We start from the raw sequence: 49892 nt of genomic DNA on the forward strand, positions 1-49892 counted from the left end.
TATTCTCGGATCTGACTCATATTTTTTAGGTAAACTTCCATTATAATGTAAGAGCGATCGACCAACTATTTCTTTTTGGGAGATGTCTAATTGATGCTGAAAGAACTCGTCTCAGAGCGGATTATAATGTCGATCCAAATATAACAGAAACCGATGCCGAACAACTGATATCGCGGACAGAATACTTTCTCAATTTTGCCCTAGCCAATATTGATTCGCTTCCTCCACAATCTCCTTAAAGGATAGAAAGTTTGTTTGCTGTGGGGAGGCAGATCGCAATACTGTTGATATTAATGCGGAAAATTATGTCGAAAGTTATGCTAAAATTAAACGTTTGTCCATTAAAGGCGACAATCTGGTGTTTTTGCAGAAGTTCCGGAGTTTGTGCGATCGCAAATATCAAAGTCAAATTGAAAAATACTTAAACTACCTGATTGCTAATCAAGATTTGTTGCAGCCAACAATATCCACAATTTGCGGGATGGTGGAAATCTAACAGGTGGAATTGAACCGGGAACAGGAAGAGAGGGAACAAATGGAAATCGACTCGAAGAACGAACGAAAACAAAGAGAAAAAGCGCGGCAAACTTGAGAATATGATCTTTTTTGTCGGAACTGCGATCGGCGGCGGACAAATCTTTTCAGCCAGCGATCCCCTAATCAAAGCTAAACCCATTAAATGGCAACCCGACTTTTTTCCTTCCGCTTCATCCCTTAACGGCAACGATTATCTGGAGTTTGCTTTTCGCTTAAATATTCGGCCTGCTGATACTGGGTATCCTGCCGCTGGCGAGAAAAATCTCCCCCAGAATCCTGCCGCTGGCAAGAAAAATATTGCCCAGGTAAAGCGGTGCGTGACAGTCAATAGTAAAGGGCTGCGGTGCAATGATTTTTCACCCTCACGCACCCTACGACTGATACAAAACATTGTATTGGTAGGGAAACGGCATTGCCGTGTTCTTTAGCAAAACCGAACCGGAATACAATTCATTAAACAAAAAAACCGGGTTTGCGATCGAACCCGGCTACCATGAACACAAGCAATATTAACAGCGATCAAAGTTCAGTTTTTTAATAACTTCATGCCCATTTTTACTTTGTCCAAAATCGTCTTTTGCGAAACACAAGTAATCAGACAAAGCTTGCCGCAATTCAAAGTATCGCGGCGGACTTCCTGAGCTTTTTCGCCGTACCAAATAGCGCGGGCGCTTTGGTCTTTCACATTCCCAATCACCGGAAACTCATCGCACAATTTCACATCGCCGCGCGTATCAATCCAGTAATTGCGCAGTCCAACGCGACAAGGACGAGTTGAATCTGGAGCTTTTTCTTCCGCGAAGTGAGGAATCATCAATCGCAACACTTCATCGCTGTTCATAATCGGAGCACCGTTGTTCTTCATTTCAATTAGGCGCTCGATTACTTGTGCAAATTCCTCCATGTCTTCTTTTTCAATCCACAATTCCTCGTATGTTTCTGGCGTCCAGCGGTTGACAGGTTGGAAGTTCACCGTCGTCGCCCCAATTCCCTGAGCCCAGGTGACTATTTCCGGGAGGTGGCGGAAATTGAGTCGGTTCATTGTCGGTTTGACGTTGATCGGAAACAGGACGTTCTGTTTTTCTTGTTCTTCGCGCAGATAACCGATTCCTTTAGAAAGCCGATCGAACAATCCCGGTTGACCCCGCAAATAATCGTGCAGTTCTGCATTCGGCCCGTCAACTGAAATATTCACATTAAAAGGACGAGCAGCGACAGTTTTGGCTGCGTTTTCCCTGGTCATGCAATAACCGTTGGTGGTGACACCGGCGTGGATGCCGTTTTTATTCGCAAAGGCCAGCAAGTCTAAAAAACCTTTTTTAATATAAGGTTCGCCGCCGCTAAAGTTGATGGAAAATTCGCCCACAAATTCTTTGACGCTCAAGAGGGCATTTTGCCATTGTTCGATCGTCATTTCGTCTTTATATTCTTTGAGCCGCCAATACTCGCACTGACGGCATTTAACATTGCAGCGCTCGTTGACAATCCCGTAAAAAGTGACTGGGCTTGTCACGTCGTATCCTGTATTGATCCGCAGCGATTCGGCTACTGCACTCTTGGTGTGCTTGACGCCCAGTCTGGATAATGTTAAAGCATCCATGTCTTTTTTTCCTTACGTGTTGTTAGTTAAGTAAATTTCTTGAACCCTCTTACGTACGTATAATTACGTACTTATCATGACGTATTCCTTTTGAGTACGTATGCACCATCCTAAGTGTTCCGTTTGGGTATGCCTAGATGTTTTTCAAATATTTATAATATTAAGACGTGTAATTTATTAGTATTCCTGATTGATTAAGCCATAGTTTTTGTTAAAACATGAATCAATCTTAATAATTGCCAAAATATATTGGCTTAAGATTGACTTAAATTAATAATTATTGTAATTTTTGTTTAAATTTAGTTAAATAACTTAATACTCAATGTCAGTAAAACTACTTAACTAAGCGGTCTAAATAATTTATTGTTATAGTGAAATGAGCAGCCGTACAGCAATTAATTTCACACAACCTTTACAATATGGGAATTTAAGTATTTACACGGCAAAAAATGGCGATAAACATGAGACGATATTTGCACGTACTGAAATTGTTCTGGGGTGCGGCGATCGCAGCGGAACTAGAATACCGAATCAACTTTGTCCTCGCGACCATCAGCAGCCTCGGAAATCTTGCTGGCAGCTTGTTTGGGCTATTTTTGTTCTATCGTACCGGCTACAGGTTTTCGGGCTATTCATGGGAAGAGGCTTTAGTTGTACTCGGCATTTTTACGCTTTTGCAGGGGTTTTCGTCAACCTTTCTCGAACCCAACCTCAGCCGTATTGTCGATCGAGTGCAGCAAGGTACTCTCGATTTCGTACTCCTCAAACCCATCAGTTCCCAATTCTGGCTGTCTGCAAACACAGTTTCCCCTTGGGGAATCCCAGATTTAATCTTCGGCGCCGTATTGCTGCTGTATGCTGCTAACAAGTTGGGAGTAGAAATCGGCAACTATTTTTTAACAGCAATACCGCTGTTATTCGGAACTATTACTCTTTACAGTATATGGTTTATGTTAGGTGCAACCAGCATTTGGTTTGTCAAAATTTACAACGTTACCGAAGTCCTCCAAGGATTGTTAGAAGCGGGTAGATTTCCAATGGCAGCTTATCCTGCAGCTTATCGATTTTTCTTCACTTTCGTAGTTCCCGTTGCCTTCTTGACTACTGTGCCTGCAGAAGCCATGCTGGGGAGAGGTGAAATTGTTTGGCTCGCAGGGGCCGGAATATTGGCGATCGGGCTGTTATTTTTCTCCCGCTACTTCTGGCAATTTGCACTCCGCTTTTACACCAGCGCTTCCAGCTAATTAAGTAGGTAGGTAAGCTGCTGCGCATCTAGATTGTCTATTATGTTTGAGAGGGAGAGGATTTGACACGTGGGGAATAGGGAATTGAAATATACATTTTAAAGGCAAAAGAGATTATCTAACAATTTTTTTTCTATTTACTTAGATAGTTAAATAAATGTAAAATTTTAACCTATCCTTGAAATGTAAACTGGAAATAAACCACGCAAACGAGGGCAAATAAATGAAAAGGAAACAACTGGGAAACAGTAATTTTACTATCAGCGCGATCGGTCTTGGAGGTATGCCAATGTCCTTAAGCAGCCGGCCGCCAGAATCGCAATCAATTGCGGTAATTCACCGAGCCCTCGATTTGGGTGTCACCCTAATTGACACCGCAGATTCCTACTGCCAAGATGAATCCGACAAACACCATAACGAACACTTGATTGCCAAAGCTTTGCAAGAGTACAGCGGAGATGTTAGGGCCGTTACTGTCGCCACTAAAGGCGGCTTAATGCGGCCTCAAGGTGCTTGGACGCGCAACGGCAACCCCCATCATTTACGCAAGACAATTCGCGAAAGTTTTGAAGCGTTGGGGGGCAAGGAACCGATCGACCTTTGGCAATATCACTCGCCAGATCCTGCTTATACCATCGAAGCAGCCCTAGCACCTGCAAAAGAAGCCGTAGAAGCAGGAATGATTCGATTTATTGGAGTTTCCAACTTTTCTGTAGAGCAGATCAAACGCGCCCGCGATACAGTAGAAATTGTCTCGGTTCAGAATCAGTACAATCCTTGGCACAGACAGCCAGAATCAGACGGCGTGCTGGAGTATTGCGAAACCGAAAAACTGACATTTTTTCCCTGGAGCCCTTTGGGAGGAAGCCGCCGCGTCACCAGCTTGCAAGATATGCCCGCGATCGCCAAATTAGCAGAAGAAAAAAACGTTTCAGTTTACTGTATAGTATTAGCTTGGTTGATAGCCCAATCGCCCTGCATCGTTCCGATTCCCGGTGCGACAAAAGTATCCAGTGTTGAGGACTCTGTGCGGGCGCTCGAAGTTAAATTGACTGACGAGGAATTGCAACAAATTGCCGTAAGTTAAGTATATAAGGGCAAAAAAAACAATAGAACAGGCAAGATGCCTGTTCCACGAGAACTTTATTGTGGGGTGGGTTGGAAAACCCGCCCTTGAAAGTGGGATTTAATGAGTAAAGTTGACATTTTTTGAGGAATTGGGTTTTATGGAAGCTAATCAAGTGAATGCCGATCGAGACGTAGCAATTGAACATCAAAATGTACCTGTCGCCCATGAAGGACTGCACAACTTTTTATACAGTTCCGACTCAGAACACAGCGCAGCAGCGACTATTTCTGAATTAGAAAATGACGGCACGCAAGTAATGTCGATCGATACATGGCGCGATTTGGCAACTAACGCGAAAGTCGCCGGCGTTTACGCTGTAATGGACATTTCCCGCCACACTCAGTATGTAGGTTATTCCAGAAATATCCTGCTTTCAATCAACGGTCACATCGCCCAAAATGGCGCAGAAAATTGTGCTTTCCTGCGCGTGCAAACTTTTAAATTCCCGAAGCGGGAAGAAATGGAAAGTTTGCGGGATACTTGGATAGCAGAAATTGGCAGCATTCCGCCTGGGAACGGTGCTGAAAGCGAAATGTGGGCGGCTACGGTAGGTCAAGCTGCGCGATCGGCAATGTCTGCAGAAGAACAAAAAGCTTATGAGGAAAAGAAGCTGAAATTGCGCAAAGCAATGGCAGATTCTAGTCTTACCAAAGAGTTAGAAACAGCCGGAAAAAGTGAGGGCGAACGCGCTAAGGATTTGGAAGCTGCTGTTAACAATGATGACTGGAGTGCCGTGATTCAATCGCAAACCCAGGAAACAAAATCCGGTTCCTAAATCTGAAAAATGTTTGTAGTGCTGATATCTTGTACTATTTTTAGAACGGGCATCTTGCCCACCCCACAATACATCAAGTTTATTGTGGGGTGGGCTTCTAGCCCGCCCAAAAGAATCAATCTTAATCATCAACAAGTGATCGGGATTAATGACTAATTTTTCGTTCTTTAATTAAAGTCAAACTTACCCATTCACCCCGCTCATTGTAACTGCGAATCATCCGAAAGCGCAAGTCAGGTTCTACCAACCAACCAGCCTCGAAAAATATAGGTTTTCTTAATTCAATCTTGAGAGGTAAAGTGCAAGAACCGCCGTCAGAAAGGAGCACAACTTTTACGGGGGAAGCACCTTCGTTAAAGTGCAGAACTGAACCGTCAATGCTGGCGCTAGAAGTGATAACAGTAGCATTACTGCCAAAAGTGATTTTGTTGACTAGGCGATCGCCACTTTCCAAATGCAATTGTAAATTGGTAGAATAGGAATCAGGATGACGATAATCTGGATAAATTGTCACCGCCTCGCCCTGCCATTCTCCCAGCAAATCGTCAACAGTTAAAGGCGGACGTTCGGGGACATTTTTATCAAGCTGTTTTTCCCGAATTAAGGTAAGGTTTGATAAATTGCCGTCGGTATTGTAGAGCTGAACGAAGCGCAACCGGCGATAATTGTAGATAAAACCAAACTCGGCACCGCACTCACAATAAGGCGCTAGTTGAATAGTTCCCTGACAAAAAGCTCCATTCTCAAAAAACAGGATATCTCGTCCTAAACTTTGATATTCTCGCACAAGTTCGCTCACTTCCGGTTCGCCGACACCGCTAGGATTTGGGGAAAAGCGACGGAGTTTCAATCGCACTGTTTTGTTGTTATTTAAACCTTCGAGAGAAATAATGCTAGGAGTATCTTGAAGTACCTCTCCTCGCGGCGATAGCTTAGTGAATGAACCGTGCCATTCTCCCAAGTTTTGCAGAAAGTTTTCCCATTGTGATACCATATTTTACCTTTCGATATATGTGTAAAAATAGAATTATAACTCTGCTTACGGATTTTGGATTAAGCGATGTTTATGTGGGAGTGATGAAAGGTGCGATCGCCCAAATTAACCCGCAGTTAAAAGTTATTGACATTACGCACCAAATACCATCTCAAAATATTGCGGCTGCGAGGTTTTGTTTGATGACTGCTTTTGCTTATTTTCCGCCGGAAACCGTACACGTTGCGGTCGTCGATCCGGGTGTGGGAAGCAAGAGACGCGGGGTTGCGATTAAATGTGCTAATTGCTTTTTTGTCGGGCCGGATAACGGGTTGTTTAGCGGGGTGTTGAGTCGGGAAAGTGCGATCGCCTCTGTCGAACTCACGAATTCTCAATACTGGCGCACACCTCAACCCAGCAGCACTTTTCACGGTCGCGATATTTTTGCAGCAGCGGGCGCTCACTTGGCGAACGGGGTGGCTTTGGAAGAGTTGGGGGAGGCGATCGACCCTGCAAGTTTAGTCGAGTTAGAGATACCAAATTGTGCCGTTACAGCCACAGGTATAGAAGGCAGCATCCAATATGTCGATCGCTTTGGCAACCTAATTACTAATATCCCCAATAATTGCATTATAGGTAACAATTGGTCATTGACAATTAGCAATAGTTCTGATGCAATTCGCATCCCCAGCGGTAAAACCTACAGCGACACCGAACCGGGCGATTTAATTGCCATAACTGGTTCTGACGGTTGGGTAGAAATTGCCGTTAATGGCGGCAGCGCTCAATCAGTATTGCAGCTAGAATTCGGAGATAAAGTACAAATAATTTACAGATAGAGAGCGTAATCGGCATTCATCTCATTCTAAATGTATCTGCAAAATCAACAAGAGTTTGGCGGTATTCGCTACTGTTAAAAAAAGCATCTCCATTATTGTGCTTAGCATTAGGAACAAGTAAAATTTTCTTAGGTTCAGGAGAAGCAGCATACAACTGTTTACTCATCGCAGCGGGAATTAAAGGGTCAGCAGTTCCGTGGGCGAACAAAACCGGAATTCGCAACAATTTAACCTTAGCAAAAGAATCAAAATTTTGCCTCAGCAGCAGCCGCACCGGAAAAAGCCGCATCAAACTGTAGTGTTCTATCATATTAAGCATTGAAGTGAACGAACTTTGAACAATTAATCCCGCAGCTTCCGGATGTGCGATCGCTAATTCCACAGCAACAGCACCTCCCATTGAATGACCGTACAAAAAGATTTCGCTGGGCGACAATTGCCGCTGTTTCACTAAATAATTATAAGCTGTTTCCGCATCTTCATATATCCGAGCTTCGCTGGGAAAGCTGCCTTGACTGCGGCCGTAACCCCGGTAATCAATTAGCAAAACCGAAAAACCCAATTGCCGAAAGCGGTAAGATTGATTGATATTCGCACCGATGTTCAAACCCCTGCCGTGCAGGTACAATAAAGTTCCTAATGATTGTCGGTTTGCCGCGGGCAGCCACCAACCGTGAAGTTTTTCAATTTTGTGCGATCGACTCTTAACTGGCAACCAAACTTCTTGGTAAGCGATGTTAAAAGCATCGGGTGTTTTGGCGATTGCAGGTGTTGGCTGAAATATCAAACGAGTTTGCAGAATAAACAAGAGTATACAGGAAGCAATGTAGGCGATCGCCCAAAGTTTTCCTAAACTGAATAGCCCTCTCAAAAAACTTTTTTTTGTCTTGTTTCGCTTGCTCATTTTTGGCATGGCTAATTCTTAACTGCAAGTATTAAAAACCCGGTTTCTTCAAGAAACCAGGTTTTTAGTTTTTATCCCGCTACCACGAAATTCACCAACTTTCCAGGCACTACAATTACCTTTTTAATCTCCTTACCTTCAAGGTGACGCTTGGCTAATTCCGACTCGCGAGCAAACTTTTCCAAAGCAGCTTTATCAGCACCAGAAGGCACTTGAATTGTGCCGCGAGTTTTGCCCATAACTTGAATAACCAGCGTAATTTCATCGGTAACTAATGCCGATGGATCGACAGTCGGCCAAGTTTGCGTATGCACCGATTCACTGTTACCAGTATTGTGCCACAATTCATCAGCAATATGCGGCGCAAAAGGCGCTAACAAGCGAATCAAAGTATTAATTCCTTCTGCATAAATTGGCGAATCTTTACATTTAGCATCATTCAAAGCATTGCTGAGTTTCATCATTTCAGAAACAGCAGTATTGAACTGATAATCGCCCTCCAAATCTTCGCTCACTGCCTTAATTGCAGTGTGAATCGCCCGCCGCAAATCCTTCTCAGGTTTACTTAATTCAGCATTCTCTCCTGCTTGAGCGGTGGTGGCAGGGACTCGTCCAGCAAACTCTGTAACCACGCGCCAAACCCGGTTTAAAAAGCGAAATTGCCCTTCCACATCAGCGTCGTCCCACTCCAAATCCTTCTCTGGCGGTGCTTTGAATAAAATAAACATCCGCGCCGTATCTACCCCATATTTGCCCATAACTTCTAAGGGGTCAACGCCGTTATATTTGGATTTCGACATCTTCTCGTAGAAGACTTCCAAAGCGGCGCCCGTATCAGGATCTTTTGGATTTTCAGGGTCTACATCAGCTGGGGGAAAGTATTTGCGAGTAACAGGATTTTTGTAGGTTATTGCTTGCACCATGCCTTGAGTTAACAGGCGTTTAAATGGTTCGTCGCAATCGATCAAACCCCGATCGCGCAAAACCTTGGTAAAGAACCGCGAATACAGTAAGTGCAAGATTGCGTGTTCGATGCCGCCCACATATTGGTCTACGGGCATCCAATCATTTGTCTTCGCCCTATCGAAGACTTGCTCTTTATTTTGAGCATCGGGGTAGCGCAAGAAATACCACGATGAATCGATAAAAGTATCCATCGTATCTGTTTCCCGCTTCGCCGGAGTGCCACAACTCGGACAAGGAACGTTTACCCATTCTTCCATCTTTGCCAAGGGCGAACCTTTGCCCGTAAATTCTACATTTTCCGGCAATAATACGGGCAAATCCGATTGGGGTACGGGTACTGTGCCGCAGGTGGGACAGTGAATTACGGGAATCGGAGCGCCCCAATAACGCTGTCTAGAAATTAGCCAATCTCTCAAACGATATTGCACTCGCGCTTTGCCACAACCTGCATCTTCGGCAGCTCTAATAATTGCTGCTTTGCCTTTCATTGAATCCATGCCGTTGAAGCTTTGGGAATTAATCATAATTCCTGGTTCGGTGTAAGCTTCCGTCAGCGGCATTTCATCATCATCTACAATTACTACTTTAATTGGCAGTTGATATTGATTGGCAAATTTGAAATCTCGCGTGTCGTGGGCGGGTACTCCCATGACTGCGCCGGTGCCGTATTCGTACAGCACATAATCGGCAATCCAAATGGGAATTTCTTCGCCGTTAAAAGGATTGATTGCTTTGCCGCCTGTGGGGATGCCGCGCTTTGGTTTATCTTCGGCTGTGCGATCGATCTCGCTTTGCAGTGCAACTTCTTTGATGAAGGTTTCTACGGCGGCTTTTCTGTCTTCGGTTGTCACGCGCTGAGTTAGTGGATGTTCCGGCGCTAAAACAAGGTAACTGACGCCGTAAACTGTATCGGGACGTGTGGTGAAAACGGCGATTTTTTCATCCATGCCGACAATCGGAAATTCCAAGTAAGCGCCGACTGATTTGCCGATCCAGTTGGCTTGCATTAATTTGACTCTTTCTGGCCAATCTGGCAATTTGTCTAAGTCGTTTAATAACTGTTCGGCATAATCGGTAATTTTGAGGAACCACTGCCGCAATAATTTGCGCTCGACTTTGGCACCGGAACGCCAGGAACGACCTTCGTTATCTACTTGTTCGTTTGCTAAGACTGTTTGATCGATCGGGTCCCAATTAACTGCCGCTTCTTTTTGATATGCTAATCCTGCTTCTAAAAATTGCAAGAAAATCCATTGAGTCCACCGATAATAATCGGGAGAACAAGTTGTAACTTCTTTTGTCCAATCAAAGGAAATGCCCAAACGCTGAAATAAGCCTTTCATTTGGGCAATGTTTTGATAAGTCCATTGTGCAGGCGGAATTCCTCGCTCGATGGCTGCATTTTCTGCGGGCAAACCAAAAGCGTCCCATCCCATCGGATTCAATACCCGATAACCTTGCATTCGCTTGAGTCTGGCAATTACATCGATGATTGTGTAGTTGCGGACGTGCCCCATGTGCAGGTTTCCCGACGGGTAGGGGAACATGGATAAGGCATAAAATTTAGGCTTTTGCGTATCTTCTGGCATCTGGTCTAAGTTTTGCTCAGCCCATGTCTGCTGCCATTTTTCTTCTATGGATTGGGGGTTATATCTGGAATCCACAACAATTGCTCCGTGCAGGGTTTAGTAATGTTTGCTTCAGTATTTTTACACATTCAAGGGGCTTCGATTCTGATTTTTCTGAGCTCCAAGGATTTTGGCTCAAATCTCTGTATTATATATTGTAGTATATGTAATTTTAGCTGGGGGGCGATCGACCAAATATCCCGGTTCGCCCTGAAAAGAATAAGACTTACGCACGGGTGGTCAGAAACCGGGTTTTTACCAGCATACTTCGTTACACTCGGCCCAACCGCAAAAAACCAGGTTTTTTTGGTTTTGATGCGTAAGTTTTAAAAGAATAAATAACCCCAATTCCCAGAAACCAGATTTCTGAGAGAAACCGGGTTTCTTAGCATTTATTCCGGCTTAAATGCTATCTGGCTCGCACAGCAATGTACCTTTCAATTTGTCATCGGGTCGGGGCGGGTTTACGAGATTATGGGTTTGAGGCAATTATTGTTGGTGAAACCCGCCCCTACATAGATATTGTTCAACCCGCCATTTATCATTGGTAATTGATAATTTTGTAGGGGCGGGTTTGACCAACCATCTATGTTTAAAACCCATAATCTCATAAACCCGGCCCCACCCAACGACTCCTAAAATTAGAAGAAATGGCGATCGGCGATCGAATATATCGCTCATTGGCGTTCTAATTTTGCCAATTCTTTCTGGGCAAATTTGCGTAATTTTTCGTCAGAATCGTTCTGAGCGCGATCGCGTACAAGTTCTAAAGTTTCAGGGCGATCGGGAGCGAGTTGAATAATAGCTGCAAGAGCTATTTGCCGGGGACTATCTTGCCACTGAGCCTCGCGTTCAAAGGGATCATTGATAGCAACATCCCACAATAACTCAAATAATTCTGGGTCATCTTTCCACCCCCGTGCTAATTGTTGTACTGCTGCCCGTCGCACATCCGAAGCATCGTCTGATTGAGCGCGTTGTTTGAGAATGGGTAAGGTTTCCGGGTCATCTTTCCACCCCCGTGCTATTTCTTGGACTGCTGCACTTTGCACATCCGAATCATCGTCAGATTGAGCGCGTTGTTTGAGCCAAGGTAAGGTTTCCGGGTCATCTTTCCACCCCCGTGCTATTTCTTGGACTGCTGCTTCTCGCACAGCCATATCATCGTCTGATTGAACCCGTTGTTTGAGGATAGGTAAGGTTTCCGGGTCATCTTTCCACCCCCGTGCTATTTCTTGGACTGCTGCTTGTCGCACAGCCCAACTATCGCCAGATTGAGCGCGTTGTTTGAGCCAAGGTAAGGTTTCCGGGTCATCTTTCCAAGTGGCTGCTACTGCTGCTACTGCTTGTCTGTGAATTTCATCAACTAGGATTTTATATTCTAAATGTGTAAAAGCAGTGATATTTTCGTATCGAGTTAACTCTTTAACTCGATCGCGCAACTTACTAGCAATAGCAGAAATATCATTTCTATTCTTGACTTCTGAAACACACTGCGCCGCCAAAAACAGATTGCTAAACTTTTCTGCTTCCCCATTTTCACCAATCAGATATTCCAGGATGTCACCTGTAAATTTAGCATCCAGCATTCCCGCCATTAAACGCAACACTTCATGCCAAGACTCATCTCGCCAGTGTTCCCGAAAAATTTGAATCAAACCATCTCTTCCAAACTTTCTTTCTTTTTCAAATTGCCGCACAAACTCCCAAGCACAAAAATATTCCAAAAACGTGCGATGGACAAAAGCAAAATAATCCTCATTGTATCCACCCAAGAAGCACAAGATAAAATTGCGATCGCGCAGTTGGTCTACCATCAACTTAGCACAAGCAGTTGCCCCAGTTCCCATCAAGCCGATCAATGAATCAGTAATAGTTTGCCGCAAATCCTCGCGACTAATAATATTTCCTAATTGTTTGCTACTAGACTGCATTGTGTAGGCGATTCGCCCGCAGATACTTTGTTTGACTTCTTCATCAATTACATAAGGGTCAAGTCTGTCATTATTTAGTTTTTCTTTCACTTCAAAGTCCCATTTATGCAGCAGCACTTTTGATGCTTCTTCATAGAGTTTAGCTCGAAAGCGCGGTAACTCCTGATTGCGATTGAGAATTGCCATCATTGTGAGCAACAGCGGATTTCCGGCTAATTCTTGAATTGAATTCGATGTCGCAATCGCTTGCTGCAAGCGTTCTAAAAGATCAGCTTTTTTCAATCGATCTATCAATGTCAAATCGTGCCACTTCTGGATAAAATCTTGAATCTGTTCCGGTTCAAAATCTTGCAGCATAAAGTGATGAAATTCGGCATTTTTCAGTCGCTGCTGCTGGTAGCCAATAACGCGAGAAGTGACGATGGTTTTCACTGTTGGATATTTTTGAGTGAAGCTATGAATTTGGTCAACAATTCGATTGCGTTTTTCCAACTCGAACACTTCATCTAGCCCGTCAAACATGACGACAGCGCGGCCATCTTCCAGCCATTCGTGCAGAATATTTTTGTCTAAATGGTCGATCCGACTAGAGTCGCACTCGATAAATTCTAGAAAATTAGCGCACTTTTTTTCATCTTGACTGCGATTGTATTTCCGCAATTCAATCAGTAAGTGAATCGGGTGCAATGACAATTCACTGGCAGATAATTTTGCCCACTGAAGCGCTAAATACTTTAACAGCGTAGATTTCCCAGAACCCGGATCGCCTAGAATTACTAGATAACGGTAAGTGACATCATCAATCACGTCGAGCACTGAGCGAGTTTGCTGTTGAGTGTAAGCTTTTTTGTAGCGTTCCAAATCTTCTGGACTTACTTCGGCGGCTATGTCCCCCCGTTCCCGCAATCGCTTTTGAATCTCCTTGGGCAATTCATAATCTTTCGGCAAATATTCCTGACACGATAGCGCGTTTTGGGGAATAAATATTTCTTTAATTGTCAGTTTTCCTTCGTATTCTCCAGACCTCTTATCTAAATTGTCTAAATTCAACGAATATTCATATAGTTCTCGCAGTCCTTGTTGATAACTTGCTAAGTTAAATTCAGCCGGAATCGGAGCAATTGTCGCGAGACTGCGCTCCATGCCGGCAAATTGATTTGTGTTTAAAATTTGTCGCAGTTCTGCATTTTGCTCGATAATTAATTTAACGCTTTTCAGATACTTTTCTGCGACTTGTTCCCAACTAAACGTATCGGGAAGCGAGGAAACCGGTTGCTCCTGTAAAAAATTAGCAGGTACAATCCGAGTGAAGGTGGGTAAATTCTGTCGCACCGGGTGTTGCAAGCGCAAATTTTGCCAGTGCTGAGCTAAAATACCAGTGTCTAAATATTTACAATTGCCTTGAAACGCAGTTCCCAAAACTTGCCTGACATCAGGTTGTTTGAGAAATTGGCGTAACGGTTGCAGGTATTGCTGGATCTGTTTTTTATCTAAGTGCGATCGCTCTAATTCCTGCTCAAACAATATAATAAAGGCTTTTAGGGCATCGCGAACAGCATTTTGAGCGAAAGGCTTTTTTGCAAGTCCTTCAACATCTTTAATACAACCTTTAAAAAAATCTTTAACGTAGTCGTCTAAAGCTGCTTTAGCCAAGTCTTGCAAAATAGGGCCGACCAATAACCAAACCAAACCCGCGCTGACTGGATCTATCATTGCTTTTTTCTCGATAGACTTGAATATTCAACATTATACCGAGGCTGAAAATTTTAGCTATGGGTAAGGACATGGCAAGGCCCATTAGTGTCAATTTAACAGTCTTTCGTTGAGTCCGGCAGTCCGGCAGGGAATGAATTCCCTGCCTCAAAGCTAAAGTCCTCTCAAGAGGACTGAAGAACTCATTTAGTCCTCATAGCGAGGACTTTAGCTAAAAGCCCCGTGGAATTCATTCCCTGGCGGCCTTTCGGTATTAGCTCAAAGCTTTCAAAATAGTGAGCAGCGGCGCTTTAAAGCTGCTTGCAAAAGAGTGTTGTACAGTTTTTCCTTAACAGTATAAGCGCCGAATCTTTCCAAGTGCGGATTGTTCATTTGAGCGTCGAAAAGTAGATAAGATCGATCGCGCAATCTCTCCACCAACTTCACCATCGCCACCTTAGAACCCTCGGGAATTCGGTAAAACATCGACTCCCCAATAAACGCACCGCCGATCGACAATCCTAAAATACCACCCGCCAATTCGTCGCCGCACCAAGTCTCGAAGCTGTAAGCCCAACCGGCCTCATACAAACCCCAGTAAATCTGTTTGAGTTCCCTAGAAATCCAAGTCGTTTCGCGATCGGCACAACCCTCAACTACCGCCCCAAAATCGCGGTTCACAGCCACCGAAAATCGATTTTGATTGATTTGGCGGCGCAGGGATTTCGGATAGGTAAATCTTTCATCCAGGGGAATCAGCGCCCGCTGACGGCTGGAATACCACCCCAAACTTTCCTCGCCGTCATTTGCCATCAAGAAGTAGCCTTGCGCATATCCTTGTATAATTGTCGGTATATCATATTGCATATATTTATCAGTTCTCATTTGTCAGTTAACTTTTCAAAGTCAACATTAGCAATTAGGAATAATCATGTCTGAAACCATCGAACCTATTACCTTACCGCCCGCCAAAAACCCCGAAGAAGAAGGCCAATGGCTCCAACAAACGCTGCTGGCATGGCTAGACTCCGAGTTTATCCCAGAAGCAGCCAACCAGCAAATAGCTAAAAGAGCTGCCCAAATCTATGTCCGCCAGCGCATGGAAGGCGAAAATGACTTGGGCAGCCTCGTAATTGCGATCGTCACCGAAATGCAGGCTTATGATTTTTCTAAAAGCTTCTACGGCGAATTTGCGATCGCCAATGCCGTCAGCGACTTGTTACTCGAAAGTCTCGGCATCGATAAATGCTGCGGTCAGTGAAGCAAGAAGGAGGAAAATTTAACTCATAAGTCTGAAACAAAAATCAACCCCAAACATAATCCTGCCGATTAATCGTGAGTTTTTTTCTTCTTTCTTCCTTCTTACTTCTCCCTTCTTCCTTCTTTCTTCGTGCTACCAGCTAGACTTCACAACACCGGGCAAAAGACCTTCGTGAGCCATTTCTCGCATCATGTTGCGAGACAGTCCGAAGTCACGATAGTAACCTCTGGGCCGTCCAGTTGCCCAGCAGCGGTTCCGCAAGCGAGTCCGCGAACTGCTGCGGGGTAGCTGTTGCAGTTGGCGGTGAATCGCCATTTTGTCCATCTGATTGTTAGCTTGGTCAAACTGGTCTTTCAGGTCTTCCCGCTTGTCGGCGTACTTGTCTACGAGTCTCTGGCGCTTTTTCTCGCGCTCGACCATGCTCTTTTTAGCCATAATCTGTTGATATCCTTAGATAAATCACAATCTACTATTTTACTATATTTTAGTCATTTTGGATGACTTTAGTTTGAAATATTTTTATTTACACACAACAACTTATCTCATTTGTAGGGTGCATCAGGTAATATTGTGCGATCGACAGTTGCTCTAATTCGAGCTGACGCACCCTAGGAACTACTCCTGGTTCTCGCCAAGAGTTTGTTGTGCAGCGTGTCGAATGTGGAGGATGCGAACTGCGGACACATCTTCACTTTCGGCAATAGTGAAAAGAATGCGGTATGAGTTGCGCCCTTTACCGTAAATTAACTGCCTAATTTCTTTACTGAAGTATTGATTCTCCCTGGCGATAGGACAGCGTTTTGGCATTGCCGATAAAGATTCGATCGCTTTCAACAATCCCTGATACCACTCCCTTGCTTTCTCTGGTGATGTCATCTGAGATAAGAGCAGGAATGCACTATCAGCTTGTGCTTCTGCAACGCTAGAAATTTCAATGATATATGTCATCAATTCGCTGGAAAATTGTACTTGGTGCGCTGTGATTTAGCAAATTCATCAAAAGAACGGAACCGTCCTAACTCAAAATCATTTAACCCCTCCTGAATACCCTCAATAGCTTCTTCAGAGTCTCGGGCTTCCCATTCTAATATCCGAGTTAGCAATTGGGCAGCAACAAGGCTAATATCTTGTCCTTCCCGATCGGCTTTTTCACGAAGTAGTGCCTCTATTTCTGGACTGAGGGAAATCGCAATACTCATATACTTACTTCCTTAGTATTAAGCTGTTGACAAGAATTATAGCAAACTCAAAAAACGAGCGACCGATCGAGTTCATTTATAAACTCTTCATTTCAGCAATTGTAAGGTGCGTCAGATTCTATATTTTAATGCTAGTTGCTAGCCTCGGCACTGACGCACCCTACGAAATATTAGCAGAAGGACACAAATCTGCAAGTTCGCAAATATTGCAAACCGGATTTCTCGCATTACAAACTGCCCTGCCGTGATAAACCAACCGAATCGACCAATTTTCCCAATCCGGCTGCGGCAACAATACCATCAAATCCCGCTCGATCCTTGTAGGATCGGTATGTTCGGTCAATCCCAACCGCTGAGTCAAACGTTTGACGTGAGTGTCTACGGTCACGCCCATATTAATACCAAAAGCGTGGGCGAGAACGACATTAGCGGTTTTGCGGGCAACTCCGGGCAATTCTAGCAGCAGTTCCATCCGCTGCGGTACTTGATTGTTGAATTTATTGACGATCGCCTGACAAGCACCTTTAATATTTTTAGACTTATTCCGGTAGAAACCAGTCGAGCGCACGAGACTTTCGAGTTCTTCTAAATCAGCATTTGCCAAAGCCACCGCATCGGGAAAACGCTCAAACAAAGCCGGCGTTACCAGATTTACTCGATCGTCCGTACACTGAGCCGAGAGAATCGTCGCCACCAGCAACTGCACGGGAGTTTCGTAGTTGAGAGTACAAGGAGCTTCTGGATAGAGGCGTTTGAGGCGAATCAGAATTTCGAGCGATCGTTGTTTTAAACTTAACTTTTTAGTCATTAGTCATTAGTCATTAGTCATTTACAAAATATTGGGGTCGATTCCCAATTCGCGGAGTCGAGCTTCTAAAGCTTCCGATCGCGATCGTTGTTGTTCCAGCAAAGATTCTGCTTGCTCGGCCCTTTGCCGTTCTTGTTCGGCCCTTTGCTGTTCTTGTTCAGCTCTTGATTCTGCTTGCTCTCGCAGTTGAGCGAGTTCGACAAAACTTACAAATGGCGATCCGTTAGGCCCGAATATTTGTAGTTCGGTTTCTGATAGTTGAAACCGCACTCCTAGTCTGGGACTTACCCAACCGTCCGCCGATTCTACAGCTTCTAATTCTTGGTCTCGACGCTGCCATATAGTTAAATCCACTTGTTCAGGGTTGTACAAGTAATATTCTTCCACGCCGTAGCGTTCGTAAAATTTGAATTTTTGAATCATCGGAGTTAGACGGTTTCCCGGCGACAAAATTTCAAACACGACTTGCGGCGGAATGTTATCTTCGTTCCACTGTTGGTAGGAACCTCGATATCTTTTCGGTCTGCCAAAAGCTACCAGCACATCTGGTGCTTGAGCAAGTTTATTATTTCCTTCTACTGGATACCACAGTAAGTTACCCGCCACAAAAACATCAGCAACGCTCGCAAATAAAAGTTCTAAATTTTCTTTAATCCAGACGATCAATCGAAACTGTTCGGTATTATCTGACATGGGCTCTCCGTTGTCATCTGGGTAGACGATTTTTGATTTCTCGGGAGATTGCAGTTGTGTAATCATTGCTTTTTTCCCCAAATTTAATAATCGAATATTAGTCATTAGTCAAAATTGCTGTAATGACTAATGATTGTTAATTTTTAACTGTTGACTAATCTTATAGGTTATTAGTGGCAACCAACAAATAACAAATAACTAATAACCAATAATCAATAATCAATAATCAATAACAACCAACTACTGACTACTGACTACTGACTACTGACTACTGACTATTGTTGCCGAAGATTGCCCATCAAATCGAACCCAGCCAAATTAGCTGTATCCCGAATAATCAAGAAAATTCCCAAACCCAGCAACAGCATCAAACCAGTCTGCATAACATTTTCCTGAATGCGGTTCGGCAGAGGCTTGCCGCGCAGTCCTTCTATCAACAGAAAAGCTAGCTGACCGCCGTCTAAAGCAGGTAAAGGCAAGATATTAATCACAGCCAAATTGATGCTAATTAGCACAGCATACTGAAACAAACTCGCAGCATCCGATTTGGCAATCCCTGCACCAATAGCCACAATCGCCACAGGCCCGGACAACTTGTCGGCAGTCTGGCTGAAATTGCTAAGTAACTGCCCGAAACCTTGAACCGTCAGCACCACAATCCGCTCAAATTCTTTGGCGGCCTTGCTAAACGCCTCTACAATTCCTGCCCTCTGCCGCACGACAGTGCCGTTAGAAGTTAGCTGCACGCCAATGCGACCTTTGCCGTCGGGCGACTGTTCGGGAGTTACTGTCACCACAAATTTTTGTTCTTGGCGCTGAATTTCCAACGCTAGGGGTTGGTTGGGATGATCTTGGATTGCTGCGACCAATAATTTGATTGCTTCGCGGGAAGCGCCCAATTCCTTGCCGTCAACAGACAGAACAACGTCGCCCGATCGAATTCCGGCTTGTTTCGCGGCAGAACTGACTTCCGCGGCGACTTCCGGCACTTTAACTCCCGGTAAGTAGTTCATTTCTGCAGCGCCGACAGTGCCCAATTGCACCACCAACAGGAAGTAAGCAAAAATCAAGTTGGCAATTACCCCTGCACTAATGACGATCGCCCGATCGAGCACGGGGCGATTTTTGAGCAAATTCGGGTCATTTGGGGGAATTGTACTGTCTGGATCGTCGTCTGGGAAACCCACGAAACCTCCCAGGGGAAAGGCGCGGAGGGCATATTCTGTTTCCGGGCCTTGGTACTTCCAGAGGATGGGCCCGAAACCGATAGAGAAGCGGTTGACGTGGATGTGTTGAAGTCTCGCCGCCAGGAAGTGGCCGAGTTCGTGAACGACAATCAAGATACCTAAAACTGCGATCGCTGCCAAAACTGACATGAAGGATTCCACTAACACTTTTACTGGACTTTGATTTATTTTAATATCTTTTTAATATCGCTGGCTTCGGAGCGACAATTTTCAGTCAAACTGGAAGATGGAGTTTTTGTCGGAAGTCCCGGGCGCTGCGATCGAACCGATGCTGCCAAACCGATCGCGCGATCGTACCTGAGTTTACCTCATTACCAATTCCTCATTAGCAATTCCCCATTACCAATTCCCCATTACTAATTCCCCATTATGAAAGACACTTCTTTGAATATTATCGCTATTTCTATCTTTGCCATCACCGTTTCAATATTGTTGGGCCCCGCATTCAACTTGCCAGAAGCCGTACCTGCGATCGCCACTTTTTGCCTGTTGGGGCTAGCTACTCTCGATAGTTTCCAGTGGCAAGGTCAAGGCGGTACCATTTTATTAGATTGGCTGGGGGGAACTTCCAAACAAAAGCGCGATCGTATCCTTCACCACGAAGCCGGACACTTCCTAGTCGCGCACCTCTTGGGAATTCCTGTAACCAGCTACGCCCTCAGCGCTTGGGAAGCATTTAAACAAGGCCAAACAGCTCAAGGCGGCGTCCGATTTGAAGACGAACAATTAGCATCTCAACTTCAAAGCGGCAACCTTTCCGCCCAACTTTTAGACCAATACTGCACCGTGTGGATGGCCGGAATAGTCGCCGAAAAATTTGTTTACGGCAGCGCACAAGGAGGATCAGAAGACCGTACAAAAATTAGCGCAATTTTAACACAACTGCGCCGTCCCAGTTCAGAAATTCAACTCAAACAAAACTGGGGTTCGCTGCGAGCAAAAAACCTGATTGAAAGCCACAAATCAGCTTACGAAGCCCTAGTCGCAGCAATGGAAAAAAGAGCAACCGTCGCCGAATGCTGCGACATTATCCAGCAAAATTTATAAACAAAAACTACGCATTCTTGCCTTTCTAAACCCGGTTTATTTATAAATTTCTCACTAAAACCCATATTTTGCGTAAAAACCGGGTTTTTCTGCATAAATTTTATAGGGATTAAAAATTCATGTCAGAACCAAAAAATGCTGCAACAACACTGAAAACAGCGAACCAAAATACAGAAAAATTGCTGTGGCTGTTCGGTTTCCGCATTGACCCCGACACCGAAGTACCAAATCTATATACTCTAATTGTCTACGGAGAACAAGAGCCGCCTTTAGTAGCCGGCGGTCAACTTGTATTTTTTACCCGTCCAGAACTAGCGATTAACGCTCTCCAATTGTGCAATATCGATGTCAGCAAACTGGGAAAGCCACCCACACAAATAGATGCTATTTGTGACATTGCAGAAACGCTGTACTTGCTCGATGCAGAAGATATGGACGAATCAGGGACTATTCTTAACTGTTTGAACGCGCTGTTAAATTTAGTTAAAGCCACATTAACACCGATGCCCACAGAGTACAAGCCCGTGCTTTATGCTTTTGCAGACCACCTAAACATTGATGAAGAGTTTGCGAGTTTTTTAGCTGAAGAGGACATCCAGCGTTCGGAGATAGTCAATGCTATTTTGTGGTGTGTGGGAGCAATTACAGCAAAATCTAGATTGCTGACATAGCAATTTAATATAAAACTAGAATGTGCATCGATAATAAATATTATCGCCAAAGGAAATTGTGCCATGACTGTAACAGATTTACGCTTGTGGACTGTAGACGAATACCGCCGTATGACCGAAACTGGCATTTTATATCGCGATGAACGAGTCGAATTAATTGACGGGCAAATTATCTCAATAAGTGCAACAAATCCTCGCCACGCAGCAACTAACCTCTGTGCAGCGGACTATCTGAGAAATCTGCTGGCAGGACTTGCTTTAATTCGCATCCAAGACCCGATCGCTCTAAGTGATAATTCATAACCAGAACTGGATATTGCTGTAGTGCAAATCGACCCCCGGCTGTACCAAGATTTTCATCCCGCACCCGCCAACATTTTCTTATTAGCATAAATAGCTGATACCACTTTAGAAACAGACTGTAAGCGAAAAGCACCGGCTTATGCTAAGGCGAGAATTCCTGATTATTGGATACTTGATGTTAACACGGGGCAAGTTTATGTTTTTCGCGAACCGGTGGGGGGAAATTACAGGCAAGAAACTATATTTAATGAAGATGAAATTTTATCAATGCTGGCATTTCCAGAAATAGAAGTTCAGGTAGGGCGATTGTTTCCTTAACGTACAGTCTTGAACGCATGGGGGCTAGAAACCCGGTTTCTACGAATAATTTCCGAACAGCAACGAGAAATCTACGAAGAAACCGGGTTTCTGAGGTCTGGGTGCATAAGTCCAATTATCAATTACCAATTACCCATTCTTCAGAATAATCCCGATCGCTACAAAAAACTTAGTATCAGGGCGTAGCGCGAGTTATACTCCTACTGGAAAGACTGTGACTGCAAAAACATCCCGAAATCAAAGTTTATGAGCAACACTTCCCCGCCTCAACCAGCCGCCATCAGCCCCGTAACACAAAAACTCAGTTTCTCAACAAAATTAGCTTACGGTGCCGGCGACCTCGGCCCGGCAATTACCGCTAATGTTTTGGGATTTTACCTCCTAGTTTTCTTTACCAATGTCGCTGGTTTACCTGCCGGCTTAGCCAGCAATATTTTGGTAGTTGGCAAGGTTTGGGATGCCATAAATGACCCGATTGTGGGGGTTTTGAGCGATCGCACTTCTCACCCTTGGGGCCGCCGATATCCTTGGATAATATATGGTGGCATTCCCTTCGGCATATTCTTCTTATTGCAGTGGATTGTACCTAGCACGGATCACACAGTGTTATTTTGGTACTATGTTGCAATCAGCATTTTGTTCAACACCGCCTACACGGCTGTCAATCTTCCCTACACTGCCCTGACTCCAGAACTTACTCAAGACTACAACGAACGCACTAGCCTTAATAGTTTTCGGTTTGCTTTCTCAATTGGCGGCAGCATCTTTTCATTAATTTTAGCTCTAATTATCTTTGCTGTATTTCCCAACAACCCGAATCAACAATATTTATTATTAGGTGCCATCTCTGGAGTTATCTCTGTCTTGCCTTTGTACTGGTGCGTTTTGGGAACTCGCAAGCACGTCGCAGCCCAACTATTAGAAAACGCAGAACTAGATAATTCTACATCCTTGCCACTGAAAGAACAGTTGCAGATTGCATTTAGCAATCGCCCTTTTTTGTACGTGATTGGGATTTATCTTTTTTCTTGGCTGGGAGTGCAGTTGACTGGTACTATTATTCCCTACTTTGTTGTTAACTGGATGCAACAGCCACAGTACGTTTTTAGCTTGGTTGCGATCGCAGTTCAAGGCACTGCATTAATCATGCTATTTGTTTGGAGTAAAGTCAGCGAGAGATACGGCAAAAAAGCCGTATATTTTATGGGCATGAGTTTGTGGATTATTGCCCAAGCTGGACTTTTTTTCCTCCAACCAGGACAAGTATTGCAGATGTACTTATTAGCAGTCATGGCAGGTGTCGGAGTTTCCACGGCTTATCTAATACCTTGGTCGATGATACCGGATGTGATCGAACTCGACGAACTGCAAACAGGAGAAAGACGCGAAGGCATTTTCTATTCGTTTATGGTACTGCTGCAAAAAATCGGATTGGCAGGGGGTTTGTGGTTGGTAGGCCAAGCATTAGAAAGAGCTGGATTTCTATCTACAGTTCCCGGACAGCCAGCACCCGTACAGCCAGAGTCTGCACTGTTTGCGATTCGAGTTGCGATCGGGCCGCTGCCCACAATTGCTTTAATTGCTGGCATGATTCTCACATATTTTTATCCGATTACTCGCGAAGTTCATGCAGAAATCTTGTTGAAACTCCGAGAAAAAAAAGCACACAATCAGTAAGCTTTAATCAGTAATGGGTAATTAGTCAACTCCCAAACTAACAACTACAAACAGCTAATCCGGACATCTATAGCAATCCTCCCATCACTGGCGAACTCTTTCTCTGCTCCTCTATTCTCTTATTTTACGGATTTGTCATCAGCCTCTTTCATCGATTCCTTCAATAAAAAACCGTGGCGCGTTTCGCGAAAGAATTGCTATAGCTTACTCGGATGGCGAATCTAGCAACCGCGCCCGACGGTTAGGACGTTTTTAATTACTGAAATCCTTGCTTTTGTTGGTTCTGGCTTCTTTCTTCAACATCCATCGGTTATATCTGTTAAATCCCAAGAAATCTAATCCGTTGCCGAATTTCCTTCTTCCTTCTGCTAGAAAAGCGATAGTTTTAGTAATAGCCCAGGAACCCAGAAACCTAGTTTTTCTCCGAAAAAACCTAAGATTGCGGAACACCATCAGCCGCGGTAGAAAGACCCAAAACGCTTGAGTTGTTCGAGATGTCGATCGAGTTTGAGATCGCATATTATTAAATTTTATGTCGGTCGCGGACTTTTGAGATAAATTTGTGATATTATGGGGGAGGTGAGGAATTATATAGACTTAAGCAGTCCTCCAGCTCCTCAAAAAGTTTATAATTAAAAGAAGAGACAGATTTTTATCGGAAATTGATTCGATTAGTTGCCGTTCCAAAAATCTGCTGAATGCTGCTAATTATATCTACATGAAAAATGGAAAATTTTTTAGCCAGTGAGTTAGCGAATAAGTTAACCGGTGCTGCTGTCGCTGTAGGCGAACACAAAAATGGCATAGATGACTAGGCAACCGGCGCAACCTCTGGCTGAGGTGTTACGGTCAATTGTAAAAGTTTGGTAAAGTTATTGCGCCCCTGCGGCGAAGCTGAGCGACACCAGAAAAAGTTTGCTTCGCCCCCCCGAAACCCTAAATAGATGCACAATGCAGCCGACCGAAATGCAGTCGGATACAACTCTCAAGCATTTGTAAAAAAACTTTTGCAGCCGGCAAAGCATAGGGATTTAGTTATTTTTGTATATTATGTGAAAGTAGTGAGAACTATTAGAAGGAAGTGGGCTCGACCAAGCAAGAATCTCCTGTGATATCCTTAAGCCAATGCTCAAAGTATCAACCAAAAGGCTTGCAGAACAAAGCTGATTTTACCAACAAAATTTTAAAGAGGTCTACATGGAAAGAGAACAGGACGCTCATATCGTACCCATTAGCAACCAGAGCCGACAGGTGCAGCAATTTTCCGTTGAGGAGGGAGAAGAATTAAGCGCGCAGCCTCAGAAAGGATTGAATCTAAAGCCGTTGTTGAGGACTTTTCAGCGAAAAGCCCTAATCATTATTGGGATTATAGGTCTAGTAGGCGGTGGAGTTACTTATCAGATCAAGGGAAGTAAGCAAACATATCAAGGCGATTTTCGGATGCTAGTGGAACCCGTGACAACGGAGGCAAGAATTGCTGACCCCGCTGCCCTAGCCAATCGCGGCGAGGGGGGGGCAGTGCCTAGTCGAGAATTTTTTAGTTTGGACTACGCAACTCAACTTCAAATTCTCCAGAGTCCTCAGATGCTGTCGGCTATTGTTAAACAAGTCCAAAAACGATATCCACAATTTACCGAGGCCATTCTTCAAAAGAATTTACTCGTTTTGCGGATGGGAGAAGATGAGATGACGCTCACTAAAATTTTGGAAGTTCGCTTCATGGGGACTGATCCTCAATTAGTTGAGTTCGTTTTACAAGAAATTAAAAAGAAATATTTAAAATATAGTCTTGACGAACGCAAGACTCGCATTGGTGAAGGTGTTAATTTTATTGAAGACCAGCTTCCGGGACTCAATAAGCGCGTAAATGACCTGAAGTCGGACTTACAGGTGATACAGCAGCAACAAAAGATTACCGATCCTAAAGAACAAGGGGCGCAATTGATCCAGCAAATTCGCACCGTAGAAACTTTAGAGTTAGAAACTCAAAGGCTGCTGCAGGAACAGAAAACGCTGTACGCGAACTTGCAAAAACAATTAGATTTTACACCAAATGAAGCTATTGCTGCTTCAGCTTTAAGCGAAGAACCTCAATATAAAGAGTTGCTGACCAAGGTTAAGGAAGTAGAAGGTCAGATTGCTGTAGAAACAGCTCGTTTTAAATCGGCTAACCCTATAGTAGAAGCTTTAGAGCGCAAGCGGACAAATTTAGTAGCTTTGCTCAACCAGCAAACTGACCGAATTTTGGGGCAAAATTTAGTAGGAAGCCAAGCCAATTCTAAAGTTCAGAATTTTCAAAATTCGATTCGCATAGGCTTGATTAAACAATTGGTTGATACTGCCAACCAAGTTCAAGTCTTAGAAGCTCGCAGTCAGGCGATCGCCCAAACTAAAAACGATTTGAGCCGACAAGCCAGAGAATTTCCCAGTATAGCCCGCCGCTACAACGAACTGCAACAGCAATTAGACATCGCCGCCCGCACCCGCGATCAACTTTTAAGTCAGCGGGAAAGTCTGCGCATCCAAGCAGCTCAAAGCCAAGTACCTTGGGAAATAATTTCTGAACCCCGGATACCGCGAGATATTAAGGGCAAGCTGATTCCAGTTGCATCAAAAAATAAAAACAAATTTATGATGGCAGTGATTGGGGGGCTAGTGTTGGGTCTGGGATCTGCTATCCTCATTGAAAAAATCCGCAATATTTTCTACAGTGTTGATGACGTTAAAGATGGGGTGGAAGCACCTTTATTGGGAGCAATTCCTCTTGACAAAAATGCTAAAAAATTTCCGCCTTCTATTGCTAATGCCTATGCTTATCTTGAAGGAAAAGAGGGTAATAAGAAAAATGCTTCGGAATTTATAGAAGCTTTTGACTCTCTTTATACTAATATCCGCTTTCTTTCTTCAAATCGAACGATTAGCTCTTTGGCAGTTGGTTCAGCTACAGTTGGCGAAGGCAAATCTACCGTTGCTTTAAACTTAGCTCACGTGGCAGCGCTGGCGGGTCAGCGCGTGCTGTTAGTAGACGCGAATTTGCATTCGCCCAGCCTGCACTTGTTGTTGGAACTGCCTAATCTTAAGGGATTGAGCAACTTGCTGGACAATAAAAATGAACCAAATGAAATTATCCAGCGATCGCATCTAGCAGATAATCTTTTTGTATTAACAGCCGGTCTCCCTATTCCCGGTACTGCCAGACGCCTTGCCTCATCTCAGATGCAGTATTTAATGGAAGAACTTCAGGCAACATTTGACTTAGTGATCTACGATACGCCGCCGCTCGTTGACAGTAAAGATGCGAATTTTTTAGCCGCGCGCACCGATGGAATACTGATGGTTATAGCAATTCGCCAAGTCAACTTTTCTGTAGTCCAAAAAGTTTTCAGTCAATTAGAAAATTTTGGCATACCCTGCTTGGGTACAGTTGCGAATCATGCCACCAAAGGCAAGAAGTATCAACCATCTAAATCATCAGTTGTTGAAGAGAAAAATGAATATTTGAATTTTTCACCAGCACCGTCTGGCATCCGCAAACTAGCTTCCAAAAAAGAGTGACACCCAAAAAAGCTGACACCCAAAACAAGGATACAAGCCCCAGACAGGAGTCATGGAACTCCCAAAATTTTAGACTCTTGTTCAAGCTCCCAGATTAGTCTGTGGAGTAAATCGAAAATCTAAAATCGTTCGACTGAGCGCGACTTGACTAAGCGATCGGCTAACCTCTCATGCCGAAGTCTAAAATCTAAAATCTAAAATCTAAAATTGATTGATGGCGGACTAATTTTCATCCGGGTTGGTGGGAAATGTAACGGTAAAATTAGTCCAGCCATTGCTGCTTTCAACCTCAATTTTTCCCTGCAACTGTTCGACAAGTTTTTGAACCAAAGCTAAACCCAAACCTGTACCTCCTTGTTTCCAAGGATCGGCGTTCGGAACTCGATAAAATTTCTCAAAAATTCGAGGCAATTCCTCTATGGAAATGGACGATTGATTGCTGAGTTTAAATTGGATTTCTGAAGCTAGAGCAATTGCTTGTCGCGAATTCTTTCTTTGTCCTCGTTGTTCGCAGTATTCGTTTTTGCACTCAACTTTCAGAGAAATTTCGCCGTCATTGGCAGTGTATTTGCAGGCATTGTTGAGGAGCTCTGCTAAAATTCGTCCCAAACTAGCTCGGTTGGAACTGATCGTGGGAAGGTGGCGATCGCACTCTACTCGCAAATCCAGGTGGCGGTCATGGGCCCGGGTGTAAAACGGGTCGATAATAGTAGGCAGCCAGGCTTCTAAGTTTACTGGTTCAAGGTCGATCGGACAAGTTGCGGCTTCGAGCCGCTGCAAATCTAGCAAAGCATTAATCAAATCTGTTTCTCTAGTACATTCTGTTTCTAAAATTTCTAAATAAATCTGGCGCCTGTCTGCTGTGGGAGAAATTCTCAGCATATGAATAGCCATTTTTATATTAGCTAAAGGCGTCCGCAGTTCGTGAGAAACTGTGCTGAGAAATTCATCTTTGAGGACGTTTAAATGCTGGAGTTCGTGAACTTTTTGCTGCAATTCGGCCGTGCGTTCTTGGACTTGACGTTCGAGGTCGGTGTTCAGATTTTGCACTTGCTGATAGAGTTGGGCTTGCTGAATCGCGATCGCGATTTGAGTTGCCAGTTGCTGCAGCAAATCCACTTCCGAAGGCTGCCACTGCCGGGATTCGGAGCACTGATGGACGCACATCATTCCCCATAAATTGCCGTCTTCCAAAATTGGTACAATCAAATAAGCTTTGATTTGCGCTTGCTGGAACCGCGCATATTTTTCGGGGTTCAAACGGGCTTGGTCGATGTCGGGGACGGCATAAATTTCCTGTTCTATCACCGAAGCAGATTCTTGCCAAATATTATCGGGCAGGATTTCTCCCAAGATTGAAGGCCAATTTTCGGCAACGGATTCTGCCACTACAATGCCGTAATTGCTGGACTCTAAATGCAGGATTGCTACTCGATCGGCTTGCAAAACTTGGCGGACTTCATCGACGCTGCCGTGGAGAATTTCTTCGAGGTTTAAGGATTGGTGAATCCGCAAGGAAATGTGAGTTAACAGCCGATCGCGCTGCAATTGTTCGTGGAGTTTTGCAGTCCGTTCCCGCACCTGCTGTTCTAGTTTGGCGTTGCGGCTTTGCAGCAGTTCCACTTTTTCGGCTTGCAGTTGATAAACCGACTGCTGCAACTGTTTGACAACTCGGTACATTTCGGTGGGGTCGAGGACTCTGAGCAAGCTGGTCTGAGTAATAATTCCCAACAGTTCTCCGCGCCCCCCGCACACGACCAACCGCTGCACTTGTTGCTGCTGCATTTCTTTGTGCGCCGTCCACAGGGAATCGGAAGGTTGAAGAAATTGCAGGGGAGTTCTCATGACTTTTTGAGCTGGGGTTTGCTCGAAATTTAGTTCTAGAAACTGTGCCTGCACGATGTCATATTCGGTAAGAATTCCCCGGGGTTGGTGAAACGAATAGTGAAAAATGGAGGTATACTCATCTTTGGGCTTCTCCATTGTTAATTCTTTGTTTTTTGTAATGACTACACAACTGACTTGATGCTCTGACATCAGTTCGGTTATACTCTTCAGCGAGGCGGTGTGGGGCGCTGTAATTGGCGTAGTCATCAATTCTGCTACTCGCCGTAATTTGAGAATATTTGAAGGCTGCAATACTTGGCGAATTCTTTCCCGCGTCAGCACTCCTACCAAGTGGCCCCATTGATTGACGATCGGCAAATAGCGAATCTTGTGCTGGCGAAATAAGGATAAAGCAGTAAACACGTCTTGGTCATCGGATTCTGTGAGGGAGACCGACACCGGGGACATCACTTCGGAAATTGGTATTTTGTGCAGGGCTACTTTATGCTGACTGTCTATTTTGCCAGAAGCTATCAGCCTCACAAGGTCGGCGGGAGTTAATATGCCGATTAACAGTCCGCGGCTGGGGTTCTCGGATAAATTGCCTGTGGTCAAAGTCTGCTGATTCTCCACGACGAACACGCAGCGGGCCCGCACCTTGTCCGGCGCGGACGTTTCGGTCACAGATCCCCGGTCTGAGGGTAAAGGTGTTTTGACTAGGGGACAACTGTTTTGCAACTGACTCATCAAGGCGATCGCCACTGCTAAGGAAGTTTCTGGCCCGGCAGTGAGAGGGTAGCGATCGATCGCTTGTTCTAAGGCTGAGGAGTAAAAGGGCGGGTGGTAAAACGGCATAGTTGATTGCAGGTTGTCAGAGGGCGGCTAACTATCGGGCAAAGCCTTGGGGAACGGCAGAAACACCTCGCCTGTGCTTGGGATTTAAATAATAAACTTTCTAATTAATTATTTTTACGCAATCTGAGCTTTAGATTAATCGTCTCACTAATCCGCAATCTTACCGATCTCAAATCCTTGGGCGGTTTTTACTGCCTGCTTTTCCCCTGAGACTCCCCTATAATCAAAATAACCCGAATGTAAAGTTTTACTACAAGATTTACTCATAATGACAACTTTAAGCTTAGAGCAAATTGCAGCCAAGTTAGAAAGCCAAAATTCAGCGGATCGAATGGTGGCTTTGGCCAACTTGCGGAACGTGCCTGCTGCAGAGGCGGTGCCTTTGATAAAAAAGGTGTTGAACGACGAAAGTTTGCAAGTGCGATCGATGGCTGTGTTTGCTCTCGGGGTCAAACCGACACCAGAGTGCTATCCCATTCTAGTCAAATTGCTAGAAACTGACCCAGATTACGGCATTCGCGCTGACGCTGCGGGTGCTTTGGGCTATCTAGAAGATATCAGAGCTTTTGATGCTTTGGTGCGGGCTTTTTACGAAGATACTCAATGGCTGGTGCGCTTCAGCGCTGCTGTTTCTCTGGGGAATCTCAAAGATCCCCGGGCTCGCGACGTGCTGCTAAAAGCTCTCGACAGCGAGCAAGTGGTGATCCAGCAGGCGGCAATTTCGGCTTTGGGGGAAATTAAAGATCTTGGGGCGATCGATCGCATCCTCGATTTTGCTCAGTCGGAAGATTGGCTGATCCGTCAGCGGCTGGCTGAAGCTTTGGGCAATCTGCCGAGTGTTAAGAGCGTTTCGGCTTTAAAATACTTAGAAAAAGATAGCAATTCTCAAGTATCTGAGGCGGCAACTATTTCTCTCGATCGTTTGTCAAAAGCAGAAGCGTGACATAAAACTTTTAGTATGTTGAGAAACCCGGTTTATTCAATAAACCGGGTTAATCCTTATTTTAGCAATCTTAATAAAATTTATAGAGTATTCAGTAAAACCAGAATGTATTATTTAAGCTGCGAGGGTAAATCGCCAGTTAAAATAGTTGTCGAGTTCCTTTAACCCAAACTAACCATGAATCAAGCGCCCAATCCTTTTAACTCAAATCCCTCCAATCCGCTAGACCCCTTGGAGCAAGAAGTTGACGAGCAAGGTGAAGCATTGCCGAGACAGTACCACCCGGCAACTAAAAAAACTCTGCAAAAAGTCTTTATTATCCTGGTAGTTGTCGGGGCAATTATTGGGGGAATTCTATCTATAGGGGTGATTTCGCTGATGCAGAAGGCGGGATTGACAGATGTGCCGGCAAGGGTACAGAATCCTAAGTGAATGGGTGGGTTGAGCGTACCGGAAGCGATCGCCGAGCCTTAATTATAGTATTGTTCAATATCGTGCCCATGTTGCTTGCGCGAAATTAAGACGCGATCGCTCGCCTAACCCCAAAATAAATCTTAATATTTTAATTATTTTATTTGATGTAACTCTGTCTATACAATCAAATTTGTGGTTGTAGGGGTTTGGGCAAAAAACTTTTTTAAATAAACCACACTTATTCTGAGGAATAAAATGTTACTTATTGCGCTATTTATCGCCACGTTTTTTTTAGCATACTGCAATGGTGCTAATGATAATTTTAAAGGCGTGGCAACACTGTTTGGCAGTCAGACGACGAACTATAAAACAGCAATTACTTGGGCAACGATCACAACTTTTGCAGGTTCAGTATTTTCTATTTTTTTAGCAGAAACGCTGGTAAAAAGCTTTTCGGGAAAAGGGCTAGTTCCAGACGAGATCGCCAATGCCCCAGATTTTCATTTGGCAGTCGCGATCGCTGCGGGTTTAACCGTTATTTTTGCTACCTTAACTGGATTCCCTATTTCCACAACTCACGGTCTTACAGGTGCTCTTGTCGGTGCAGGTTTAGTAGCAATTGCTACTGAAGTTAATTTTACAGCATTGCAGAACACTTTTCTAATGCCTTTGTTGCTGAGTCCCATGATTGCGATTCCATTAGCAGCTTTAATTTATGGGCTGTCTCGTTACCTGCGAGTTTATTTAGGAATCCAGAAAGAATGGTGTATTTGCGCTGGTCAAACTCAACAGATTATTCCCATTCCCCAGCCCGATGCAACTAACATACTTAAGTGCATCACAACCGCTGATGTCGCGGTCGATTCTCTAGATAAATGCACGCAAAGGTACCTGGGAAATTTCTTACAAATTCCCAGCCAAAAGTTAGTGGATGTTTGCCATTTTATGAGTGCGGGAATCGTCAGTTTTGCCAGAGGATTGAACGATACTCCGAAAATTGTTTCGCTGATGTTAGTCGGTCAATCAATATCTGTTCAGTGGGGAAGTTTAGCAGTAGCTTTGGGAATGGCGATCGGCGGTTTATTGAATGCTAAAAAAGTTGCCGAAACAATGAGCAAAAAGCTGACAGCAATGAATACCGGTCAAGGGCTGGTGGCAAACTTAGTGACGGGATTTTTAGTTATTGCTGCCAGTCGCTATGGACTTCCAGTTTCTACTACTCATGTTTCGGTAGGTTCAATTTTTGGTGTCGGATTGATTTCAAAAAAAGCTAATGTGCGCGTTTTCTATCAGATTCTACTATCATGGATTTTGACCTTGCCAATTGCTGCGTTAATCAGCGGCTGTGCTTACTGGGTCTTGCATCGTTAAGAGAATTAATCGTTAGTCCTAGAAGAGAAAGAGTTCGCAGTTGATTTGGGATTGTCATCAAAGGATAACCCGATAAAATATAACGGTAAAAAAAGAAATCGTGCCGGGAGTTTTTGAATAAAATTTTAAGGGTAATTTATGGTTAAAAATTCTCCGATCGCGCCACCTGTTGCAGATAAATCGATCGCTGCTGGCTTTCACGCTCTTTCTGACCCCCTGCGGCTTCAGATTTTGGAGTTGCTGCGGGAACAGGAGTTGTGCGTGTGCGATTTGTGCGATCGACTTGGAGTCCCTCAGTCTAAACTCTCTTTTCACCTCAAAGCCTTGAAGGATGCAGCTTTAGTCCGCAGCCGCCAAGAAAGCCGCTGGATTTACTACAGACTCAATTTGACCCAGTTTGTCGCCCTCGAACAGTATCTCGCCGAATACCGGCGCTTCAGCCAGATCCTGCCGGCGCGCCCCTGTTCCGACGCGGGTTAACCCATCAATATTTCTTAATCACTCAAATACTGATATGGCTTTTTTGATAATTGACATATCAATTTTTATTGATATGATGGGATGGCAACAATTAGTTCAGAGCGATGGATGCAACAGCTCATAGGTTAGCTTGTGCTCGCCGCGATTGCAGGCGAGAGGCGATCGCGGAATTTCTAGGTACATTTATTTTGGTTTTTGCAGGCACCGGCGCGGTGATGGTTAACAAAACTAGCGCTGGTTCGGTAACTCATTTAGGAGTCAGTTTTGTATTTGGGGCAGTAGTAACTGCGATGATTTACGCCCTAGGACACATCAGTGGCGCACACTTTAATCCAGCCGTAACTTTAGGGTTTTGGGCGAGCGGTTTTTTCCCAAAATACAAAGTTTTGCCTTACGTTTTAGGGCAGTGTGCGGGTGCGATCGCAGCTTCTCAATTGCTGCTAATTACCCTAGGAAAAGTAGCAAATCTCGGTGCAACTATTCCTCTCAAAGGTAACTGGTTGCAGTCTCTAATTTTAGAAACAGTTTTGACCTTTATCTTAATGTTGGTCATCCTCGGTTCGGGATTAGATAGACGCGCTCACATCGGCTTTGCCGGGATAGCAATTGGGTTAACTGTAGGCTTAGAAGCTGCATTTATGGGGCCGATTACCGGAGCGAGCATGAATCCGGCACGATCGCTCGGCCCGGCTTTAGTTGGCGGTATTTGGAACCACCATTGGGTTTACTGGGTGGCTCCGATTTGGGGAGCGCAATTAGCAGTCGCAGTTTATCGAGAACTATCTAACGGATTTCGGGATTTTAATTAAAAGTATCATGACAAGTTTTACGCACAAACCGAGAATTCTGTTTTTATACGGCTCGTTAAGAGAGCGTTCTTACAGCCGCTTGTTGGCGGAAGAAGCGGCGAGAATTATTGAGAATTTCGGCGCCGAAGTTAGGTTCTTTAATCCTCTAGAATTACCGATTTACGGCAGCGTTCCCGATACTCATCCGAAGGTTCAAGAGTTGCGGGAATTAAGCCTGTGGTCGGAGGGTCAAGTGTGGTCTAGTCCAGAAATGCACGGCAATATTACCGGCATTATGAAAAATCAAATTGACTGGATTCCTTTAAGCATTGGGGCTGTCAGACCGACTCAAGGCAGAACTTTGGCGGTGATGCAAGTCAGCGGCGGTTCCCAGTCTTTTAATGCTGTGAATACTTTGAGAATTTTGGGCCGCTGGATGCGGATGTTTACGATTCCGAATCAGTCTTCGGTTGCGAAAGCTTATCAGGAATTTAATGAAGATGGGACGATGAAGGATTCGCCTTACCGCGATCGCGCGATCGACGTGATGGAGGAACTGTACAAGTTTACCTTGCTGTTGCGGGAGCAAACGGACTATTTGACCGATCGCCACAGCGAACGCAAGGAACAAGCCGCTAAACAGACGATCGACGTAGCAAATCGCGCGCTTGAAACATCTAACTAACAACTAACAACTAACAACAACAAAAATCATGAAAAAAGTAATGTTTGTTTGCAAAAGAAACTCCTGCCGATCGCAAATGGCAGAAGGATTCGCTAAAACAATCGGAGACGGCAAAATTGGAGTCACCAGTTCCGGTTTAGAATCAAGCAAAGTTCACCCAACAGCAATTCAAGTCATGTCAGAAATCGGCATTGATATCACCGATCAAACATCAAACCCATTAAGGGAATTCAATGCCGAAGACTACGATGCAGTAATTTCTCTCTGCGGCTGCGGTGTAAATTTACCCGAAGTGTGGGTATTGCGAGAAGTGTTTGAAGATTGGCAACTCGACGACCCCGACGGACAACCCATCGAAACTTTTCACCGCGTTCGAGATGAAATTAAAGCACGAGTTGAGAAATTAGTGGACTCTCTAAAGTAAGATTAGTGTCAAAATTAGAATTCTTGCCTTGTCGGTTTTAACTCAGCTCTTGCAGTATTGTCAATAAGCCTTTTATGAACAGGCTTTCCGGCCTGTTCCACAAAAAAATTAATCTCCTGTGGAACAGGCCGGAAAGCCTGTTTTTAATAATGGTGCAAGATGTGAGTTTCAATTAACTTTGTAGCGAGCGGTTAAAATTTGTCGCTGTCGCATCCAAATAATTAGTGCTAAATTATGAGAGGCGTTCCGGCCGAACGCCTCTACATTCGTTGCGATCGGAGACTAAAAGGTTAGCACATGATTCAGACAGCAGTCACGCCTTTCAAAAACAAACTTCACTCAGCTTTAACTAAAAAGCAGATTACGGTTTTACAAATTAATCTCGGCAAACGCTGCAACCTCGCTTGCACTCACTGCCACGTAGAAGCTAGCCCGAAACGAACAGAAGAACTTTCCCCGGAAATTTGCGACCAATTAATTCAAATCATTCGCCGTTTTCCTCAAATTCAAACTGTTGACCTCACTGGCGGTGCTCCCGAAATGCTTTACGGTTTTAAACCGCTGGCGGAAGCTGCCAGGGCCGCAGGTAAAGAGGTAATTGTTCGTTCTAATTTGACGATTTACTTTGAAAAAGGTTTTGAAGATATTCCCGAATATTGCGCGCATCATCAACTCAGAATTGTGGCGTCGCTTCCCTGCTACCAAGCTGACAATGTGGATAAAATGCGCGGCAGCGGTGTTTTTGACACTTCGATTCGGGCCCTGCAAAAGCTAAATCAGTTGGGATACGGGAAAAATCCAAATTTAACTCTGGATTTGGTGTACAATCCACAAGTGCCGGCAACAGACAAGTTTTCGCTAACACCGGAACAGGGCAAGTTAGAGCAAGATTACAAGGTTTATTTAGCAGAACATTTTGGGATTTGTTTTAATCAATTGTTCGCGATTACTAATTTACCGGTGGGACGGACTAAGTTTCATTTGGAACATAAGAAACTCCACAAGCCTTATCTCGGGTTTTTGGAGGAGAATTTTAATCCCGGTACTGTGGAACATTTAATGTGCCGCAACGAATTGTCGATCGACTATTTGGGCAATGTCTACGACTGCGATTTTAACCAAATGGAAAATCTGCCGGCGAAAACTGGCAGCGGGGAAAAGATAACTGTTGCTAAATTGCTCGAATCTGGCAGTTTAGATTTGATTCAAGAGGTGCAAACTGCTGCTTATTGTTACGGCTGTACGGCGGGTTGCGGTTCTAGCTGCGGCGGTACTTTGATTTGAGAAGGAAGAAGGAAGAAGGAAGAAGGAAGAAGGAAGAAGGAAGAAACTATGCTCTTGGGCCCGATTCCCGATTCCCGATTCCCCATGCTTTTGGGCCCAATGCCCCATGTCCATATTATTGAGAGTGGAGAGTTTAGGTAATGAATGATTCGCGATCGCCCGGTGAGAATCCGCCGCCATCCAACAGTTGGAAGCTGATTTTAGGGATTGGTTTAGCTGTGGCTTTAATTGCAGCGACTAAGTTTTTTAATTTCCAAGGAATTTTGAAAAATGCGCTGGAGTCGATCGCTAGTCTCGGCCCTTGGGGCCCGGCAGCTTTTATTTTAATTTACATTGTAGCAACCGTTCTATTTATCCCCGGTTCTTTGCTGACTCTCGGTTCTGGCGTTTTGTTCGGAGTCGTTGGCGGTTCGGTTTGCGTTTCCATCGGTTCAGTTTTAGGCGCAACTTGCGCTTTTTTAACAGGAAGGTATTTAACTCGCGACTGGGTTTCCAAACAGATAGAGGGCAATCAAAAATTTAAGGCGATCGACTCCGCAGTTGCCTCTGAAGGATGGAAAATTGTGCTGCTGACGCGGCTTTCTCCCATTTTTCCGTTTAATTTGCTTAACTATGCTTTTGGAGTCACGCAGGTATCGCTAAAAGACTATTTTTTCGCATCTTGGATCGGCATGATTCCGGGAACTGTCATGTATGTTTATATCGGTTCCCTGGCCGGGAGTTTGGCTGCACTGGGATCGCAAGGGCGATCGCGCACTGCTGCTGAGTGGACTCTCTACGGCATTGGTTTGCTAGCAACGATCGCCCTCACCGTTTATGCAACCCGCTTCGCCAAAAAAGCTTTAGAGGAAAAAATTTCCCCTTAAAACCGCAGCGCAAATTGGTAAAATTGTCAAGAGGGTTTTGCCCATACATTATAATACCTTGCTAATTTAAAAAGCTCCGTATTTTCTCTGTGTTATTTACAATTATTTTGTTATACAAACAAGATAGATATTAAAGATATCGTAAAGCACTCACCTCAAGTAGGTAAACCGAAGGTCGAAATATAAAATTGATGCCACAATAGAATGCGAGTGTCCTACCAGAATAAAAACTCTTTGCAGTCAGGAATGCAAATCATACCATTTTAGACTTGAGATTAAAGGATTGAAGAATTGGGAATAACTAATCACTACTAGCGTTTTTATCTCGGCTACAGTTGCATTCTTTTCTTAAACTGGTGTCACTACTTGCCTGATATTAATTCTGCCGAAGGACCAAGGAAGCATGCCGTTTGATGAATTTGACTCTGAGGGAACATTTGATGATGCAAAACCCAGCAAATCAAGCCAGATCTATGTCTGCGCCGCACCCAACAAAAAAGCTGCGCCGCTTTTGGGACAACATCAGCAGTTCTGCTCAATCAGGGTGGCAACAAGCGCACAGTCTTTGGCAGCACAGACGGCAGCGCCGCCATTTGCTGACCCTGCTAATTCTGGCCACCACGGCTTTAACCATTAGCACAACTGCTTGTATCAGCTATTTTTTTGTGCGCGGACTAATCCTCGACAATTTAAAGCAAATAGCACTATTAAAACTAGAAAAAGGCACCGACGAAATCGACCGCTGGCTCAGCAGCCGCAAAGCAGAAATAGAAACCATTGCTTACGATCCTACGGTTCGGACTCTCAATTGGCAATTAGTCGAGCCCCGGTTGCAAGGAGAAATATACAGATTAAAAGAGTATTTCATCCTGTCATTAACTCAATCCGACGGCTCATTTATCAACACTTTAGGCAACCGCGGAAACACCAAAGACCGCCAACACTTTCGCACAACAATGGCCGGGTATGTCAACGTTTCCGACCCGCTGATCGGCCGCAGTACAAAAGTTTCGACGATCATCATTTCAGCTCCTATTTGGCCCTTGCCTCCCGGTTCCAATAAAGTAATTGGAGTCCTCGCAGGCGCTATAAAATTAGACAGAGTAGCATCTGTGGCTAACAGCTTGCAGTACGGTTCCGACAGTTATGCTTTTGCGATCAATTCACAAGGAGTGCCAATTGTTCATCCCAACAATAACTTAATCGGAAATATAGATTGGCCGGCCCCAAGCTTTTTACAGTCACAAGACCCCGCACTCTCCACAATTGCGCGGCAGATGATCGACCGCCAGACGAACATCGAACTGGTAAAAATAGATAACAAATGGGTGTATGTGGCCTATGCTCCCCTCAAGGAAGTTAACTGGTCGATGGCTTTAGTAATTCCCCGCGAAAATATTGAATCCCAATTGCAAGCATTAAATTTGCTGACATCTGTAGTCGCCGGACTGCTCGGCCCGGCAATGCTAGCAGCAATTTGGCTAATTTACTCTTCCGAAAACAACCGCGCTCAAGCGGAGCGAGAAGCGATGCTCAACCGGATTGCCGGACGCATTCGGGCTTCCCTAGAATTAGACAAAATCGTGCAAAGTACAGTCGAAGAAATAGTAAGTTTGCTGCATCTAGAACGGGCGGCTTTTGGTTGGTACGAACCGCAAAACAAAATGTTAAAAATTATGTCGGAATCTTGCCACTCGGATTCTCCGACACCAGCCATAAAGTTTGATCCTTACTTTATCGAAAATGTGTTAGTACGGAGCGGTCAAAGCGAACCAATTATTCTTTCGAGCGACACTTTGGCGCAGTGTGCAGCTCAACATATCGAATTTAAAGCTAATAGCTATTTAGCCGTACCTGTTCAGACTCAGAACCAGCCGCAGGGTTATTTAATTTGCAGCCACGCTACTCATTGGCTGTGGAGCGAGGAGGAAATTCAACTTTTAAAAGCTGTGGCAGACCAATTGGCGATCGCAATTACTCAAGCTCACCTTTACAGTCAAACCCAAGACCAAATAAAACGGCTCAATAGTGCCTTAAATGAACTGAAAACAACTCAAACTCATTTAGTGCAGAGCGAAAAAATGTCATCATTAGGTCAAATGGTGGCCGGGATAGCGCACGAAATCAACAACCCCGTTAACTTCATTTCCGCTAATTTGCCTCACACCAGCAAATATACTAAAGATTTGTTAGACTTGGTGAGTTTATACAAACAAACCTTCCCAGAGGTTCCCCAGGAAATCGCAGATTTTGTAGAAGAAATTGAGTTAGAATTTATCGAGGAAGATTTGCCGCATATATTGGATTCTATGAAAATAGGAACTGAACGCATTCGCAGCATAGTTCTTTCTTTGCGCAACTTTTCTCGCCTCGATGAATCTGACAAAAAGCTGGCAGACATTAACGAAGGTATGGAAAATACCTTGCTGCTGCTCTCCAACCGCCTCAAAAATAGAATTTATATAGTCAAGAAATACGGAAAAGTGCCTTTAGTCGAGTGCTATCCGTCTCAGCTCAATCAGGTGTTTATGAACTTGCTGAGCAATGCGATCGATGCCTTGAACGAGATAGATCGCCTGGATAAAATCATTACAATTTCCACGGGAGTCGGTCGCGAAAATGGCGGTAAATTTCTGAAAGTGGCGATCGCAGACAACGGCCCGGGCATTCCCGACAGCGTTAAAGACCAAATTTATAACCCATTTTTTACTACTAAACCCGTAGGCAAAGGCACTGGTTTGGGGTTAGCAATTAGCTACAAAATTGTAGTGGACGGACACGGTGGCAGCATCGAAATTTCTAAACCTCCGGGCGGTGGCACGGAGTTTTTGGTAAAAATTCCTATTAGTAACGGCAAGTAAGACTATTTTAGATTTTAGATTTTAGATTTTAGATTTTAAATTTGGGAATGCCTATAATACAAGGTTTTGGATATTATCTACAGTTGCATTATTTTTGGAAAGTGGTATCAGGAGGAAGTGGGAAGGGAAGCCCACGGAGTTTGTAACCGAGGTAAGGGATAGAGGTTCGAGGGAAGAGGGAAGAGCGACTCAACAGTTTGAATGAATGCTAAGTTGACGGCCTTTGGCTAAAATTAGAATAGTTTTTGTTAAAGGAGTTTTATGGCTGTTGGCAAGGATACAATTTTCGAGCGCTTTTTGTCGCCCCTGATTCGACTGGCGATCGACGAAGAAGCACTGAAACGACTCTACGAAGGTATCGACTGGGAAACAGCGGGCGATCGCTACCGACAACCCGACCTAGTTTATCCCGAATATTACAGCAGCCAAAACTTTCACGGCATTAAAGGTGGCTACCTCAACCCCAGTGCCGCCGTTTCCTACGATCCAATCACGCAATATGTTTTGCCCCCCCACGAAACAGTCGTCAGGCAAGGCTTAATAGACGCTGTGCGGGTGAAACCGCGCCGAATCATCGATTTGGGATGCGGCACAGGTTCGACAACGCTCATGCTCAAGCAGGCTTTTCCCGAAGCGGAAGTTGTCGGCCTGGACTTGTCGCCTTATATGCTGGTAGTTGCCGAAATTAAAGCCCAAAAAGCAGGCTTAAATATCGAATGGTTGCACGGAAATGCCGAAAGCGTTGCTTTTCCCGATGCCAGCTTCGATTTAGTCGCAGCTTCCTTGCTGTTTCACGAAACGCCACCTGCTGTATCGCGGGCAATTTTGCGAGAAAGCTTCCGACTGCTGAAGGTTGGGGGACAAGTGGCAATTTTGGACGGAAATCAAAAAACTTTGCAGCAGACAGAGTGGCTGACTGATATCTTTGAAGAGCCTTATATTAAGTCTTACGCGGCTGGCAGCCTCGATGCTTGGGTGGGGGCGGCTGGATTCGCGGCGGTGCAAACTCACGAACACTGGTGGGTAAATCAGGTAACGCAGGGTGTGAAACCTTTGCCTGGGGAAGATTTGGAACAGGTGCGGGTGGCGGCGGGGTGGAATCCTATCGATCGAACTCCTGATTTTGGTGGCGATTTACCAGGCATACCAGCTCCCGCTTGATGTATTAACTGTTGATTGTTGACTGTTAAGAGGCTAATAACTAATGATTAATGACTCATGACTAATGACTCTAAAAGCAGTTTTATTTGATTTTAATGGTGTGATTGTTAATGACGAGCCGATTCACGAGAAAATAATCGATCGATTGATGCTGGATGAAAATCTCCAGCTCAAACGTGGGGAGGTTCGAGAAGTTTGTTTGGGAAGGAGCAATCGCGCTTGCATTACCGCACTGCTCGAGCGCCGGGGACGATTTTTGACAGAAACATACCTCGCTCGGCTGCTGCTGCGCAAGGCCGAAGCTTACAAAGTTCAAATAAATACTTTGGAGAAACTGCCGATTTATCCCGGTTTGACAGAATTTATTGCCCAAATTCGGGCCGCCGGACTGAAAATGGCCGTAGTTAGTGGGGCAATGCGATCGGATATAGAATTGGTGTTAGATCGGGCCGGTTTGGCAGCAAACTTTGAGTTAATTGTTGCAGGCGACGACTTGAGGGCGAGCAAACCAGCACCCGACGGCTATCTATTAGCTGTGGAACTTCTCAACCAGAAATATCCCGAATTTAACCTGCAACCGATCGAGTGTTTGGCGATAGAAGATACTTTTGCGGGGATTGAAGCGGCGAAAAAAGCGGGGATTCAGGTAGCAGGGGTGACTCACACTTACCCATTTCACATGATCCAGCGCCAAGCTAATTGGACGGTGGACTATTTTGCTGATTTAGAGTTGGACAGGGTGGCGGAACTTTGCTCGATCGCCCCCACTGAGCCGGCTGCGCAAAACACTTGACCTTTTTAGCAGTTACGTGCTAACGTAGGTGACGGTCTGCGAACGTGAGAGCGAGCAAGACCTGTAAGCCTTTTAAATTCGGCAATCCCGCATCTAAAATGCTAAATTAAAACTCAATCAGGGGAATTAGCTCAGTTGGTAGAGCGCTGCGATCGCACCGCAGAGGCCAGCGGTTCGAGTCCGCTATTCTCCATAAATCAGGGGCATTTCTACAAGTGACGATCGTACTGAAAGCGAAGTGCGATCGTCACCTGCTTTGACACAAGCCTATGTTGGGCGATCGAGCCGGTTGGTGCCTAAGTTCTAGCATCAATAACCTTTTAAGAGCGAGCAACCGGGTTTCTATGTTGTGCGATCGACCCAGTTTCTGACTAACTCGTAGCATCAATAAGATAATTTAAGATAATTTATGTAAAGAAATCGGCTTTCTAATGTCACACTAATTGCTGAAAAGACGTATTTTGGTGTCTAAACCCGGTTTCAGAACAGAATGCAACGGTAGGCCCGTGCACCAAACCCTTATTTCATCGTGAAGCTCAAATCTAAAATCTTACATCTAACATGGTATCAGCCGGGTTTCTGCCGCAGTTGCCATCAATCCCCACAAAGCATTCATTTTGTGAAAAACACTAAGTTTTGTAGCTAAACATACAACAGTCTGATGAGCCTAGTCTTAATATCAAGTCGCTATGTGTTATTATTCTCAATCATCTGACTCATCTATTCAAGAGTAACCAGAAAAAATGGCAAAGCGATTCGATCGGCGGAAATTTCTTTTATACGGTTCTGCTACCCTAACATCAAGTTTATTTCTCAAAGCTTGTAGAACTCCCACTCCAACAGCAACTCCAGCCACTTCGCCCACATCAACAGGAACTACACCAGCAGCAGGCAGTGGAAACACGATCAAAGTAGGAATTTTGCATTCCTTGAGCGGCACGATGTCAATCAGTGAAAAAAGCGTTGTCGATGCCGAACAATTAGCGATCGAAGAAATTAATAAAGCTGGCGGTGTCCTCGGAAAACAAATCGAAACAGTAATAGAAGATGGCAACTCAGACTGGCCGACTTTTGCCGAAAAAGCCAAAAAATTGATCGACCAAGATAAAGTTGTCACCGTCTTCGGCTGCTGGACATCCGCCAGCCGCAAAGCAGTATTGCCAGTATTTGAAGAAAAAAATCATATGCTCTGGTATCCCGTACAATACGAGGGTCAAGAGTGTTCCAAGAACATCTTTTATACTGGGGCAGCGCCGAACCAGCAAATCGAACCAGCAGTGGACTGGCTGCTAGAAAATAAAGGCAAAAAATTCTTCTTAGTCGGGTCTGACTACGTTTTCCCCCGCACGGCAAATACCATTATCAAGGCACAGCTAGCAGCCAAAGGTGGCGAATTAGTTGGGGAAGATTACATTCCTTTGGGCGGGACAGAAGTCACGCCAATTATTACTAAAATTAAGGCAGCTTTGCCTGACGGGGGCGTCATTTTCAATTCCCTCAACGGCGACAGCAACGTAGCATTTTTCAAACAGTTGCAGGGTGCAGGTTTGGGGCCGGACAAATATCCGTCAATGTCTGTCAGTATTGCGGAAGAAGAAGTAAAGGCGATCGGCGTAGAATATCTTAAAGGCCATTACGCCGCCTGGAATTACTTCATGACTGTGGAATCTCCGGGAAATACAAAGTTTGTGGAAGCTTTCAAAGCAAAATACGGCAAAGATAGAGTGACTAACGACCCGATGGAAGCAGCTTACATCATGGTGTACCTGTGGAAGCAAGCCGTCGAAAAAGCAGGGACAGCCGACGATTTGGAAAAAGTGCGGGCAGCAGCTTTGGGTCAAACTTTTGACGCGCCGGAGGGCAAAGTTACGATGGAAAATAACCACCACATCTCTAAATTTGTGAGGTTGGGCGAAGTGAGAGACGACGGTTTGTTTAACATTGCTTTTGCTACGCCACAAGCAGTGCAGCCGGTTCCTTGGAATCAGTTTGTCGCTGAAACAAAAGGCTTTTCTTGCGATTGGTCAGACCCCGCAAAAGGCGGAAAATTCAAGAGTTCATAATTAAGTTAATTTAAAACTCTATTCCGGGTGCGCATTGCGCACCTTTCCCCTTACATAACTGTGCCGATAAAAAGTCGCTCCGGGTGCTGAGGGCGCACCTTCCCCTCATACAAAAACTTGCGTCTTTATCGCGCAATGCGTACCTTTCCCGGATTTATTAGCTTACCTAAAACATCGCTCAGTGCGCTGATGTCGCACCTTCTCCTAATACAAAAACTCGCGTCTTTAGGGTGTGCATTGCACACATTAGTTGTTACATAATTGCACCAAATATTATAGAAAAATAGGAGGATAAAAAGTGGCGATCGGCTTATTGGACGGTTTATTTAACGGCATTAGCATCGGCGCTGTTTTACTAATTGCAGCCCTGGGGTTAGCGATTATTTTCGGGCTGATGGGCGTGATTAATATGGCTCACGGCGAGTTGATGATGCTGGGGGCTTATACAACTTTCGTGGTGCAAAATGTCTTCAAAGGTATCGGAGGATTTGCTTTTGAAACCTATATTTTATTTGCGATTCCTCTAGCTTTTTTAGTAGCTGCGTTAGTAGGATTAATTCTGGAACGCGGAGTGATTCGCTATCTTTACGGACGGCCGCTAGAAACTCTACTTGCAACTTGGGGCGTAAGTTTAATTTTGCAGCAGTTTGTCCGCAGCGTCAGTTGGGTGCTGGTAATTGGGATTGCGGTGTTTTGTTTGCTGTTTTTTGGAGGTTTGCGAGTGCTGAAGCAGCGATCGGATTTCGATCGCATTCGCAGCAAAATTGTCGCCATAATTTTGCCTTTATCTTTGGGTATTTCCTGGGCGGCGAGCGCCTTTTTAGGGCAAACTTACCAACTCGCAGTAACTAAACCTTGGTTTGGCGCTCAAAATGTGGATGTGACTGCGCCTGCATGGCTGCGCGGCGGCATCCCGCTGGGCAATTTTCAGTTGCCCTACGCCCGACTTTTTATTATTGCGCTGACAGGAATTTGTTTGGCGGGAATTTACTTATTTTTGCAGCGTTCTGTATGGGGACTTCGCATTCGCGCTGTGACGCAAAATCGCAGCATGAGCGCGTGTTTGGGAATTCCTACCGAACAAGTAGACGCGCTGACTTTTGCTTTGGGTTCGGGGTTGGCAGGTGTCGCTGGGTGCGCGATTAGTTTGATCGGTTCCGTAGGGTCAAATACCGGACAAAATTATATAGTCGATACCTTTATGGTGGTGGTTGTGGGCGGTGTCGGCAAGATTGTGGGGAGTGTAGTTGCTGCGATCGCGATCGGTACTGCAAATTATCTGATCGGTTCGGGAACCTTAGCAATAATGTTAGCTCCTGTCAAGCCTTTAGCCGACTTCTTCACATTTTTCGCCACAACCAGCATGGCAAAAGTAATGGTATTCGCCTTAATTATGGCTTTTCTGCAAGTGAAGCCGGGAGGGATTTTCCCGCAAAAAGGGCGAACGGTAGAAAATTAAAAATTACAACTGCTAGGGTAGCGAAAAATGCAGAAAAAATATCAAAAAGCCTGGCTAAAAGAAGCGGCAATTGTCAGCGCGATCGCCCTCACATTCATATTCCTGATCCCAGGAATACTCCCCGACGTTCGGCTCAATCAATTGGGGCGATTTTTAGCACTAGCAATTGCCGCCCTCGGCATTGACTTGATTTGGGGATACACGGGTTTGCTGAGTCTCGGACACGGCGTATTTTTTGCGATCGGCGGCTACGCCTTCGCCATGCACCTAAAATTGCAAATTCCCCCAACCGCCAGCAGTCAATTGCCAGAATTTATGAACCTCTACGGCGTTACCGAACTGCCCTGGTTTTGGCAACCATTTTATTCATTTCCTTTCTCAGCATTAGCAGTAGTTCTCATCCCCGCTATATTGGGCGCACTTTTGGGTTATTTAGTATTCCGCAATCGAATTCGAGGCGTTTACTTTTCAATTCTCACCCAAGCAGCAACTATTGTATTTTTCAACTTCTTTAACGGTCAACAAAAACTCATTAACGGAACCAACGGACTCACCGACTTTAAAACCTTGTTCGGAGCCACAGTAAATGACCGAGATACTCAATATATTTTCTACATTCTCACCATACTATTTCTAGCAGCAACTTACGCCCTCTGCCGCTGGCTGACCAGCGGGCGTTTCGGCCGCCTGTTAGTAGCAATTCGCGACGACGAAATACGCCTGCGTTTCTCAGGTTACAATCCCACAGGATACAAAGTTTTAGTCTTTGCAATTTCCGCCGGTTTAGCCGGGATTGCAGGCGCATTATTTACCGTACAAACCGGAATTATTTCGCCAAAAGCAATGGATATTGCCTTTTCAATTGAAATGGTAATCTGGGTCGCGGTGGGAGGTCGCGCCACATTATCGGGAGCAATATTGGGAGCGCTGCTAGTCAACTTTGGCAAGAGTTTCTTGAGCGAACAATTCCCCGAAGTGTGGCTATTTTTCCAAGGCGCGCTATTCCTAATAGTAGTTACAGTGCTGCCCGACGGCTTAGTAGGATGGCTGCAACATCAAGGTTTCGACCAAATTCGCACCCTGTTCAGAAGACCGAAGTACGCATCTACTTACCCCAGCCTGGAACAAGACCCCCAAGTGCAGCGCGAAAAAGAAGAACTTGAACATTGAGTGCAAAAAGATCGTGTATATATAAGTAGGCGGACATAAATAAATGTCACCCGGCAGCGAGGAACGAAGCAATCGCAATAGACTGGGGAAAAGCTGGGTTTCTCTCTGAGGATACGCAATATATATGTCCACCTACTTATATATCCTTAGCAAACAGCTTCGTTCTTTAACTTGAGGGGAAACATATGGCAGATATTATTGACTACAAAATTTACGGCGACGATTTGCAACTCATCGAAATTGAACTCGACCCCAAAGAAGGTGTCAGGGCTGAAGCTGGAACCATGACATACATGGAAGGCGACATCCAAATGCAAACATCTACAGGCGGCGGCTTATTTCAAGGTTTCAAACGGATGCTGACAGGAGCGGGTTTTTTCATTACCACCTTTGTCAACGCCGGAAATCGCAAAGCCCGCGTCGCTTTTGCCGCCCCCTATCCAGGTAAAGTAATTCCCCTCGATTTAGGTCAACTTGGCGGTAAATTTTTGTGTCAAAAAGACTCATTTCTCTGTGCGGCCAACGGCATTGAAATTGAGGTTGCTTTCACCAAACGGCTCGGTGCCGGTTTCTTTGGCGGAGAAGGTTTTATTCTGCAAAAATTGCAGGGTGACGGGCTAGCTTTTGTTCATGCGGGAGGAACAATAGTTGAGAAAAATTTGGGAGCTGGCGAAGTGTTGCGAGTAGACACCGGCTGTTTAGTAGCTTTTGCTCCCACAGTAGACTACGACATTCAATTTGTTGGCGGGTTTAAAAATGCTTTATTTGGAGGTGAAGGCTTGTTTTTGGCAAAGATGACTGGGCCTGGAAAAGTATACGTGCAAAGTTTGCCACTCTCGAAGTTAGCTGAACGCATTTTAGCTGCCACTCCACCTCCAATTTCGAGCAGTTCTAGCAGTTTTAGTTTAGAGTAAACTGCCAGCAAAAAGTAGAAAATATGGTGTCACGGCAGGGTAAAAAATCTGCTTAATAAGGAGAAGATTTGCGTTACGCACCTACAAAGGGTATCGGTTGTTGTCCATTAGTGAGTTAATTACTAATTATGAATGGAAAAGTATTAGAAATAGAAAACTTGACTGTTAGTTTTGATGGTTTTAAAGCTATCAACGGTTTGAATTTCAGCATGGATGCGGGTGAACTGCGAGTTATCATTGGCCCCAACGGTGCGGGGAAAACAACTTTTCTCGATTCGATTACCGGGAAGGTGCAGCCAACAGAGGGCAGGGTGTTATTTAAGGGACAAAATTTGCGCAGGTTGTCGGAAGATAGGATTTCCCGCTTGGGAATTGGTCGCAAGTTTCAGACGCCGCGAGTTTACTTAAATTTAACGCCGCGCGAAAATTTGGAATTGTCTTGCAGCAGCCCTAAAAATGTTTTTTCGACTTTGTTCAAGCCTGCTTCTACTGCTGAAAAACGCACGGTTGCCGGTTTGTTAGAAACAATTGGTTTAGTTGCTAAAGCTGATGTTTCGGCTGGTTTGCTTTCTCACGGGGAAAAGCAATGGTTGGAAATTGGAATGTTGGTGGCTCAATCTCCTGATTTGTTGTTGGTAGATGAACCTGTGGCGGGTTTGACTGATGAGGAAACGGTGTTAACTGGAGATTTGCTGATTTCGCTGGCCGAAAGTCATTCGGTGTTGGTAATTGAACATGATATGGAGTTTGTGCGGCAAATTGCGCAGCAGGTTACGGTGTTGCATCAGGGTGCAGTTTTGTGCGAGGGGACTATGGATGAGGTGCAAAATGACGATCGGGTAATTGAGGTATATTTGGGAAAACCGGAAGAGTAAGAGGAAGGAAGAAGGAAGAAGGAAGAAGGAAGAAGGAAGAAGGAAGAAGGAAGACGGAAGACGGAAGACGGAAGACGGAAGAAGTTATTTGTTAGTTGCTACCAATTTTCCTGCCCAATTACCAATTAAAAACTATGCTACAAGTCTCTAATTTGAATGTTTATTACGGCGAAAGTCACATTTTGCGCGATGTCGATTTAAGCGTCATGGCGGGGCAAATGGTTTGCTTGATCGGCCGAAATGGTGTGGGCAAAACTACTATGCTAAAAACGATTATGGGGTTGCTGCAACCGCGCGGCGGCACTATTGCTTTTGGCGGCGAATCTATTGCTTCTAAGTTGACTCACCAGCGGGCGAAAATGGGCATTGGTTACGTGCCTCAAGGACGCGAAATTATTCCCCGTTTGACGGTCAAAGAAAATCTCTTGTTAGGTTTGGAAGCGAAACTAACCAAAAGCAAAAATCCTGAAGTTCCTGATGAAATTTTTGATTTATTTCCTGTTTTGAAAACTATGCTCGATCGCCTGGGAGGTGATTTGAGCGGGGGACAGCAGCAGCAGTTAGCTATTGCTAGAGCTTTGATGGGTGAGCCGAAATTGCTGGTTTTGGATGAACCGACGGAAGGGATTCAACCGTCTATTATTTTAGATATAGAAGCTGCGGTACGCCGCGTAGTTGCGACTAGAGGAATTTCTGTTTTGTTGGTGGAGCAACATTTGCATTTTGTGAGGCAAGCTGACTGGTATTATGCTATGCAAAAAGGCGGGATTGTGGCTTCTGGAAGCACTAGCGAATTAAGCGATGAGGTGATTCAGAGGTTTTTGGCTGTTTGATTCAGAAGGAAGAGGGAAGAAGGAAGAAGGAAGAAGGAAGAGGAAAGAGGGAAGCTGTAAACGAGGCAACGAGGCAGAGCCTCTAGATATTGATTCCCAGGCTCTGCCTGGGAAAAAGGCATTCCGTTCGGGCATCATCCCCACTTTGTTTGATAAGAAGCGATTTCAATCGCCCAGGAAACGAGGCTGTATTATTGATTTTTCCGGCCGTCGGGCATTGTGGTGCCGGCCATACTTGCTCGATCGATACTAGCGCCATCTATATTAGCATTGCGGAGGTTGGCATCGGAAAGATTGGCATCCCTCAAGTCGGAAAATCGCAGGTCTGCACCGTCTAGATTTGTCTTTGTCAAGTTAGCTTTTCTGAGGTTAGCGTTGCTGATTCTCGCTCCTACTAATTCGGCTCCGCTTAAGTTTGTGCGAGCTAGATTGGTGTTGACAAAATCTGAGATCTCGAAGCGACTACCGCTGAGGTTGGCATCTGATAAATCTGATCCTGTAAGGATGGGATTTTTTAAGTTAATGTTAATTAATTTTACGGCTCGGAGGTCGCAGCGGGAGCAGCTTTGAGTTAGCAGCAGCGTTTCGACGTTGGCGTTGATTAGGTCGATTTGTGGCTGGGAGAAATTTTCTGCAAATTCTGGGGAGACGTAGCCGAGCTTTTTGGGGTCGTCTGCTTTTGGTTGGGGTGTTTGGATGGGTTGGGGTGTTTGGATGGGTTGGGGTGTTTGGATGGGTTGGGGTGTTTGTGGTAGTAGAAGTAGGGTAGGATAGTGACTAGGGTGTTGATGGAGAATTGAGTAGATTTACATTAATATTAGAGTTT

General features: G+C 44.8%; 47 protein-coding genes and 1 tRNA gene. 34 read left to right on the plus strand and 14 right to left on the minus strand.

Annotation, left to right across the window (positions count from 1 at the left end; all coding sequences use genetic code 11):
• The first annotated feature begins 334 nt into the window (after positions 1-334).
• Both E5S67_RS13950 and E5S67_RS13955 read left to right on the plus strand, forming a co-directional pair.
• Complete coding sequence (locus tag E5S67_RS13950; RefSeq protein ID WP_172188125.1) at positions 335-496, plus strand: hypothetical protein; 162 nt, start codon at positions 335-337, stop codon at positions 494-496.
• 100 nt (positions 497-596) lie between these two features.
• Positions 597-965: a hypothetical protein gene (locus E5S67_RS13955; RefSeq protein ID WP_172188127.1), complete on the plus strand. Its 369-nt coding sequence runs from the start codon at positions 597-599 to the stop codon at positions 963-965.
• A 98-nt stretch (positions 966-1063) separates the two neighbouring features.
• On the opposite strand, the gene E5S67_RS13960 is transcribed toward E5S67_RS13955, so the two are convergent.
• A complete protein-coding gene (locus E5S67_RS13960) occupies positions 1064-2137 on the minus strand; it encodes a radical SAM protein (protein WP_172188129.1) in 1074 nt (357 codons plus the stop codon).
• Positions 2138-2598: 461 nt separating this feature from the next.
• On the opposite strand from E5S67_RS13960, the gene E5S67_RS13965 reads away from it, so the two are divergent.
• The 3 genes from E5S67_RS13965 to E5S67_RS13975 all read left to right on the plus strand — a co-directional run bounded on the left by E5S67_RS13965 (position 2599) and on the right by E5S67_RS13975 (position 5285).
• On the plus strand, positions 2599-3381 hold the full coding sequence (locus tag E5S67_RS13965) for an ABC transporter permease (RefSeq protein ID WP_172188131.1): 783 nt from the start codon (positions 2599-2601) through the stop codon (positions 3379-3381).
• A gap of 223 nt (positions 3382-3604) precedes the next feature.
• Positions 3605-4468 carry an aldo/keto reductase gene (locus tag E5S67_RS13970; RefSeq protein WP_172188133.1) on the plus strand — a complete coding sequence of 288 codons (864 nt, stop codon included), beginning with the start codon at positions 3605-3607 and terminating at the stop codon, positions 4466-4468.
• Positions 4469-4607: 139 nt separating this feature from the next.
• Positions 4608-5285 (plus strand): GIY-YIG nuclease family protein, encoded by a 678-nt coding sequence (locus E5S67_RS13975; protein ID WP_172188135.1) that lies wholly within the window; start codon positions 4608-4610, stop codon positions 5283-5285.
• Between the two features lie 145 nt (positions 5286-5430).
• Here the strand turns inward: E5S67_RS13975 and E5S67_RS13980 are convergent, their stop codons facing one another.
• Complete coding sequence (locus E5S67_RS13980) at positions 5431-6279, minus strand: DUF3598 family protein (RefSeq protein WP_172188137.1); 849 nt, start codon at positions 6277-6279, stop codon at positions 5431-5433.
• 17 nt (positions 6280-6296) lie between these two features.
• Between E5S67_RS13980 and E5S67_RS13985 the strand changes: the two genes are divergently transcribed.
• Complete coding sequence (locus tag E5S67_RS13985) at positions 6297-7097, plus strand: SAM hydrolase/SAM-dependent halogenase family protein (RefSeq protein WP_172188139.1); 801 nt, start codon at positions 6297-6299, stop codon at positions 7095-7097.
• Between the two features lie 16 nt (positions 7098-7113).
• On the opposite strand, the gene E5S67_RS13990 is transcribed toward E5S67_RS13985, so the two are convergent.
• The 4 genes from E5S67_RS13990 to aat form a co-directional block, all read right to left on the minus strand.
• On the minus strand, positions 7114-8010 hold the full coding sequence (locus E5S67_RS13990) for an alpha/beta hydrolase (protein ID WP_246276783.1): 897 nt from the start codon (positions 8008-8010) through the stop codon (positions 7114-7116).
• 62 nt (positions 8011-8072) lie between these two features.
• Positions 8073-10631: a leucine--tRNA ligase gene (leuS, locus tag E5S67_RS13995; protein WP_172188141.1), complete on the minus strand. Its 2559-nt coding sequence runs from the start codon at positions 10629-10631 to the stop codon at positions 8073-8075.
• Between the two features lie 641 nt (positions 10632-11272).
• Entirely contained in the window at positions 11273-14242 is a 2970-nt protein-coding gene (locus E5S67_RS14000) for an NACHT domain-containing protein (RefSeq protein ID WP_172188143.1), read from the minus strand.
• Between the two features lie 267 nt (positions 14243-14509).
• Positions 14510-15106 carry a leucyl/phenylalanyl-tRNA--protein transferase gene (aat, locus tag E5S67_RS14005; protein WP_425487376.1) on the minus strand — a complete coding sequence of 199 codons (597 nt, stop codon included), beginning with the start codon at positions 15104-15106 and terminating at the stop codon, positions 14510-14512.
• A gap of 46 nt (positions 15107-15152) precedes the next feature.
• Between aat and E5S67_RS14010 the strand changes: the two genes are divergently transcribed.
• Positions 15153-15482, plus strand: a complete 330-nt coding sequence (locus E5S67_RS14010; protein ID WP_172188147.1) for a hypothetical protein — start codon at positions 15153-15155, stop codon at positions 15480-15482.
• 132 nt (positions 15483-15614) lie between these two features.
• Here E5S67_RS14010 and rpsN read toward each other — a convergent pair whose 3' ends face one another.
• From rpsN to rseP, 6 genes are all read right to left on the minus strand, one after another.
• Positions 15615-15917 carry a 30S ribosomal protein S14 gene (gene rpsN, locus E5S67_RS14015; RefSeq protein ID WP_006633844.1) on the minus strand — a complete coding sequence of 101 codons (303 nt, stop codon included), beginning with the start codon at positions 15915-15917 and terminating at the stop codon, positions 15615-15617.
• Between the two features lie 180 nt (positions 15918-16097).
• Positions 16098-16430, minus strand: a complete 333-nt coding sequence (locus E5S67_RS14020; RefSeq protein ID WP_172188149.1) for a type II toxin-antitoxin system RelE/ParE family toxin — start codon at positions 16428-16430, stop codon at positions 16098-16100.
• Complete coding sequence (locus E5S67_RS14025; protein ID WP_172188151.1) at positions 16430-16681, minus strand: hypothetical protein; 252 nt, start codon at positions 16679-16681, stop codon at positions 16430-16432. Before E5S67_RS14025 ends, E5S67_RS14020 begins: the two co-directional genes overlap by 1 nt.
• A gap of 160 nt (positions 16682-16841) precedes the next feature.
• Positions 16842-17489 (minus strand): endonuclease III, encoded by a 648-nt coding sequence (gene nth, locus E5S67_RS14030; protein WP_172188153.1) that lies wholly within the window; start codon positions 17487-17489, stop codon positions 16842-16844.
• 21 nt (positions 17490-17510) lie between these two features.
• Positions 17511-18248, minus strand: coding sequence for a Uma2 family endonuclease (locus E5S67_RS14035; RefSeq protein ID WP_172188206.1), 738 nt, complete (start codon positions 18246-18248; stop codon positions 17511-17513).
• Positions 18249-18457: 209 nt separating this feature from the next.
• Positions 18458-19558 (minus strand): RIP metalloprotease RseP, encoded by a 1101-nt coding sequence (gene rseP, locus E5S67_RS14040; RefSeq protein ID WP_172188155.1) that lies wholly within the window; start codon positions 19556-19558, stop codon positions 18458-18460.
• Positions 19559-19588: 30 nt separating this feature from the next.
• Here rseP and E5S67_RS14045 point away from each other — a divergent pair, with 30 nt between their 5' ends.
• The 7 genes from E5S67_RS14045 (at position 19589) to E5S67_RS14070 (ending at position 27000) form a co-directional block, all read left to right on the plus strand.
• Positions 19589-19789 carry a hypothetical protein gene (locus E5S67_RS14045; RefSeq protein WP_172188157.1) on the plus strand — a complete coding sequence of 67 codons (201 nt, stop codon included), beginning with the start codon at positions 19589-19591 and terminating at the stop codon, positions 19787-19789.
• A gap of 9 nt (positions 19790-19798) precedes the next feature.
• Entirely contained in the window at positions 19799-20476 is a 678-nt protein-coding gene (locus tag E5S67_RS14050) for an ATP-dependent Zn protease (RefSeq protein WP_172188159.1), read from the plus strand.
• Between the two features lie 119 nt (positions 20477-20595).
• A complete protein-coding gene (locus E5S67_RS14055) occupies positions 20596-21147 on the plus strand; it encodes a hypothetical protein (RefSeq protein ID WP_172188161.1) in 552 nt (183 codons plus the stop codon).
• A gap of 63 nt (positions 21148-21210) precedes the next feature.
• Positions 21211-21450, plus strand: coding sequence for a PDDEXK family nuclease (locus E5S67_RS33380; RefSeq protein WP_246276784.1), 240 nt, complete (start codon positions 21211-21213; stop codon positions 21448-21450).
• A 90-nt stretch (positions 21451-21540) separates the two neighbouring features.
• On the plus strand, positions 21541-21768 hold the full coding sequence (locus tag E5S67_RS33385) for a Uma2 family endonuclease (RefSeq protein ID WP_339382867.1): 228 nt from the start codon (positions 21541-21543) through the stop codon (positions 21766-21768).
• 246 nt (positions 21769-22014) lie between these two features.
• Positions 22015-23445 (plus strand): MFS transporter, encoded by a 1431-nt coding sequence (locus E5S67_RS14065; protein ID WP_172188163.1) that lies wholly within the window; start codon positions 22015-22017, stop codon positions 23443-23445.
• A gap of 1197 nt (positions 23446-24642) precedes the next feature.
• Complete coding sequence (locus tag E5S67_RS14070; RefSeq protein ID WP_172188165.1) at positions 24643-27000, plus strand: GumC family protein; 2358 nt, start codon at positions 24643-24645, stop codon at positions 26998-27000.
• Between the two features lie 222 nt (positions 27001-27222).
• Here the strand turns inward: E5S67_RS14070 and E5S67_RS14075 are convergent, their stop codons facing one another.
• Positions 27223-29682, minus strand: coding sequence for a CBS domain-containing protein (locus E5S67_RS14075; protein WP_172188167.1), 2460 nt, complete (start codon positions 29680-29682; stop codon positions 27223-27225).
• A 268-nt stretch (positions 29683-29950) separates the two neighbouring features.
• Between E5S67_RS14075 and E5S67_RS14080 the strand changes: the two genes are divergently transcribed.
• From E5S67_RS14080 to urtE, 20 genes are all read left to right on the plus strand, one after another.
• Positions 29951-30625 carry a HEAT repeat domain-containing protein gene (locus E5S67_RS14080; RefSeq protein ID WP_172188169.1) on the plus strand — a complete coding sequence of 225 codons (675 nt, stop codon included), beginning with the start codon at positions 29951-29953 and terminating at the stop codon, positions 30623-30625.
• A 177-nt stretch (positions 30626-30802) separates the two neighbouring features.
• Positions 30803-31057 (plus strand): hypothetical protein, encoded by a 255-nt coding sequence (locus E5S67_RS14085; RefSeq protein ID WP_172188171.1) that lies wholly within the window; start codon positions 30803-30805, stop codon positions 31055-31057.
• A gap of 237 nt (positions 31058-31294) precedes the next feature.
• Positions 31295-32410: an inorganic phosphate transporter gene (locus tag E5S67_RS14090; RefSeq protein ID WP_172188173.1), complete on the plus strand. Its 1116-nt coding sequence runs from the start codon at positions 31295-31297 to the stop codon at positions 32408-32410.
• Between the two features lie 138 nt (positions 32411-32548).
• Complete coding sequence (locus E5S67_RS14095) at positions 32549-32890, plus strand: ArsR/SmtB family transcription factor (protein WP_172188175.1); 342 nt, start codon at positions 32549-32551, stop codon at positions 32888-32890.
• A gap of 104 nt (positions 32891-32994) precedes the next feature.
• Positions 32995-33699, plus strand: a complete 705-nt coding sequence (locus tag E5S67_RS14100) for an MIP/aquaporin family protein (RefSeq protein ID WP_172188177.1) — start codon at positions 32995-32997, stop codon at positions 33697-33699.
• Between the two features lie 7 nt (positions 33700-33706).
• Complete coding sequence (arsH, locus tag E5S67_RS14105; protein WP_172188179.1) at positions 33707-34363, plus strand: arsenical resistance protein ArsH; 657 nt, start codon at positions 33707-33709, stop codon at positions 34361-34363.
• Between the two features lie 28 nt (positions 34364-34391).
• Positions 34392-34787: an arsenate reductase, glutathione/glutaredoxin type gene (gene arsC / locus E5S67_RS14110; protein ID WP_172188181.1), complete on the plus strand. Its 396-nt coding sequence runs from the start codon at positions 34392-34394 to the stop codon at positions 34785-34787.
• A 297-nt stretch (positions 34788-35084) separates the two neighbouring features.
• On the plus strand, positions 35085-36071 hold the full coding sequence (gene arsS, locus E5S67_RS14115; protein ID WP_172188183.1) for an arsenosugar biosynthesis radical SAM (seleno)protein ArsS: 987 nt from the start codon (positions 35085-35087) through the stop codon (positions 36069-36071).
• Between the two features lie 140 nt (positions 36072-36211).
• On the plus strand, positions 36212-36937 hold the full coding sequence (locus tag E5S67_RS14120) for a TVP38/TMEM64 family protein (RefSeq protein ID WP_172188185.1): 726 nt from the start codon (positions 36212-36214) through the stop codon (positions 36935-36937).
• Between the two features lie 440 nt (positions 36938-37377).
• On the plus strand, positions 37378-39798 hold the full coding sequence (locus E5S67_RS14125) for an ATP-binding protein (RefSeq protein ID WP_246276785.1): 2421 nt from the start codon (positions 37378-37380) through the stop codon (positions 39796-39798).
• A gap of 261 nt (positions 39799-40059) precedes the next feature.
• Positions 40060-40959 carry a class I SAM-dependent methyltransferase gene (locus E5S67_RS14130; RefSeq protein WP_172188187.1) on the plus strand — a complete coding sequence of 300 codons (900 nt, stop codon included), beginning with the start codon at positions 40060-40062 and terminating at the stop codon, positions 40957-40959.
• Between the two features lie 64 nt (positions 40960-41023).
• Entirely contained in the window at positions 41024-41752 is a 729-nt protein-coding gene (locus E5S67_RS14135; protein WP_172188189.1) for an HAD family hydrolase, read from the plus strand.
• A 120-nt stretch (positions 41753-41872) separates the two neighbouring features.
• A tRNA-Ala gene (locus E5S67_RS14140) sits at positions 41873-41945 on the plus strand.
• 550 nt (positions 41946-42495) lie between these two features.
• The gene (gene urtA, locus E5S67_RS14145; protein ID WP_172188191.1) at positions 42496-43815 is read left to right on the plus strand and encodes an urea ABC transporter substrate-binding protein; all 1320 of its coding nucleotides are present in this window, start codon (positions 42496-42498) and stop codon (positions 43813-43815) included.
• A 304-nt stretch (positions 43816-44119) separates the two neighbouring features.
• On the plus strand, positions 44120-45274 hold the full coding sequence (locus tag E5S67_RS14150; protein ID WP_339382868.1) for an ABC transporter permease subunit: 1155 nt from the start codon (positions 44120-44122) through the stop codon (positions 45272-45274).
• A 27-nt stretch (positions 45275-45301) separates the two neighbouring features.
• The gene (gene urtC / locus E5S67_RS14155; protein WP_172188195.1) at positions 45302-46444 is read left to right on the plus strand and encodes an urea ABC transporter permease subunit UrtC; all 1143 of its coding nucleotides are present in this window, start codon (positions 45302-45304) and stop codon (positions 46442-46444) included.
• Between the two features lie 185 nt (positions 46445-46629).
• On the plus strand, positions 46630-47358 hold the full coding sequence (locus E5S67_RS14160) for a TIGR00266 family protein (RefSeq protein ID WP_172188197.1): 729 nt from the start codon (positions 46630-46632) through the stop codon (positions 47356-47358).
• A 128-nt stretch (positions 47359-47486) separates the two neighbouring features.
• Complete coding sequence (gene urtD, locus E5S67_RS14165) at positions 47487-48233, plus strand: urea ABC transporter ATP-binding protein UrtD (RefSeq protein WP_172188199.1); 747 nt, start codon at positions 47487-47489, stop codon at positions 48231-48233.
• Positions 48202-48384: a hypothetical protein gene (locus E5S67_RS14170; protein WP_172188201.1), complete on the plus strand. Its 183-nt coding sequence runs from the start codon at positions 48202-48204 to the stop codon at positions 48382-48384. Before urtD ends, E5S67_RS14170 begins: the two co-directional genes overlap by 32 nt.
• Complete coding sequence (urtE, locus tag E5S67_RS14175) at positions 48368-49066, plus strand: urea ABC transporter ATP-binding subunit UrtE (protein WP_172188203.1); 699 nt, start codon at positions 48368-48370, stop codon at positions 49064-49066. The genes E5S67_RS14170 and urtE overlap by 17 nt, the downstream gene beginning before the upstream one ends.
• A gap of 191 nt (positions 49067-49257) precedes the next feature.
• On the opposite strand, the gene E5S67_RS34400 is transcribed toward urtE, so the two are convergent.
• Positions 49258-49872: a pentapeptide repeat-containing protein gene (locus E5S67_RS34400; protein WP_339382869.1), complete on the minus strand. Its 615-nt coding sequence runs from the start codon at positions 49870-49872 to the stop codon at positions 49258-49260.
• Positions 49873-49892 lie beyond the last annotated feature (20 nt).

Source organism: Microcoleus asticus IPMA8 (assembly GCF_013179805.1).
Lineage (GTDB): Bacteria > Cyanobacteriota > Cyanobacteriia > Cyanobacteriales > Microcoleaceae > Microcoleus > Microcoleus asticus.

Bases quoted from the DNA above. Each gene is read 5' to 3' on its own strand.
- E5S67_RS13955 (WP_172188127.1), top strand. From the start codon at position 597: ATGATCTTTTTTGTCGGAACTGCGATCGGCGGCGGACAAATCTTTTCA.
- E5S67_RS13960 (WP_172188129.1), bottom strand. From the start codon at position 2,137: ATGGATGCTTTAACATTATCCAGACTGGGCGTCAAGCACACCAAGAGT.
- E5S67_RS13965 (WP_172188131.1), top strand. From the start codon at position 2,599: ATGAGACGATATTTGCACGTACTGAAATTGTTCTGGGGTGCGGCGATC.
- E5S67_RS13970 (WP_172188133.1), top strand. From the start codon at position 3,605: ATGAAAAGGAAACAACTGGGAAACAGTAATTTTACTATCAGCGCGATC.
- E5S67_RS13975 (WP_172188135.1), top strand. From the start codon at position 4,608: ATGGAAGCTAATCAAGTGAATGCCGATCGAGACGTAGCAATTGAACAT.
- E5S67_RS13980 (WP_172188137.1), bottom strand. From the start codon at position 6,279: ATGGTATCACAATGGGAAAACTTTCTGCAAAACTTGGGAGAATGGCAC.
- E5S67_RS13985 (WP_172188139.1), top strand. From the start codon at position 6,297: ATGTGTAAAAATAGAATTATAACTCTGCTTACGGATTTTGGATTAAGC.
- E5S67_RS13990 (WP_246276783.1), bottom strand. From the start codon at position 8,010: ATGCCAAAAATGAGCAAGCGAAACAAGACAAAAAAAAGTTTTTTGAGA.
- E5S67_RS14000 (WP_172188143.1), bottom strand. From the start codon at position 14,242: ATGATAGATCCAGTCAGCGCGGGTTTGGTTTGGTTATTGGTCGGCCCT.
- aat (WP_425487376.1), bottom strand. From the start codon at position 15,106: ATGAGAACTGATAAATATATGCAATATGATATACCGACAATTATACAA.
- E5S67_RS14010 (WP_172188147.1), top strand. From the start codon at position 15,153: ATGTCTGAAACCATCGAACCTATTACCTTACCGCCCGCCAAAAACCCC.
- rpsN (WP_006633844.1), bottom strand. From the start codon at position 15,917: ATGGCTAAAAAGAGCATGGTCGAGCGCGAGAAAAAGCGCCAGAGACTC.
- E5S67_RS14020 (WP_172188149.1), bottom strand. From the start codon at position 16,430: ATGACATATATCATTGAAATTTCTAGCGTTGCAGAAGCACAAGCTGAT.
- E5S67_RS14025 (WP_172188151.1), bottom strand. From the start codon at position 16,681: ATGAGTATTGCGATTTCCCTCAGTCCAGAAATAGAGGCACTACTTCGT.
- nth (WP_172188153.1), bottom strand. From the start codon at position 17,489: ATGACTAAAAAGTTAAGTTTAAAACAACGATCGCTCGAAATTCTGATT.
- E5S67_RS14035 (WP_172188206.1), bottom strand. From the start codon at position 18,248: ATGATTACACAACTGCAATCTCCCGAGAAATCAAAAATCGTCTACCCA.
- rseP (WP_172188155.1), bottom strand. From the start codon at position 19,558: ATGTCAGTTTTGGCAGCGATCGCAGTTTTAGGTATCTTGATTGTCGTT.
- E5S67_RS14050 (WP_172188159.1), top strand. From the start codon at position 19,799: ATGAAAGACACTTCTTTGAATATTATCGCTATTTCTATCTTTGCCATC.
- E5S67_RS14055 (WP_172188161.1), top strand. From the start codon at position 20,596: ATGTCAGAACCAAAAAATGCTGCAACAACACTGAAAACAGCGAACCAA.
- E5S67_RS33380 (WP_246276784.1), top strand. From the start codon at position 21,211: ATGACTGTAACAGATTTACGCTTGTGGACTGTAGACGAATACCGCCGT.
- E5S67_RS14065 (WP_172188163.1), top strand. From the start codon at position 22,015: ATGAGCAACACTTCCCCGCCTCAACCAGCCGCCATCAGCCCCGTAACA.
- E5S67_RS14070 (WP_172188165.1), top strand. From the start codon at position 24,643: ATGGAAAGAGAACAGGACGCTCATATCGTACCCATTAGCAACCAGAGC.
- E5S67_RS14075 (WP_172188167.1), bottom strand. From the start codon at position 29,682: ATGCCGTTTTACCACCCGCCCTTTTACTCCTCAGCCTTAGAACAAGCG.
- E5S67_RS14080 (WP_172188169.1), top strand. From the start codon at position 29,951: ATGACAACTTTAAGCTTAGAGCAAATTGCAGCCAAGTTAGAAAGCCAA.
- E5S67_RS14085 (WP_172188171.1), top strand. From the start codon at position 30,803: ATGAATCAAGCGCCCAATCCTTTTAACTCAAATCCCTCCAATCCGCTA.
- E5S67_RS14090 (WP_172188173.1), top strand. From the start codon at position 31,295: ATGTTACTTATTGCGCTATTTATCGCCACGTTTTTTTTAGCATACTGC.
- E5S67_RS14095 (WP_172188175.1), top strand. From the start codon at position 32,549: ATGGTTAAAAATTCTCCGATCGCGCCACCTGTTGCAGATAAATCGATC.
- E5S67_RS14100 (WP_172188177.1), top strand. From the start codon at position 32,995: ATGGATGCAACAGCTCATAGGTTAGCTTGTGCTCGCCGCGATTGCAGG.
- arsH (WP_172188179.1), top strand. From the start codon at position 33,707: ATGACAAGTTTTACGCACAAACCGAGAATTCTGTTTTTATACGGCTCG.
- arsC (WP_172188181.1), top strand. From the start codon at position 34,392: ATGAAAAAAGTAATGTTTGTTTGCAAAAGAAACTCCTGCCGATCGCAA.
- arsS (WP_172188183.1), top strand. From the start codon at position 35,085: ATGATTCAGACAGCAGTCACGCCTTTCAAAAACAAACTTCACTCAGCT.
- E5S67_RS14120 (WP_172188185.1), top strand. From the start codon at position 36,212: ATGAATGATTCGCGATCGCCCGGTGAGAATCCGCCGCCATCCAACAGT.
- E5S67_RS14125 (WP_246276785.1), top strand. From the start codon at position 37,378: ATGATGCAAAACCCAGCAAATCAAGCCAGATCTATGTCTGCGCCGCAC.
- E5S67_RS14130 (WP_172188187.1), top strand. From the start codon at position 40,060: ATGGCTGTTGGCAAGGATACAATTTTCGAGCGCTTTTTGTCGCCCCTG.
- E5S67_RS14135 (WP_172188189.1), top strand. From the start codon at position 41,024: ATGACTCTAAAAGCAGTTTTATTTGATTTTAATGGTGTGATTGTTAAT.
- urtA (WP_172188191.1), top strand. From the start codon at position 42,496: ATGGCAAAGCGATTCGATCGGCGGAAATTTCTTTTATACGGTTCTGCT.
- urtC (WP_172188195.1), top strand. From the start codon at position 45,302: ATGCAGAAAAAATATCAAAAAGCCTGGCTAAAAGAAGCGGCAATTGTC.
- E5S67_RS14160 (WP_172188197.1), top strand. From the start codon at position 46,630: ATGGCAGATATTATTGACTACAAAATTTACGGCGACGATTTGCAACTC.
- urtD (WP_172188199.1), top strand. From the start codon at position 47,487: ATGAATGGAAAAGTATTAGAAATAGAAAACTTGACTGTTAGTTTTGAT.
- urtE (WP_172188203.1), top strand. From the start codon at position 48,368: ATGCTACAAGTCTCTAATTTGAATGTTTATTACGGCGAAAGTCACATT.